Source organism: Roseobacter cerasinus (assembly GCF_009811755.1).
Taxonomy (GTDB): Bacteria; Pseudomonadota; Alphaproteobacteria; order Rhodobacterales; family Rhodobacteraceae; genus Roseobacter; species Roseobacter cerasinus.
Window position 1 is genome coordinate 278128 of sequence record NZ_BLIV01000006.1, and the last position, 56225, is coordinate 334352.

The following is a 56225-nucleotide window of genomic DNA, read 5'->3' on the forward strand; positions in this document are numbered from 1 at the left end:
GCAGGTGCTTTTCATCCTTGAAGGTCACATCGCTGAGTTCCAGCTTGCCGTCGCGTTCCACAAAGATCTGCTGCGGGCCGTTCACGAGGATATCGTTCACGGTGTCATCCTTGAGCAGCGTCTCAAGCGGACCCAGACCGGTCACCTCGTCATAAAGCTCGGAGGTCATGGTCTGGCGGTCTTCGCGGTTCAACACGATGGCGCGTTCTTCGAGGAATTCAGAGGCAATTGCGCTGATCTCCTGCCGCAGATCCTGTTCGGAGGCATGCTCCAGCGCGGCGAGGTTGAGGTTGTCGAGCAGCACCCGGTGCAGGTCGAGCTTGATCTCGCCCATGCGCTCCTTGCGCTTGCGTTCCTTGTCCATCGGGCTGGGCTGCGCGGGCTTGCTGGGCGCCACCCTGCGTTGGGCCTGAGGGGCAGCGACCACAGGCTCCGCCACCGCCTTGGGGGGTGGGGTCTGTTGCGCGGATGGTTTGCGGTACTTCGAGAACATCTTCGCTCCTTCGCGCGATCACGCGGCCTTGACGTCTTTAGTGTTCAACGCGTGGATGGAAGCCGCCAGCTTGGCGATCTCGCGGCGCAGGGGGTTTTTGGCCGCGGACTGCGCCAGCGGCAGACCGTGGTCCGCCCCTTGGGTGACCGGCTTGCCGCCGTCGGGCATCTGCAGGTCGATGGAGATGCCCAGGCCGTCCGCCATGCGCTTGACCCGGGCCTTGCCGCTGAGATCGGTGAACTTGGGCGCGCGGTTCATCACATAGCGCAGCTTTTCGGCGGGCAGATCTTCGGACTGCAGGGCGCGTTTGAACCGCAGCGCGTTCTGGGCTGAGCGCATGTCGAGCTCGACGGTGGCAAAATAGATATGCGCCGCCGTCAGCACGGTCTCGGACCAGCTCACCAGGGTCGACGGCATGTCGATGACCACATAATCGAAATGCCGCCGCGCCATGTCGAGCAGCCGGGTCACATCGTCGGAGGTGACGATGTCCAGCGGCAACATGTCCGCAGGTGCCGTCAACACCTGCATGCGGTCCTGATAGGTGAGCAGCGACTGGCCAAATGCCTCGTCATCCATGCTTTCCGTGTCGGAGAGCATATCGTAGACCACCTCGCGGCGGGGCAGGTCGAGACAGGTGGCCACGGCGCCATATTGCAGATCCAGATCCAGGATGCACACGCTGGGCGCGGCATCCTTATCTGCCGTGGCCAACTCCCATCCCAGGTTGACGGCAAGCGTGGTTGCCCCTGTGCCCCCCGCGAGACCGTGAACAACGATCACCGCGCCTTCCTTCTGCGCTGACGATTGAAGCGCAGGTGCGGGCGCGGGGATCTCGTCGCGCCCCCGGACCCGGTCGATCGCCTCGCGCAGCTCGTTTTCAGGCAAGGGGTAGGGCACAAACTCATCGGCACCCTGCCGCAACAGGGCATGTAGGAAACCCGTGGTGACATCTTCTGCGATCAGGATCACCTTGATCCCATGCGCCTTGGCCTGCGCGATGATCTCGCTCAGCAGGGTCAGGTTGGTTTCATCCGCCTCGTCCAGGGCCAGAGCGATGAACTCAAGCGCCTGCGCATCGGGCTGCTCGAAAAAGGCCAATGCTTCGGCAAAGCCAAGGTCACCCCAGCTTTCGCCCAGGGCGAACTCCATGTCCTCAATCAGGAGGTCGAAGTTCTGCACGTCGCGGCTGACCGTACAGGCGATGATCAGGGGGGCATCCTGATGTGGCGTCATGCTCATGACCTCATGTTCCTTTTTTCAAGGGCGAGCCACGGCACCGGAGCATTGATTTTTATGTCACCCCAATCGTCCCCGCGACCGCCCCGGCCCGGCGCAACCGCCGGACACACGTATTCTTTCAACGATATCTTTGCAGTGAACTTGGGCAAAAATTAGGCCCATTAGGCCCAATTGTTAGGTATCTTAAAACAATGGAGACGTAGGCGCGCGGTTACTCCGCCGTGCCCGTTGCCGTATCGACCGCAGTTTTCTGAGCCGCGCTCCCAACATAGTCGTTGTAGACGACTTGGGCGTATTTTCCATCAAGGCGCCCGTCGCAATGCACGCGAAAGACCGGGGTGCTGCGCGTGCTGGATGGGTCAAGCACCACAACAGGGTCACCCACCGGCGCGCCGATCTTGCCACCGCGATAGCTGCTGCCGTGACCCTGCGGGAAACAGACCTGTGCGATCATGTTTTGCATGGTCGCAGCGCCGTATTCGCCAGCGTCCAACTGGCTTCCGGCTTCGCGGTACCAGACGCCGCCGCCCTGTTCCCCGCAGGCTGTCAGAAGCAGAACCCCTGCCAGAAGGAGGCGGGCGGGTGTTGGGCGGAGGGGCAGCGTATCCATGATCTACTCCATCACATAGCCGTAGGAGCCGCTGAAATCCTGTTTGGCGACTTCACCGGCCGGGCCATTAAGGGGGGCATTGCCAGACCTCGCGGTGCGTCCGAAGAGGAAGAGATCCCGCTCGCTGGGCGGGCGCACGCGGTCGGTTGGAAGGGCCAGCGCCTCGCCCCGGGTTGGGGTCACCAGATGAGCGGTGATGATGATAACCAGCTCGGTCTGGCTGCGTTGATACTCGGCGCTGCGGAACAGCGCGCCCAGAATCGGGATGTCGCCGATCCACGGCAGCTGGGACGCCTGATCGGTGAAATCATCCTGCAAGAGCCCTGCAATGGCAAAGCTCTCGCCATCCCGCATCTCGACGGTGGTTGAGGTTTCGCGGCGGGTGAAAGCATCCAGCTCTATCCCTCCGCCGAGGCTGATGCCATTTGCCGGGTCAATGGCCGAGACCGCAGCGGAGAGCTGCAGGTTGATGATGCCGCCGTCCACCACACGGGGGACAAAGTTCAATTCCACGCCGAAGGGTTTGAAGTCGACGCTGATGGTGTCGTTGTCTTGTGCCACGGGCACAGGGTATTCCCCACCGGCGAGGAAATTGGCTTCCTGCCCAGAGAGCGCCACAAGGTTCGGCTCAGCCAGGGTGCGCACGGCGCCTTTGCTTTCCAGCGCTTCGAGCAGCAAGCCGATCTGGACGGAGCCGAGGCTGAAACCGACACTGGCCACGCCCGCTGCATCTGTGCTGCTGGGCAGCGCACCACCGCCGCGCAGGTTCACGTTGTTCGGGTTTGTGGTCGCCCGCCCGGTGCCAAGCAGCGCATCCGTGCCGCCCACGGCAAGCGAGCTGCTGAGCGACTTTGAGACCGTGCGGTTCATCTCGGCAAACCGCACTTTCAGCATGACCTGCTGAATGCCGCCCACGCTCATCAGGTTGGACACCCGGTCAGGCGCGTAGCGCTGCGCCAGATCAAGCGCCTTTTGCAGTTTTTGACTGCTGGAGACCACGCCCGACAGCACAATACCGTCATTGGCGGTGCGCACCTCGATGCGCTCCCCGGGCAGGATCTGGCCAAGGCGTTCCTTGAATTCGGTCACGTCAGGGGCCACCCGCACTTCAACATTGGTGATCAACTGGCCTGCGGCGTCAAACAGGGTCAGTGTCGTCATGCCGGGGGTTTTGCCGAGCACATAGATGCTGCGATCCGACAGGGATGAGATATCCGCGATGCCGGGGTTGGCGATGCTCAGCTCGGCAAAGGGGATCTCGCTCTCAACCACAACCGCCCGGTTCATCGGGACTGACAGAACTTTGCTGGTATCTTTTGTGACCACGCGCAAGGCATCCGCATGCGCAGGCAGGCTTGGCCAGAGCGGCGACAGACCTATCATCAGCCCCAAAAGGGCTGCGTTCAAAACTGTACTCAGTCTCATGTGACCTGCCCTTTTTGATCACGCCTCAGGTGCGGGTCTTGATGCCCGCGTTTGCTCTACTTTGCGTTGAGTTCGTTTTTTTTGCAAGAATCAAAGGGTTCTGGTGGTGCCTTTATGTGGGTTAATGGCAACAGACCAAAACGGTGGGTGCCGCTTAAATCGGCGGCGCCTTGGGGTAATGCTTTGGTTTTGTTTCAGTTTGTGCAGGGAATGGGAACGGCAATCACCTCGGCGCCGCGGCGGGTGCGGATGCTGCACCCCTTCTGCGCTTCGGCGCGCGGAGCGGGAGCCACCTGTTCGATCCCCAAAAGCGATCTCTGATCCACTTGGATATCTGCAAGTTCAGTGTCGTCGCCGATCCCCACCAGAGCGAGCGAGAGCGAGCCGGTGGATTGCGCCTGGGCCAGCGCTGCCACCTGTTCGGGGCGCGCAGCAACGGTCACTGTCCGCGCGATACGGGCACCACTGAGGGTTTCGTCACTCTGGTCCACGGCGATCAGCCGGATAGCGCTGTCGATCAACTGGGTGACATCCTGCCCGCCGTCCCCTGTGTCGATGCGCCCGGTCCAATAGACATCAACCCGATCACCCGGGCGCAGGAAGCCCGACACCCCGCTGGCCACATCCACGCGGATGGCAAAGGCACGCATGCCTTTTTCGAGCCGGGTGGTCAGCCCGATATCCTCGCCGGGCTCGGTGACCTTGACGGTCAGGATCGGCTCATCCACCTCCATGGGGCGCAGGATCAGGCGTGGTTCATCCGTGTCTTCGGGAAAGAGCACGGCGGCGTCGCTGAACACGCCCTGTGGCAATGCGGTCTGGGGCCAGGCCACAGCGCGCACATCGCTCTCCTGCAGGGGGTCGCCATAGGCCAGCTGCCGTTTGGCGACATAGACGGTCTGCGTCGCGACCACCTGCTGCTGGTTCTGCTGCGCGCGCGCCAGCTCGGCCTGATAGGCGCCGATGTAGTTTTGTGCCAGATAAACCGCGCCACCCGCCAGAGCGATACCGGTGAGAAGCACCAATCCGAATATCATGCGCATCGTCGCGATCCTCTTTCCGTGAAAGAACCATCAGCAGATGGCCATCTTACAAGGCATTGTTCCGTGCGATTGTGGCTTTTTCGAGATCGCGCAGTGACCGGCGCAGGGCCTTGGGCCAATTTGTGAGGCACCTTTGGCCCTTGTGCGGCGTCTGTACCATGTGGGCGAGACAAGGCGGTGTCGGCGCCGAGGTCAGTCAGACGCGCGGCCGATCTCTCCGACCTGCCGGGTTTCAAGGAAGTTCTGGGTCTCGGCGGTCACGCCGGATGAGCCTGCGCGAAGCTGAATGACCAGCACCGCTGCGAGGCCGACCACCGCAGCCGTCAGAACCACCCAGTCCACGGTCACCGCGCCAGTCTCGTCCTTTCCGAATCTCTTGAAAACGTTGAACATCGGGAGGCTTTCAGTTGAGGCCCGCTATGTGGGTCTGGAAAAAAATGGGGCCGCGTCCAAGTGAATGAAGCGGCCCCACGCTTGAATTTTTACCCGATCGGGCGATCAAATGGCATTAGCCACCCGAACCGGTACCTGTGCCAGTTCCAGTCGCGGTGCCGGTTCCTGTACCACCGCCGGAGCCGCCGACATTACCAACCTGAATCCCGCCAAGATGTGACGAGGTCGCGTCAGTCAGTGCGGTCGCACCATCCTGGATGGAGCTGTAGGCGGCCACGGCCAGGCCAACAACGGCTGCCGTCAGCACGACCCAGTCGACAGTCACGGCTCCGTCTTCGTCTTTGCGGAAGTTCTTAATAAATTTCATCATGATGTATCCCTCCAAAAGGATCATGTGGATTTCGCTTGCCAACCTTGCTGCTGTCAGGGCGGTTGTTCTGCGTCACCCGTTCAACGTGGTCTGGAGCCATATAGCCAATCGAATGGGGCATGAATTTGGCGGCAAATGTGACTTTTTCATCATCGACCGAGAATCTATGGAAGAATTTACAAGTCTCTGAACTTAATGCGAAAAACTGGATTCCATGGTTTACGGCGCATTAGGCATATCGTCGAATATGGCAAAACCGCCGTGTTGGTGACCCGGATTATGTGGCTCGATGACGATTTCTTTGCAATGATCCTGCGCAGCAGGCCGGAAGAGCACCGCGAGCAGAGCAGATGTATAGGACTTTGAAAATGATGGCCCTTATCGGGCTGGTATCCGGATGGCCTGCCGTTGCAGAGACGCCGCAGCCCTTCCCGCAGTTCAAAGCCAAGCGCATTGGCGTTCCCAAGGCAGGGCAAATGCCCACAATCGTTCAGATCGACCCCGAGGCTCAGAAAGCCGCGCTGGCGCTGGCGACGCCTCTGCCGCAGGACGATGCGCTTGAGGTTTCACCAGGTCGTCACGGCTGGTTCTGGGACAAGGTCTCGCCATCGCTGTTCGATGCGGGGCCAGACCGGCTGGAGCAGATCATGCAGGTGATCAGCAGCGCAGGCAAAATCAGGGCACCGCGCCTGCAACAGATGCAGAGGATCGCTCAAACCAACGGCCGTGATATTCTCAGATCCACCGTTGGCACGCGTGTGTCGCCCGCGCTTGTGCTTGCGGTGATTTCGGTGGAATCCGCGGGGCGGGCAGATGCGCTCAGCGGTGTGGGCGCGCAGGGGCTGATGCAACTGATGCCGGACACCGCCGCGCGTTTTGGCGTGCTTGATCCTTGGGCCGCAGAAGAGAACATCCTGGGCGGCGTGCAATACCTCGACTGGTTGATGCAGGAGTTCGGGACCGACCCGGTGCTGGTGCTGGCCGGATACAATGCGGGCGAGGGGGCGGTGCGCGCCCACGAGGGCGTGCCCCCTTTTGCCGAGACACGCGACTATGTGCCCAAGGTGCTGGCAGCCTTTCAGGTGGCGCGCGGGCTTTGTCTGACCCCGCCAGAACTGATCACCGATGGCTGCGTATTTGCCGGGCAAAACTAGAGCCTGGCCTCATATACGCGCTATTCCGTGATCGACGCTCCGGCCGGGACGTCGATGGTCACAAAGCTGCCCGCCGCCCCCCGTCCGAGCTGCAACGTACCTTCGAGCCCTTCGATCAGACCGTTCACAATGCGCCCGCCCACGGTTGAGGGGTTTGGCCAGGACATTGTCGCAGGAATGCCAACTCCGTCATCCGAAACGGTCAACCGCAGCCCGCCTGCGCTCAGCTGTGACATGCGCACTTCCACCAGCCCTGTATCGATGCGCTCAAAGGCGTGAATGAAAGCGTTGGTGAGGATTTCTGATACCACAAGGCCGACGCGAGACGCGGTTTCGATGGGCACATCCAAGGGATCGATTTGCACGTTCATCCGAATGCCGGAGCGGCCATAGACATGCCCAATCGCGCAGCACAGCCGTGACAGGTAGCTGCCCATCTGGATGTGATCGCGGTTGGACTGATGGTCGGACAGCTTCATTTCTTCATAGAGCAGCTGCAGGGTTTCGATCCGGCGGCTGAGTGCGGCGTATTCTTCGGGCACCGATGTGAGGTTCGATTGTTGCCGGATCATGCTGATGATCATCGACATGTCGGTTTCCACCCGATCCTGGATTTCGGTCAGCTGCGCGTTGATCTGCTCGGGCGCGCGGCCGCGTTCTTCCTGGCGCAGTTCCTTTTGCACACCGACAAAGTATTGCACCTCACCGTCCTCATCGCAGATCGGAGCGATCACAAGGCGGTTGAGAAACGGCTCGCCGTTGGCGCGGTAGTTCAAGATATCGGTGCTGATCGATTCCCGTGCTTCGATCCCGCGTCGGATCAGATCGACCGCGGCCTTGTCTGTCTCCTCACCCTGCAAAAAGCGGCAGTTGCGCCCGATGGCCGCGCTGCGGGCATAGCCGGTCTGGCGGGTAAACGCATGATTTACATAGACAATCGGATTGTCTTTCAAGTGCGGATTGGTCACCACCATGGACACCTGTGTGCGTCCAAAACCGTCAAATGACGTGTCTTCAATCAGGCCCTTTTGTATCGTGTCTGCCATAGCGCTCCCTCACGCCACTTGCGGTTGCATCCGGTCGCGGCCGGATCGTCCATTATTCGATGCGTTTTTCATGTGTGCATGGGATGATGCGGCGCCTGTAGCTTCCTGGCAGGTCGATCAGATGCGGGTCCAGCGCTTCCAAAGGCAGTGTCTCCTCCACCTCCGCGACGGACATTTGCCAGCGCCGAGGGCGCTGTGTCGTGGATTTTGGTCATATTGCCCCCCTTGTCCGGCTGGCACACCGAACATTCACGCACGTCATGAGAGCAATCAAAAGATCGTCCCAATCATCGCACGAGTATAGTGCCAGTTCGATTTTGGTCAAACCGCTTTGGTCTGCGACCAAAGTCTTTGCACCATGGTGCAACCTAACGTAACGTCACGCTTTCTTTGCCGCGGCCTTTTTCTTGGTCGGAGCCTTGCGCCGACCCTTACCTTTTTGAGCGGCCTTCTCTTCGATCAGAAGGGTCGCCGCTTCCAGCGTGACATCATCAGGCTCTGTGCCTTTCGGCAAGGTGGCATTGATCTTGTCCCATTTCACGTAGGGCCCGTATTTGCCCTCCATGATGGCGATGGGGCCGCCTTGATCCGGGTGTTCCCCCAACTCCCGCAGGGTCTTGGCGGGCGCGCCGCGCCCACCGCGGCTGGCGACCTTTTCGGCCAGCAACTGCACCGCGCGGTTCATGCCCACGGTCCAGACCTCATCGATGCTTTCCAGATTGGCATTGGTCCCGCCGCGCTCGGAGGTGGAGGCCGCATGTTTTAGGTAAGGCCCGTACCGCCCGATGTTGGACCAGACCATGATGCCGTCTTCCGGGTGCGGGCCGATCTCGCGCGGGAGCGACAGCAGCATCAGCGCCTGTTCCAGGTCCACGTTCTCCGGCGGCCAATCCTTGGGGATCGACTGGCGCGGCGGCTTCTTGTTCTCCTCGGTGACCTCGCCGCGCTGAACGTAAGGGCCAAAACGACCCTTGAAGGCGTAGATCTTATCGCCCGCGTCCTCGCCCAGCAGCTTGCCTTCGGGCGGGATGCCGCTGTCGTCTTCTTCACCCGGGGGACCAAAGGCCCGGGTGTAGCGGCATTCGGGGTAGTTCGAGCAACCGATGAAGGCGCCGCCCGAACGGGCCGTCCGCATCGACAGCCGCCCGGCGCCGCAGTTGGGACAGAGCCGCGGGTCGGTCCCGTCTTCATTGGGTGGGAAGAGGTGCGGCTCCAGCACTTCGTTGATCTTCTCCAGCACTTCGGTGATGCGCAGATCGGCCGTCTCAGCAATGGCGGCGGAAAAATCGCGCCAGAAGCGGCGGAGCACCTCTTTGTATTCGGCATCCCCCGCGCTCACGTCGTCGAGCTCGTTTTCTAGGTCTGCGGTGAAGCCATAGCCCACGTATTTGCGGAAGTAATTCTCCAGAAACGCCGTGACGAGGCGGCCCTTGTCCTCTGGGATCAGCCGGTTTTTGTCTTTGCGGACATACTCGCGATCCTGAATCGTGGTCACGATGGAGGCATAGGTGGAGGGGCGCCCGATGCCAAGCTCTTCCATCTTCTTGACCAGCGTCGCCTCCGTATAGCGGGGCGGGGGCTGGGTGAAATGCTGTTCAGGGGTCACGGCGCGCTTGTCCATCTTGTCGCCCTGGTCGATCTGGGGCAGGCGCTTGTCGTCCTCATCCACCACATCATCGCGGCCTTCTTCATAGACCCGCAGGAACCCGTCAAAGAGCACCACCTGGCCAGTGGCGCGCAATTGAACCTGGCCATCGGCGCTGCCCACATCGACGGTGGTGCGCTCCATGCGCGCGGCTTCCATCTGGCAGGCGAGCGTGCGCTTCCAGATCAGATCATAGAGTTTGCGCTGATCGGCGTCGGAGGTTTTCAGGTCCTCCGCCTTGGTCATCATGTCGGTGGGGCGCACACATTCATGCGCCTCTTGCGCGTTCTTGGCCTTGTTCTTGTAGATGCGTGGGCTGCCGGGCACGTATTCCTTGCCGTAGAGCGTCTCAATCGCGTCGCGCGCGGCCTGCACCGCCTCGGGCGCCATGTCGATGCCGTCGGTCCGCATGTAGGTGATATAGCCCGCCTCATAGAGCCGCTGGGCCGTGGACATGGTTTGGCGCGCGCCCATGCCGAACTTGCGGCTGGCTTCTTGTTGCAGCGTCGAGGTCATGAAGGGGGCCGAGGGTTTGCGGTTGGCGGGTTTTGCCTCGACCGACTGCACGGTCAGATCGCGGCTAGTAATGGCCTGCACCGCCATTTCGGCCTGCGTCTGGTTCTCGATGTCGAATTTGTCGAGCTTCTTGCCAGCCAGCACCGTGAGCCGCGCCTCGAACTCCTGCCCGCGCGGCGTGGCGAGCAGGGCTTTTACCGACCAGTATTCGCGGTTGCGGAACGCCTCGATCTCCATTTCGCGCTCGACGATGAGGCGCAGGGTGACCGATTGCACGCGGCCTGCGGATTTCGCCCCCGGCAGCTTGCGCCAGAGGACGGGTGAGAGGTTGAAGCCCACCAGATAGTCGAGCGCACGGCGCGCGAGATAGGCCTCCACCAGCGGCATGTCGACCTGGCGCGGATTCTGCATCGCCTCGGTCACCGCCTTTTTGGTGATCTGGTTGAACACGACCCGTGAGACGGGGGTATCCTTCTTGATCGACTTACGCTTGGTCAGCGCCTCCTGCAGGTGCCAGCTGATCGCCTCGCCCTCGCGGTCGGGGTCGGTGGCGAGGATCAGCGCGTTGTCGTCTTTCAGCGCATCGGCGATGGCTTTGACATGCTTCTTGCTGTCGGAGGCCACCTCCCACAACATGTCGAATTCATTCTCGGGATCGACGGAGCCGTCCTTGGGCGGCAGGTCCCGCACATGGCCATAGGAGGCGAGCACCGTATAGTTGTCACCCAAATATGCGTTAATTGTCTTGGCTTTGGCCGGAGATTCAACAACAACAACTGGCATTTACTCGGGCACCTCTGGGTGAATTTTTTCGGTTCTATGATCCAGCGAGATGTGCTGCGCAACCGGGTTTGTCAATCTGATGCACAAACTGTCAGCAAAAAATCGTGCGCATCGCAGGGTCGGATAAACCGGTTTTTCCGGGCTTTTGCGGCGCGCGATCCTGCGTGCTGCGGACGGGTGAGCGTGGTATGGCCCCGGCCTCAGGCGCGGGAGAGGAGGCCGCCATGGCGACGGGCGATCTTGCCATCCATTTCCAGGTCGAGAAGGGCGGGCGCGACCTCGGCCGGGGCGACGGCGAGATCCCGGATCAGTTGATCTTCGGCCAGTGGGGCAGGGCTGAGCCGGGCGAGGATCTGCCGGTGCAGCGCGGCCACGTCACGCAGGGCGCTGCTTTTTTTTGGCGCAGGCGGCGGTGTTTCCAAAGGCAGCTCGGGCGCGTCACCGCTCAACGGAGCCAGCGCTTCGACCACATCCGCGGCAGAGCGGATCAGCGTGGCGCCATCCCGGATCAGCTGATTGCAGCCTGCTGCGCGCGCATCAAAGGGGTGGCCGGGCACGGCCAGCACGTCGCGCCCCTGATCAAGCGCGTCGCGCGCCGTGATCAGGCTGCCAGACTTGGCGGCAGCTTCGACCACCACGGTCGCACGGCTCAATCCAGAGATGATTCGATTGCGGCTCGGGAAGTGGCGGGCCATGGGCTGCAGGCCCATCGGTTGCTCGGACAGGCGCAGACCTGTTTCAGCAATATCCTGTGCCAGCTGGGTATTTTCGGCCGGGTAAATCACGTCGACGCCGCCTGCCTGCACGGCGATTGTGCCAGTGGGTAGGGCTGCCAGATGGGCCGCTGTGTCGATACCACGAGCGAGACCGGAGACCACAACATAACCTTCGCCACCCAGATCCTGCGCCAGGGCGCGTGCCATGCGCGTGCCGAGCGAGGATGCATTGCGCGCGCCGACTAGAGAGATCATCGGGCGTTGCAGCAATTCCGGGTCGCCGAGGCACCACAGGAAGGGCGGCGCGTCTTCAACATCGTCCAACATGGTCGGATAGGCGGGTGTGCCTTGCATGATGAGGCGCGCACCAGCCGCATGCGCGCGGCGCAGCTCTGCTTTGACAACCTCTTCGGGACAAACTTCATATCCTTTGACGCCGGCGGCACGCGCCACCTCAGGCAGCGCGGCCAACGCATTCTGCGCCGTGCCGTGTTCAGTCAGCAGTCGTTTGTACGTCGTTAAGCCAACCCGGCGGGATCGTAAAAGACGGAGACGGGAGAACTGTTCGTCTTCCGAGGTGGGTGGGAGTGGGGGGTGAGTGGAAGAAGGATTGTGGTCCTTTTCAGTCATCCGTGTCTCCGTCCTTTACAGGAATCAGATTTAAGCTGAGTTGGTTAACAAGACATGAATATCGACAGTTTCTTGGTCTCGCTATTTCTGGGGAGGCGTGGTGATCAGGAGGCCGATCCCCCCACCGTCAGACCTCCGATCATGAGCGTGGGCTGGCCCACGCCCACGGGCACCCACTGGCCAGCTTTGCCGCAATTGCCCATGCCCGGATCCAGTGCCATATCGTTGCCTATGGCCCGGATCTGCTTGAGCGCTGTGGCCCCGTCGCCAATCAGTGTGGCGCCTTTCACCGGCGCGCCGACCTTGCCGTTCTCAACCCTGTAGGCCTCGGTGCAGGAGAACACGAACTTGCCGTTGGTGATATCGACCTGGCCGCCGCCGAAGCCGACCGCATAGATCCCATCCTTCAGGTCAGCCACGATGTCGTCCGGGGCGCTGTCGCCGCCCAGCATATAGGTGTTGGTCATGCGCGGCATCGGTGCATGCGCATAGCTTTCGCGCCGCCCGTTGCCCGTGGGTGCTACACCCATCAGCCGTGCATTCTGCCGGTCCTGCATGTAACCCACAAGGATGCCATCCTCGATCAACACATTTTTGCCTGAGGGTGTGCCCTCGTCATCGATGGTGATGGAGCCGCGCCGATCCGGGATTGTTCCGTCATCAAGCACGGTCACGCCCTTGCTGGCGATCCGCTGACCCATCAGGCCCGCGAAAGCCGATGAGCCCTTGCGGTTGAAGTCCCCTTCCAGCCCGTGGCCGATGGCTTCATGCAACAGGATGCCGGGCCAGCCCGGGCCAAGCACCACATCCATCACACCCGCAGGCGCGGGCACGGCATCTAGGTTCACCGTCGCGATGCGCAGCGCTTCGCGAATCTTTGATTGCCAGTCTGCGGGGTCGAGCATCCCGTCCAGTCCCACACGCCCGCCGCCGCCAACCCCGCCGGATTCGCGACGACCGTCTTTCTCGACAATCACCGACACATTCACCCGTGTCATCGGGCGCACGTCACGCACCGACTGGCCATCGGGTCGCAGAATCTCAACCTCCTGCAGGCTGGCGGCGATTGTTGCCGAAACCTGAACCACCCGCGTATCCAGATCGCGGGCGTAGGCATCCATCGCCCGCAGGGTTTCGACCTTCACCGGGAAGGGCGCACCGGCGATGGGGTCATCGTCGGTGTAAAGGCGCGTATTGGTCGCCTGGGGCGCATCTGCCAGCGTGCCGCCCCCATCCCCGACAGCAAGCCGCGCGGTCTCGGACGCGCGGCTCAACGCAGCCTCTGATATCTCGGTGGAATGCGCGTAGCCTGCCACTTCGCCGCAGACAGCCCGCAGGCCAAATCCCTCGGAGGCGTCGTAGCTTGCGGTCTTGAGCCGCCCGTCGTCGAAGACCAGCGCCTCTGACCGGCGGCGCTCAAGAAACAGCTCGCCGTCATCGGCCCCTGCCGTTGCCGACCGCAGGATGCGCAGTGCGGCGTCCTGGTCCAGCGTGTCTCGAAAAGGCCGAAAGGCGGCATCAGACATCGTGTCGTTCCTCCAGATTGCGGTGAAAAGTGGCGCCAGCGTCTCTATGACGCAAGCTCAACTCTTTATCTCGCGGCAAGAATATGCTTGTAAGACGGCGAAAGACAACGGGCGGACGGTGCGCAACCCTTCCTACCCAATATAAAATTACACGTGATCCCAAGATCAGGACGATACATGAAACGTTTCTTCACACTCTCAGGTTTGGTGGCCGGTTTCGCCGCGACAGCAGCCCAGGCACAGGAAAACCTCGAAATCATCGGGGCACCCGTGGATGGGAAAATGGGGTTCCAACCTGCCGCGACCGAACTTGCGCGCGACCTGCAGTGGCTTGATGGTATGATTCTCGTGATCATCACCGTGATCACACTGTTTGTGACCGGCCTGATTGCCTGGGTGGCGATCCGCTACAACGCCAAGCGCAACCCGGACTCAGCGACATTCACGCACAACACACCGGTGGAAGTGGCCTGGACCGTGGTTCCGATTGTCATTCTGGTGTTCATCGGGGCGTTTTCGCTGCCGGTGCTGTTCAAGCAACAGGAAATTCCTGAGGCCGATATCACCATCAAAGTGACGGGTTACCAGTGGTACTGGGACTATGAATATGTGGACGAGGGCTTTGAGTTCTCCAGCTACATGATCGGCGCGCCTGCAACCGGCGGCACCAACCAGAAATCCCCTGAAGTGATTGCGCAGCTGGAAGAAGCTGGCTTCTCAGAAGCAGAGTTCCTTTTGGCGACAGATACCTCGGTGGTGATTCCCGTTGGCAAGACCATCGTAATGCAAGTCACAGGCGGTGACGTGATCCATGCCTGGACCATCCCGGCCTTCGGCGTGAAACAGGACGCGGTCCCCGGACGTCTGGCAGAGCTTTGGTTCGAGGCGGAGCAGGAGGGCATCTACTTCGGTCAGTGTTCAGAGCTTTGCGGTCTGAACCACGCGTACATGCCGATCACAGTCAAAGTGGTCTCCGAAGAGGCCTACGCAGAATGGCTGGAAGAGGCCCGGGAAGAATATGCCGGTGTCCCCCGGACCCGGGTCATCGCGTCGAACTGACAGGTTGGGTGGGCTTTCAGGCCACCCGCTCCCCTCCAAGCACGCAAGGCGCATAGATGGCGGACGCTAGCTACACACACACACCTCAGGAGTATGACACGCAGTTGGGCGATTATTTCGCCCTGCTCAAACCGCGTGTGATGTCGCTGGTGGTGTTCACCGCTTTTGTCGGACTGCTTGCAGCACCGGTCGCGGTGAACCCCATCGTCGCGTTCTGCGCGATCCTTTTCATCGCGGTCGGCGCTGGTGCGTCCGGCGCGCTGAACATGTGGTGGGACGCCGACATCGACGGCGTGATGCGGCGCACCGCAAAACGCCCAATCCCCTCGGGTCGCGTGCCAGCGGGCGAAGCACTGGCGCTGGGTATTGCACTCTCGGGCCTCTCGGTGATGATGCTGGGTCTCGCGGCCAACCTGCTCGCAGCGGCGCTTCTGGCCTTCACCATCTTCTTTTATGCGGTCATCTACTCGATGTGGCTCAAGCGCTCGACGCCGCAGAACATCGTGATCGGTGGCGCGGCTGGCGCCTTCCCCCCGGTGATCGGTTGGGTTGTTGCGACAGGCAGCTTCTCCATCGAGGCCTGGCTGATGTTCGCGCTGATCTTCATGTGGACGCCGCCGCATTTCTGGGCCTTGGCGCTTTTCATGAAGTCCGACTACAACGATGCCGACGTGCCGATGTTGACCGTGACCCATGGCCGCAGGGCGACGCGCCTGCACATTCTGGTCTACACAATCCTGCTTGTCGCCCTCGCCATTTGCACCGGGTTCACGGCCATTGGAGGGCCGCTCTACCTGGCCGTGGCGGTTGTGCTGAATACGCTCTTCCTGAAAGGTGCAATTGACATCTGGCGCCGGGACGAAGCCGTGGCGGAGGCCGATGGCTATACGGTGGAAAAGAAGGTGTTCCGCCTTTCATTGTGGTATCTTTTTGCCCATTTTGGTGCGATCCTGCTGGAGGCGCTGCTGCGCCCTGTCGGTCTGGGAGGTTGGTAAGCCATGACGCTTCGCCCTGAACATGCCCTTCACACCCGCCGCAGAGGCCGCAATGTCGGCGTTGGCTTGCTGCTGGGTGGATTCGTGGTGCTGGTGCTCGCGCTGACCGTCGCCAAGGTGACAAGCGGAGATTTCGAACTGCCCAAAGCAGAGGAGCTGTCACAGTAATGGCCCTGACCGGACCCGCAAAGACCGTCGCACAGACCGTGAGCGTTGTGGTTGTCATGGGGGCGCTGGCCTGGGCCTCTGTGCCATTCTACGACTGGTTCTGCCGTGTGACGGGCTTTGGCGGCGTGACCGGCGTGTCAGAGGTTGCGCCGGACGATGTGCTCGATCAGACCATCACGGTGCGCTTCGACGGCTCGCTGCACACCAACATGGCGTGGGAGTTCAAACCCGTGGAGCGGGAGATGAAGGTGCGCATCGGCGAAACCGGCCTTGCATTCTATGAGGCTTACAACCCAACTGATCGCCCGATTGCAGGCTCTGCCAGCTACAATGTAACGCCTTATCAGGCGGGTGGATTCTTCAACAAGATCCAGTGTTTCTGTTTTGAGGAGCAGATCCTCGAACCCGGCGAACGGGTGCAAATGCCGGTGACCTTCTACGTCGACCCCGAAATTGTTGATGACCGCGATGGCAAGTACATCCACACCATCACGCTTTCCTATACTTTCTATGAAATCGACCTGCCCGAGGGGTACGCCTCGCTGGAGCAGACAGACCCAACCTCAGACACAAGTCTGAACTGACCAAGATAAGGCAAGGGACGCAGCTATGGCCCATGAAAAGAACCACGATTATCACATTCTGACCCCGTCGGCCTGGCCTTTGCTGGGGGCTGTTGGCGGTTTTGTCATGTTGTTCGGCGCGGTGCTCTGGATGCAGGGCATCACGCCCTGGATGTTCTGGATCGGCTTTGTCGGCGTGCTCTACGTCATGTTCGGCTGGTGGGCCGAGGTCGTCGCGGAAAGCCGGATCGGAGACCACACGCCAGTCGTGCGCATCGGTCTGCGCTATGGCTTCATCCTCTTTATCATGTCCGAGGTGATGTTCTTCGCGGCCTGGTTCTGGAGCTTTTTCAAACACGCCATCTACCCGATGAGCGATTATGCGGGCACGGAATACGTTCAGCCCGAGATTTATCACGTGGATGCCTTCCACCTGCCGCTGATCAACACGCTAGTGCTGCTGCTCTCGGGCTGCGCAGTGACATGGGCGCACCATGCGCTGGTGCATGGCGGGCCGCGCAAGGATTTGGTCAACGGCCTTGGTATTGCGGTGGTGCTCGGCGTCGCCTTCACCTTCCTGCAGGGCTATGAGTATTCGTACCTGCTCTATCAGGGCTGGGAGTTCGGCGGCGACAAGTTCTTCTCGAACTTCTTCATGGCCACAGGCTTCCACGGCGCACATGTGATCATCGGCACCATCTTCCTCGCGGTCTGCTGGGTCCGTGCGATGAAGGGGCATTTCACGGCTGAAAAGCATGTGGGCTTTGAAGCAGCCGCCTGGTACTGGCACTTTGTGGATGTAGTCTGGCTGTTCCTGTTCTTTGCCGTCTACATCTGGGGCGTCGCGCAGATGCCCGGCGCGCACTGAACGCCATCACATCGATACAGAGCAAAGCGCGCGGCTTCCGCGCGCTTTTCACGTTGAGAGGGCAGCTATGCGGCTTTGGTTCGGGTTGATTGTCGGGGTGATCGGTGTTGGCATCCTTGTCAGCCTCGGCATCTGGCAAGTGCAACGCCTGGCCTGGAAGCAAGAGGTGCTGACCCGGATAGAGACCGAAATCGCCGCCGCACCCGTGCCGCTGCACGCGGCTCTGGAGCCAGAGTTTTTGCGTTACGCGCCTGTCAAGTTAACTGGCACTTTCGATGCCAACCATACCCATGTTCGCGCGCTTGCCTCCAGAAAGAGCGTCGGCGCGGTCTATCGGATCATCCGCCCGTTTCAGGCCGAAGACTATGGCCGCATTCTGGTCGATACTGGATGGGTCCGGGACGGCATAGGTGAACTTCGTCCTATCCCTGAAGGTAAAGTCACCTTAGTGGGCAATCTTGACGCGCCCAACGAGGCGGATGGATTCACGCCAGCGCCAGAACTTGACACGAATATCTGGTTTGCGCGCGATGTTCCCGAAATGGCCCACGCCCTGAGCACCGAACCGGTGCTTGTTGTCCTGCGCGATGCGCCGGATTCAGACCTCGGCGTGACGCCCTGGCCGGTAGACACGGCTGGTATTCCGAACGATCACCTGCAATACGCCATCACATGGTTTTCCCTGGCGCTGATCTGGGGGGCCATGACTGTGTATTTCCTGCTGCGCACCGCGCGCAGCGCGCGCTGAGAGGGACGAGCGATGCGCTATATCTCCACCCGTGGCACGGCGCCCGTGCTGAATTTCGAAGAGGCGATGCTGACCGGGCTGGCCCGTGATGGCGGGCTTTACGTGCCCGAGGTGATTCCACAGATGGGTGTTGCGGATATCGCGCGCCTTGAAGGGCTCAGCTACGAGGCCATCGCCTATCGCGTCATGCGGCCCTTCGTGGGGGGTGTCTTCACTGACGACGAATTCGAAGGGATCATCGCGCGCGCCTATGCAGGCTTTGGCCACGCCGCCCGCGCGCCTCTGGTACAGCTGGATCAGGGGCATTTTCTGCTGGAGCTGTTCCACGGGCCGACGCTGGCCTTCAAGGACTTCGCCATGCAGCTCATCGGGCAAATGTTCCAGACAGCTCTGGGGCGTCGGGGAGAGCGTGTGACCATCGTGGGCGCCACCTCCGGTGATACCGGATCGGCGGCCATCGAGGCATTTCGCGGCCTCGACAATGTGGATGTGTTCATCCTCTACCCGCATGGGCGCATCTCGGAGGTGCAGCGGCGGCAGATGACGACCCCGGTGGAGAGCAATGTGCACGCGCTCGCCATGGACGGCGATTTTGATGAGTGTCAGGCCCGTCTGAAGGATATGTTCAACGACTTTGCCTTTCGCGACGAGGTGAAGCTTGCGGGTGTGAATTCGATCAACTGGGGCCGGGTGCTGGCGCAGGTGGTCTATTATTTCTCCGCTGCCGTGTCGGTGGGTGCGCCGCACCGCCCGGTCAGCTTCACCGTGCCCACGGGCAACTTCGGCGATATCTTTGCAGGTTACATCGCCAAGCGTATGGGCTTGCCAATCGACAAGCTGGTGGTGGCCACGAACCAGAACGACATCCTTGATCGCTGCCTCAAGGGGCAGGGCTATCACAAGGGCGCAACGGTGCCCTCGATCAGCCCATCGATGGACATTCAGGTCAGCTCCAACTTCGAGCGCGCGCTGTTTGATGCTTATGACCGTGAAGGGCCAGCCATCGTGCAACTGATGGACGAGCTGAAGGCGGGTGGCTTTGAGGTCAGCCAAGGCGCCATGCAGGTGCTGCAGTCGCACTACGCCTCGGGCCGCGCCTCAGAGGACGAGACGTCGGCGACAATCGCATCCGCACTCGCGACAACCGGAGAGCTGCTCTGCCCGCACTCCGCGGTGGGCGTGAAGGTGGCCGAAGAGCATCGCGTCACCGGCACGCCGATGATAACGCTTGCCACCGCGCACCCGGCGAAATTCCCCGATGCGGTGGAGCAGGCCGCGACGCAACGGCCCCCCTTGCCCCCGCGCATGGCAGACCTGTATGAACGCGCGGAACGGGTGAGCCGGGTGCCGAATGATTTGCAGGCGCTCATCTCGCATATCAAAGGGCACAGAGCTGCGTGACACTGAACCAACACCGTCTGCCGAACGGCTTTCGCATCGTCACTGAAGAAATCCCGGGGCTCGCCTCGGCCTCTGTCGGTGTCTGGGTCACCGCCGGTGCGCGGCACGAGTTGCCCGAGCAGAACGGCATTGCGCACTTCCTGGAACACATGGCCTTCAAGGGCACGAAGAGGCGCACCGCCCTGCAGATTGCAGAGAGCATCGAGGACGTGGGCGGCTACATCAACGCCTACACCAGCCGCGAGGTCACGGCCTACTATGCGCGCGTGCTGCAAAATGACGTGCCGCTGGCGATGGATGTGATCGCCGATATCCTGCTGAACCCGACGCTGGAGGACGCCGAGATCGAGGTCGAGCGCGGGGTGATCCTGCAGGAGATCGGCCAGGCGCTGGACACGCCGGACGATGTGATCTTTGACTGGCTGCAGGAAGAGGCGTACCCGGATCATCCGATGGGCCGCACCATTCTGGGCCCGGCTGAGCGTGTGGCGAAGTTCACCCGAGCAGATCTGCAGGGCTTTATCGCGCAGCACTACGGGCCTGAGCAGATGATCCTATCCGCAGCGGGAGCGGTGGACCACGAGGCCATTGTGAAATTGGCTGAGGAGCTGTTTGGCGGGATGCAGCCGCGCCCGGCCTTCAATGCGGATGCGGCCCGCTTTCTGGGCGGCGAACGCCGCCAGCCAAAGCCACTTGAGCAGGCGCATCTGGCGCTGGCCTTCGAGAGCCCGGGCTACCGCGAAGACAGCATCTATACGGCGCAGATCTATGCGTCCGCCCTGGGGGGCGGCATGTCGAGCCGCCTGTTCCAGGAGATCCGCGAAAATCGCGGGCTGTGCTATTCGATCTTTGCGCAGGCGGGGGCCTATGCTGATACGGGCATGACCACGATCTATGCGGGCACCAGCGCGGACCAGCTGCCGCAGCTGGCGGAGATCACCATTGATGAGATGAAGCGCGCGGCAAGCGACATGTCTCCCGCAGAGGTGGCGCGCGCGCGGGCGCAGATGAAGGCCGGGCTGTTGATGGGTTTGGAAAGCCCCTCCACGCGGGCCGAGCGGTTGGCGCGGCTGGTGCAGATATGGGACCGGGTGCCGCCGCTGGAAGAGACGGTGGCGATGATTGATGCGGTGACCACCGGGGACGTACGGGAGTTTGCGGAAGGCATGGCCTCGGTGGCCCCTGCGGCGCTCGCGCTCTATGGGCCGATCGAGGCTGCGCCCAGCCTGGCACAATTGCAGGAGCGGCGGGTGGCGTGATGCTGCGCGGGTTTCGCAAGCTCCGCATTGAGACCGAACGCATGACCTTGCGCCCGCCGATCCATTCGGATTTCCGCGCCTGGACAGGCTTGCGGGCGCAGAGCAAGGACTATCTGACCGCCTGGGAGCCAAGTTGGGCCAAGGACCATCTGACACGCAAGGCCTTTACCAACCGGGTCTATTGGGCGCAGCGCTCGGTGTCAGGCGGCACGGCGCTGCCGTTGTTCCTGATCCGGCGACAGGATGAGGCGCTGTTGGGGGCGATTACGCTGGACAACATTCGCCGGGGGCCTGCGCAATCGGGCACTCTGGGCTATTGGACCGGCCAGCCTTTTGCGCGGCAGGGCTATATGCGCGAGGCGATTACGGCACTGGTGCATTATGCCTTCACGCAGCTGGATCTGAGCCGAATCGAGGCCGCTTGTCTGCCGGAGAATGCCGCCTCGCGCGGGCTGCTGGAGCGGTCGGGGTTCAAATACGAAGGTGTGGCGCAGAGCTATCTGCAGATCGACGGGCGGTGGCGCACCCATGTACTTTATGCAGCGCTCCGCAGCGATCGGCGGGGCAGGACGGATGCGGGCTGAGTCTTCTATTGCGGCTTTTCGCAAAGCCGCGTGCCTCCGGCGGGGATATTTGGGAGCCAAAGACATCCTCTGTGCGTTTTCTTGGCATGCGTCGCAGTCCCGGGACGGAGCCCGGCGAAAACCATTCGGTGAATCGGACAGGTCGCGCTAGGCTAAGCCGGGATGCAGGAGGTGGCGATGCTGGTTCGGATTTTTGCAGCACTTGTTTTGCTGGCGCAGGCGGCGGGCGCACAGGAGCGCACGCCGAGCCATTGCATTGCGCTGGCGGAGGCGCCAGGGCTTGAGTATGTGGTGCCGGCGAGCCTTGGGCCGGTGGCTGAAGAGACGGTGCGCATTCACTATATTACCCATGCGAGTTTTCTGATCCGGTCGCATGGCGGGCTGAATATGGTCACCGATTACACCGGGTTCACGGGATCGGCGCCGATGATCCCGGATGTGGTCACCATGAACCACGCGCATGACACCCATTGGACGGCCAATCCCGATCCGGCCATTCCCCATGTTCTACCGGGCTGGGGGCCCTTTGGTCAGGGGATCACGCATCATCTGGATCTGGGTGAGGTGTTGGTGCGCAATGTCTCGACCGATATTCGGTCGCAGTTTTCCGGTGTGGAGGAGAAGGGCAATTCGATCTTTGTCTTTGAGCTGGCGGGTCTGTGTGTGGGCCATCTGGGGCATCTGCATCATGAGCCGGATGCGGAGCAATATGCAGCACTTGGGCGGCTGGATGTGGTGATGGCGCCGGTGGATGGGGGCTATACGCTGGATCTGCCGACGATGATCCGCGTGCTCAAGAGGTTGCGGTCGTCCGTGGTGATCCCGATGCATTGGTTTTCGCTCTACGGGCTGGATCAATTTCTGGTGGGTATGGCGGATGAGTTCGCTGTGGTCGAGGTGGGTGGCCCGGCGCTGGACATCTCGCTTGACCGTTTGCCGGGGCGGCCCACGGTGATGGTGTTGCGGCCGCAGCTTCTGAGCGAGTAGCCCTCTTGCATCGACCCGCGGGGCGGGGGATCAAAGGGGATGGATTTAAACGACGCCGATTCCGAATTTGAAGCGCTGTTGCGCGGGGCCTTGCCAGACGATGCCGTCGGGCCATCTGAGCCGCGGTATCTGGAGGAGCCGCGCGGGCGCTACCATGGGCGCGAGACGGTCGTGGTGCGCCCGCGATCGGCGGAGGAAGTGGCCACCGTGGTGCGGCTTGCAGGGCAAGCGCGCGTCGGTGTTGTGGCCTATGGCGGCGGCACCGGGCTGGTCGGTGGGCAGATCTCGACCGATGGGCCGTTGCCGGTGATCCTGTCGCTGGAGCGGATGGCGGCGATCCGGGAGGTGTATCCGCAGGAAAACGTGCTGATCTGTGACGCGGGTGCGGTGCTGGCGGATATTCAGGCGGCGGCGGATGCCGTGGAGCGTCTGTTTCCGCTGTCCCTGGCCTCGGAAGGCTCGGCGCGGATTGGCGGTAATCTGGCCACCAACGCGGGCGGCACGGCGGTGCTGCGCTATGGCAATGCGCGGGCGCTTTGTCTGGGGTTGGAGGCCGTGCTGCCGGATGGGCAGATCTGGCGCGGGCTGCAGCGGTTGCGTAAGGACAACACCGGCTATGATCTGCGCAACCTGCTGATCGGCTCAGAGGGCACGCTGGGGGTGATCACCGCAGCGGCGTTGAAGTTGAGCCCCAAACCCGCGGCCCGGGGAACGGCGATTTTTGTGGTGCCCTCGCCAAAGGCGGCGCTGGATCTGCTGGCGCTGGCCCAGGCGCAGTTGGGTGAGTTGGTCAGCGGTTTTGAGTTGATCAGCGGGCAGGGGCTGGCGTTCCTGGCTGAGACCGTGCCCGAGGTGCGGCAGCCCTTTGACGCAGCGCCCGATTGGGCGGTGTTGGTTGACGTTGGTCTGGTGGCGGGTCTGGATCCGCAGGGCGCGCTGGAGCAGCTGTTTGTGGCGGCTGCTGAGGCCGGGTTGGCGCTGGACGGAGTGATTGCGCAGAGTGCGCAGCAGTCGGATGAGTTCTGGTTCGTGCGGGAGCACATTCCGGAGGCGAACAAGCGCATAGGGGCTGTGATCTCAAGCGATGTGTCGGTGCCCCTAGGCGCCATTCCGGAGTTTGTTGAGCTTGGCCGGGCTGAGATCGCCAAGATCGGTGCCTTCCGGATCAATTGCTTTGGTCATGTGGGGGATGGCAACCTGCACTACAACGTCTTCCCGCTGCCGGGCGGGCGGGCTGCGGATCATGCCAATCAGCGGGGGGACCTGCAGCGGGCGGTGCATGATCTGGCGCATCGTCTGGGCGGTTCGGTCAGTGCTGAGCATGGGGTTGGGCGGTTGAAGGTGGAGGATCTGGAGCGCTATGGCGATCCAGCGAAGCTGTCGGCTTTGCGTGCGATCAAGGCGGCCCTTGACCCGCTGGGCATCATGAATCCGGGTGCTGTTCTGCGAAATTGAGGCGCTGACGCGCCACACGATGTTTTTCAAATCCCTCCGGGATTTGGTTTTGGGCGCTCAGAGGCCCTCGAAGGCGCAGAGCGCGTGCACGTCCATCCCCATGTCTTCGAGGCGTTTGCGTCCGCCGAGCCCTGGTAGGTCAATGATGAAGGCGCAGGAGATGATTTCTCCGCCAAGCCGTTCCAGCAGTTTGATGCCGGCCTCCGCTGTGCCACCCGTGGCGAGCAGATCGTCGACCACCAGGAGTTTTTCGCCTGCGGTGATGGCGTCGTCGTGGATTTCGACAATCGCTTCGCCGTATTCGAGCTTGTAGTCCTGGCTGATGGTGGTGCCGGGCAGCTTGCCTTTCTTCCGAATGGGAACGAAGCCCACGGAGAGTTGGTGCGCGATGGCACCACCGAGGATGAAGCCGCGTGCCTCCAGCCCCACAACCTTGTCGATTTGCAGGCCTGCATAGGGGTGCAGCATCTGGTCGATGGCCATACGGAACCCACGCGGGTCAGCGAAGAGCGTGGTCACGTCGCGGAACATGATCCCCTCGTGAGGAAAGTCGACGATGGTGCGAATGTAGTCCTGGACGGTTTTCATGTGGCTCTCCGGAGGGTGGCTGTGAGCACGCCCATGCCGACCAAGGTGGCGCCGCCTGCACGGGTGAGCCAGGTGATAACGTTTGGGCGATCGATTGTGCGGCGCATGCGGTCAGCGAGCAGGGCGTAGGCTAGCGCGTTGAGGGCGGCCAGCGTGCAGAAGGTGACGATGAGTGTTGCGAATTGCGGCAGCAGCGGTGCCTCCGGGCGGATGAACTGTGGAACGAAGGCGATGAAAAACGCGATGGACTTCGGGTTCAGCGCGGTGACTGTGGCGGCGTGGCCAAAGACACCACGGGCGCTGATCTCGCTGCCGGGCAGGGCGAGGCCTTTGGAGGGCGCGGAGCGGATCAGATTGAGACCGAGCCAGATGAGGTAGATTGCACCAATCCATTTCAGCAGGGTGAAGAGCGTGGCGGAGGCCAGGACGAGTGCCCCGAGGCCTGCAAGCGAGGCAGTCATGGCGATAAAATCGCCCACCGCCACGCCCCCCGCAGAGGCAACGGCCACAGAGCGGCCCTTGCTCAGCGCGTAGCTCAGCACCAGCAGGACGGTGGGGCCGGGGATCAGCAGCAGTGCGGTGGAGGCCGCGACAAAGGCGAGCCAGAGGTCAAGGTGCATCGGGGGGTCTCCTATGAGAGCAGGCGGCCTGCAACCGCGTCCAGTTTTGACATGAGCGCCGCGTCGCGGGCGTCGGGGGCTGTCAGAATGGCATGGTCGAGCGCGCGGTCACAGCCGTGCGGGCAGGGCGGGCGGTCTGATCCCAGCAGGGCGGGCAGGCGGCGCAGCATGTCGCGCGCCTTGTCGGCGTTGCCTCGGAGTGTGGCAATGATTTGCGTCACATCCACCGCACCGTGGTCTGGGTGCCAGCTGTCATAGTCGGTGATCATGGCGACGGAGGCGTAGCACAGCTCCGCCTCGCGGGCGAGCTTGGCCTCTGGCATGTTGGTCATGCCGATCACATCGCAGCCCCAGGCCTCGCGATATATCTTCGATTCGGCCATGGTCGAGAACTGCGGGCCCTCCATAGCGAGATAGGTGCCGCCCTTGTGCACGGTGATGCCCGTGCCTGTCGCGGCAGTCTCGCAGGCATCGGTCAGGCGCGGGCAGGTTGGATGCGCGACTGAAACATGGGCCACGCAGCCTGTGCCAAAGAAGCTTTTCTCGCGGGCGAAGGTGCGGTCGATGAACTGATCGACCAGTACAAAGTCGCCCGGGGCCATCTCCTCCCGGAACGACCCGCAAGCGGAGACAGAGATCACATCGGTGCAGCCCAACCGTTTCAGCGCGTCGATGTTGGCGCGATAAGGCACAGTGGTGGGGCTGTGCACATGCCCGCGCCCGTGGCGAGGCAGGAACGCCATTTCGGTGCCGTCCAATCTGCCAGTCAGAATGGCATCAGATGGGGTGCCCCACGGGCTCTCGACGGTGATCCATTCAGCGTCTTCCAACCCATCGATATCGTAGATGCCAGAGCCGCCAATCACGGCGATTTTGGGTGCGGTCATTTCGGGCTCCGTTGTTGCCGATGGGGATCGTGGCGGGAATGCGCGGTGAAATCAATGGGGTGGGATGGTTGATTTTTGATAAGCGCCGCGCGCGTCATGCCCGCCGGATGATGCCGGTGATGGCGGCGGCACCGAGGGCTGTTACGATCCAACCTGCGATGGAGAGAAAGAACTCGTATCGCCAGAGCCTCTGGCCCCATATCCCCCGGTTTGTCGATGGCGCCCAAGCGTCAGTTTGGCCGAGGTCGATGATGGGGATCACTAGGTCGGCCCCGTAGGCCAGGGGGTTGAACGTCGCCCAGTCACGCCCATCACCGTTTCGGGCGGACCAGGTGTCTGCCGGATTTGCTACGGTGTTTTTCAAGGCCACCCAGTCGTTACTTGTCAGCATAACAGCAGAGTTCGGAGCCATGCTGCCTTCGTCCCAGGCCATGTGCGCCAGCCATGTCGCGAGCAGCGTCATTGCAGCCAAGATCCAAAGGCTGCGAAAGGGTCGGATGCCGTAGCCCACAACGAAACGCAGCAAGAAGTCGACGGAGTGCAGCCATAGGTTTGTGATGTCCCGCAACAGTCCCAGAAAGGCGACACTGACATCGCCGTTTGGCTCAACGCGGCGCTGCTCTCTGCCATGTCTCCGACGCTGTCGTTCGAGGTCGAACAGGACGATTCGCGCATCCTCCTTGTGCCCAATCTCGCGATAGACCTTGGCCAGCTGGGTGTAGGGCTGGGGATAGAACTCATGGCCCCATGTGCTGCCTTTGGCCAACCAATCGAGCCGGTCCTTGAGCCGCGGAAACGCTGCATTTTCCACACCCAAATATATAAACCCATCTAGAATGAGCCGATCTTTCGGCGGCCAGCTCTCCGGATCGTCAACCACTGTGCTGACCTGTGCCCCGGTCAAGTCGATGACACCGTTTGTAGTGCTCACGCCCCGAAAGAAGAAAAGCCTCCCTCACCTGCATGCCTTGGGCGTTTAGCGCGCGCTCTGTACCGGAGGTTGCGTTGAATCTAGCACCCTCACAGTCAAGCTGTCCGCCGATGATGGCGCCGTTGACGGTGACGTTTGCCTCGGCTGTGATGTTGCGCAGGAAAACATCTCCCGTCACTTTCGCGCCTTGAGCATTGAGTGCGGGAAATACGCTGTTGTTCAGGTTGAAAAGCTGCAGTTTCGACTGAAGAGCCCGAATTGGTTGGTCAAAACGGCACCGGATTAGGCCGGTTACTCCTTGTGCGGTGGCGAGTTTCAGATCTAAGTCGCCGGTGATACGGGCAGCGCGAAGATCAACGCCCCAATCTGCAACCGGGTGGGCATCGCAGCCGCCAGTGATGAGATAGCGCAGAACATCGGCACGGATGTGGATCTGCGGGTCTGGCGTGCCTTTTGGCGGAACTTCGTTTCCAAGGACACAAGGCTTGCCAGCGAGACAGGCGGCGAGGAGTTTTTCTTCGGCTGGGGTGGGACCACCAAGTTTTTCATTGATACCGGCGCGGGTGCGGATGAGGGGCATGAAAGGGCTCGGCTAAAAAATGTGCAAAGGATGCGGTCAGATTAGTGGATCGGCTGGGTCTGTGAAGGGCAGGCGGGACGCAGGGCAATGAAATCTTTACCATGATGGCGCATGAGCGCGGGGTTTCCATTTCAGGGGAAAGGGTCTAGGGAGCGCTGCTGTGGGCTTTGCAACCTGACACGGCCCGTTCAAACCAGAGTTTAGGAATTTGAGAATGGCGCGAACACCGTTCAGCACCTTTAAGAAAAATTTGGCCATGACCGATCTGCGCTGGATGCCGGATGAAGGGTTCTCGCCGCAGCGGTTGCGGATTGAGTTGCTTTCCGGCCTGACTGTGGCGCTGGCGTTGGTGCCGGAGGCGGTGGCCTTTGCCTTTGTCGCCGGGGTGCACCCGCTGGTGGGGCTGTACGCGGCGTTTCTGGTGGGGCTGATCACGGCGCTGATTGGTGGGCGGCCGGGGATGATTTCGGGGGCGACGGGTGCTCTGGCGGTGGTGATGGTGTCGCTGGTGGCCACGCATGGGGTGGAATATCTGTTTGCCACGGTGGTGCTGATGGGGCTGTTGCAGGTCATCGCCGGGGTCATGCAATGGGGCAAGTTCATCAGGTTGGTGCCGCATCCGGTGATGCTGGGCTTTGTGAACGGGCTGGCGATTGTGATTTTCCTGGCGCAGTTGGGGCAGTTCAAGGTGCCAGGCACGATGGAGAACACCGGCCACGGCATGGGCGGCGGCGAGTGGCTGTCGGGCCAGCCGCTCTATCTGATGCTGGCGCTGGTGGCGGTGACCATGGCGATCATCTGGGTGACGCCGCGGATCACGCGTGTGATCCCGGCGCCTCTGGCGGGGATCGGGATCGTCGCGGCGGTTGTGATTGGTTTCGGGTTGGAGGTGCCGCGTGTGGGGGATCTGGCCTCTATCCAAGGAGGGCTGCCGAGCCTGCATATCCCGGTTGTGCCACTGACCTGGGAGACCTTTGAGATCATTCTGCCTTATGCGGTGATCCTGGCCGCCATTGGATTGATCGAAAGCTTGCTGACGCTGAACCTTGTGGGTGATATCACCAACCAGCGGGGCGGGGCCAGCCAGGAGTGTATTGCGCAGGGGGTGGCGAACACGGTCACCGGGTTCTTTGGGGGCATGGGCGGCTGTGCGATGATCGGTCAGTCGATGATCAACGTGAAATCGGGCGGGCGCACGCGCGTTGCGGGCATTGCTGCTGCGGTGTTTTTGCTGCTGTTCATTCTGGTGGGTGCGCCGGTCATCGAGCTTATTCCATTGGCAGCACTTGTGGGTGTGATGTTCATGGTGGTGATCGGGACGTTCGCCTGGAACAGCCTGACGATCCTGCGCAAGGTGCCCTTCACAGATGCGTTCGTGATTTTGCTGGTGACGGTGGTGACCGTCATGGAGGATTTGGCGGTGGCCGTGGTGGTGGGCGTGATTGTCAGCGCGCTGGCCTATGCCTGGAACAATGCGCGGCGCATTCACGCCACGACGCGGCAGTCAAACACCGAGGAGGGTGCCAAGGTCTATGAGATCCACGGGCCGCTGTTCTTTGGATCGACGGATGGGTTTGTCGAGCTTTTTGACGTGGCGGGTGATCCGGAGACTGTGATCGTGGACTTTGCCGAGAGCCGGGTGGTAGACCAATCCGCGCTACAGGCCATCGAGGCCATTGCCGAGAAGTATGAGGCGGCCGGCAAGACGGTGATGTTGCGGCACCTCAGTCGGGATTGTCACCGGTTGCTGAACAAGGCCGGGCAGTTGATGGTGGATAGTGATGATGATCCGGACTATGAATTGGCCGTGGATTACTCGGTTCGGACGGGGAGCCTGGGCGGGCATTGACGCCGTGCGGCGCTGTTGGCCTGCGGCCAAGGCGCCCCGCCCACCGTCCCTTGGTGTCGCGAGATTGGTGAGCGGAACGGACCGCAGGTTTGCTGTTGCAAACCCACTTGTCCGCGTCGTCGCTCCGTTGGAGCGACGGGGTTAGTAGATCTTGAAGCTTGCGACAAAGGGCAAGTGATCCGAGACGCTGCGCCGGAAAGCTTCGCGCCCCATGTCCATCGTCCAGTGCATCGGGAAGAGGCGCAGGCTGCCTTTGATGTAGTCCGTCGAGAAATTGCGGCTGACGGCAAAGCCATCGAGCAGATTGGCGCGGCCCTTTTCAAGGATATGTGAGAAGCGGTCCTGCAGATCCCAGGATGAGACGAAGTCCATCACGTCATCGCCACCAAGGTAGTGGAAGTTCGATACATCCTGGCCGGGGATCATGTTGAAATCGCCCATCAGGAAAATCGCCCGACGTTTGAGGCCCGGTGTCAGGTGGATGTTGGTGATGTAGTCGCCGATCACCTTGCACTGGCTGTCTCGCGTCTTTTGTTCATCGCGGTCGCGGCCGGATTTCAGGTGCACGCCGATCACAATCGCCTTCAGCTTGGCGATTTCGATATCCACTGCAAAGGCCTGGCGACCCCGGCCATAGTCCCCCTCGGAGCCATCGATGAAGCGCGGGTTGGTCACCTCGATCCCCGGTTTGTGCAGAAAACCGATGTGAATATTGCCGTTTTTCTGCGGCAGGATCGTGTGGTTGTAGTCGACCCCGAAGGTTTTTAGGCGCGCGACCAGCGTCTCGATATAGTTGAGCGGGGAGACCTCTATGAGCGTGACGAACTCTGCATCGAGAAGGGCAAGCCCTTCGGCCTGTTTCTCGGCCTTCTTGGACCGCGCTGAGATACCCACAGGGCGACCGGGCCGCGTGAACCCTGCGAGGTTCCAGACGGCGGCGCGAATAATGGAGTGATTGAAATTGGTCATAACATCTGTCCCAAACTGTTTGCGGACGAAACCGTGGTCCGCGCTGCATCAATGGATGCAGCATAACACAGGTTGGGGCTTGGGGTGACAGACCTATTCAGGAGCCGGGCCGCACCAGTTCAAAAAGTTCCGTTACGCGGGAGTAGTCGTGATAGCCCAGACGGCTCAGCGGCTGGAAACGGCTGACATCGAAGCGTCCGTCGATCAGCGTGTCATCGCGAAGGTGCACGCCGACAACCTCGCCGAAGACCACGAAGTTGCTCTCTCCTTCGATCTTGATGATCTGGGTCATGCGGCACTCCAGCGCGGCTGGCGCGCCTGAGACGCGCGCGCAGGTGATCTCCGTGCACTCGACCGGGGTTGCGCCTGCGACAGCGAATTCGTCTTCGTCTTTGTCAAGCGGGGCGGAGGAGGCGTTCATCACGTCGCGCATCGCGTATTCAACGATATTGACGCAGAACTGGCCCGTGTCGCGGATATTCGCGACCGTGTCCTTTGTATCGTCCTGATCGGGTTTGCGGCTGGTGGAGGCAAACATCACCTGCGGCGGCACGTAAGCCACTGCATTGAAGAAAGAGTAGGGCGCAAGGTTATTCCGGCCGTCCGCGTCACGCGTGGAGATCCAGCCGATGGGACGGGGGCTGACGATGGCGTTGAAGGGGTTGTGTGGCAGGCCGTGACCATCGGCAGGGCGGTAGAACATTGCAGGCTCCTGAGTGTTTGCAGCGGATGTAACGCATGTGCTACGGGCGGACCACCTGAAATCCGAGGCGGGGCGATTGGCCGTCTGATGTATAGATTTGCTGCAGAGACCCGCCAGGATGTCTATGAGGTCGAGGCGCTGTTTGATCTGTGTTTTGCGCCGGGGCGCGAGGCGCTGTCGTCTTATCGCCTGCGTGACGACGTCCCGCCAATCAGGAGCCTGAGTCTGGTTGCGCGGGATGCGGAGGATATCTTGTCCGGTGCGATCCGGTTCTGGCCCGTCACCATCGATGGGGCTGTGACGTTGCTGCTGGGCCCGATTGCGGTGCACCCGACGCGGCAGGGGGAAGGGCTGGCCTCCGATCTGGTGCGGCTGTCGTTGGATCGCGCTCTGGAGGCGGGCTGGCAGCGCGTCATGCTGGTGGGCGACGCGCCCTACTACCAGAGGTTCGGCTTTGAGAAGCTGGAGCATGTCGTGATGCCGCCGCCGACAAACCCTGATCGTGTGCTTGGCCGATCGCTGGTTCCGGGCGCCTGGGACAGTGTGACAGGTGAGGTGCTGCGTTGGGCTGGCCAGCGGTTGCCCGGCGATTGAAAACCACACGACAGCGCCCATCTTGAGGGCAGGAGGCGCTGATGAGCGGCATCACACAGATTGTGCCGGTTGATGTGGACCGGGAGTTGGATGCCTTGGCCAGGCGTTACCGGCGTGCGGGCAACGGCGCAATTGATGTGCTGAACCTGGTGGGCGGGCGCGCGGAAGGTCTGTTGGAGCGGTTGCCTCGATCCGTGCGGTCCAGCTTGCAGGGTGCCACGCGCCGCGCTTTGGAGCAGGCGATGAAGGTGGCGCACGGCAGCCGTGGGGTGATCCCCGATCAGAAAGGCTGGCTCAACACGGCTGTTGGGACCGCGATGGGGGCTGCGGGCGGGGCTGGCGGCTTGCCCACAGCGCTGGCTGAACTGCCGGTGACCACCACGCTGCTGTTGCGGATCATTCAGGGCGTTGCGGTGGAGCATGGATTTGACCCGGCCTCCGAGAGTGTGCAGTTTGACTGTGTGGAGGTCTTTGCCGCTGCCGGACCCTTGGAGACTGACGACGGTGCGGATTTGGGCTTTCTCTCCGCGCGCATGACGCTGACCGGTCCCGCGATGCAGGGGGTATTGGCCCGCGTCGCGCCCAAACTGGCTGCGGTTTTGGGCCAAAAGCTGGCGGCGCAGACGATCCCGGTTCTGGGAGCGGTGGCTGGTGCGGCCACGAACTACACCTACACGACCTATTATCAGGAGATTGCGCATGTGCATTTCGGCCTGCGCAGGTTGGCAATTGACGCCGACATCCCGCTAGACGATCTTGTCACGCGCCTGCGCCAACGCATAGCGGTGAAGATCGCATCCTGAGTATGGTGCGTGCCGACCCTAGGCAACGGGCCTGAGTTCGGGCATATCTAACGATATTCCTTGTGCGTTTTTCGTGCGGCAGTCCGATGGATTTGGGCGATCATGATCAAGCAACTGCCAATTTTCCTCTCCGGCGCTGGCAAACGCGATGTCCGGACGCAGTTTGCCGCACTGTGCTACCGGGTGCGCAAGAACAAGGTGCGGGTCTTGATGATCACCTCTCGTGGCACGCAGCGGTGGATTGTGCCCAAGGGCTGGCCGATGGATGGTGTGACGCCGGCGGCCTCTGCGGCTCAGGAAGCCTGGGAGGAGGCCGGGGTCCGGGGGACGCCGGATGACCGGTGTCTGGGCATCTTCTCCTACAGCAAGGATGCGGATGACCTCGGCGCGCTGCCGTGTCTGGCGATGGTCTACGCGGTGAAGGTCGAGGCGTTGGCGGACGACTACCCCGAAGCCGGGCAGCGGCAGCGCAAATGGATGTCGCGGAAGAAGGCCTCACGCCTCGTCGATGAGCCGGAATTGGCCCGTATTCTGAGGGATTTTGACCCACGCGCGCAGGGCGGGTCGTCTTGACCTCGCATGGGGGCTGCCCCATGTGCTAATCACTTGGTAACCACTTTCAGGGTACGAGCAGGTTATGATTCAATATGCGCTCAGATGTGATCAGGGCCATGATTTCGACAGCTGGTTTCAGTCTGCCGCTGCTTTTGACGCGTTGAAAGGCTCTGGCCATATCTCCTGTGCCATCTGTGGATCAGGGGAGGTGGACAAGGCCATCATGGCGCCGCGTGTCTCCGTACCAGCCACCGCCACCAAGACAGAGGGCGCTCTGAGCAAGCCCAGCTCGGATAGCGAGACAGCGATCGCGGACCTGCGCCGCCATCTTGAGGAAAACGCGGATTACGTCGGCCCGCGTTTTGCGGAAGAGGCGCGTTCCATGTATCTGGGTACAACACCGGAGCGCGCGATCTACGGTGAGGCGAACACCGCCGAGGCCAAACAGCTGATCGAAGACGGGGTGCCCGTGGCACCGCTGCCATTCCGACCAACGCGAAAAGCGAATTGACCTCATGACAATTGTGATCACCGGCGCAAGCCGTGGCATCGGCGCAGGGCTGGCGCAAGCCTACGCCGCGCGTGGCTACGAGGTCATCGGGACCACACGTGGTGGTGATCACATGCTCGATGTGGCGGACCCCGCCAGTCATGACCGCTTTGCTTCAGGGCTTGGCGGTCGCCCTGTGGATCTTCTGGTCTGCAATGCAGGTGTCTATCTGGACAAAGGTCAGATGCTGGAGGACGGGTACCCGCCCGCGCAATGGGCGCAAAGCTTTGCAGTGAATGTTACCGGTGTTTTTCTGTCCGTGCAGTCGCTTTTGCCCAACCTGCGCGCTGCCAAGAGTGCAAAAATTGCAATTATTTCGTCTCAGATGGCGTCGTCAGAGCGCGCGCCAGGGGGCAGCTATATCTACCGCGCCTCAAAGGCTGCCGCGCTGAATCTGGGGCGGAATCTCGCCACCGACCTGATGCCAGAGGGCATTGCCGTGGGTATCTACCATCCCGGGTGGGTCCAGACCGATATGGGCACCGCCGCTGCCGAGATCACCGTGGCTGAGGCTGTCGCAGGGCTGGTGGCGCGGTTCGATGCGTTGGAGTTGGCGCGCACAGGCGTGTTTGAAACCTGGGACGGTCGCCCGCACGCCTACTGATCACGTGGCCTGAGCATCACATATCCGCCGCCCTTGGGTGGCTTGTGGTTCCGCGCGGCAGAGCGTAAACCCGCCGCGATTGATGCAAGGGACCTGACATGCCTGTTCTGGTGATGAAATTCGGCGGTACATCCGTGGCCACGCTCGACCGTATCCGGCGCGCGGCCAAACGGGTCGGTGTTGAAGTGGCCAAGGGCTACGACGTGATCGTGATCGTCTCGGCCATGTCCGGCAAGACCAATGAACTGGTGGGCTGGGTGAACGAGACCTCGCCGCTCTATGACGCGCGTGAATATGATGCCGTGGTGTCCTCGGGCGAGAACGTGACGGCGGGCCTGATGGCTCTGACCCTGCAGGAAATGGACGTGCCCGCGCGCAGCTGGCAGGGCTGGCAGGTGCCGGTGCGCACGACCTCCGCCCATTCCGCCGCGCGGATCGAGGAGATACCGGCCGACAACATAATGGCGAAGTTTGCCGAAGGCATGAAGGTGGCGGTGGTCTCTGGCTTTCAGGGCGTCAGCCCCGAGGGACGCATCACCACATTGGGGCGCGGCGGGTCCGACACAACGGCGGTGGCCTTCGCCGCCGCTTTCGAGGCGGAACGCTGCGACATCTATACGGATGTGGATGGTGTCTACACAACCGACCCACGTGTCAGCCCCAAGGCCCGCAAGCTCGAAAAGATCGCCTTTGAGGAAATGCTGGAACTGGCCAGCCTGGGTGCCAAGGTGCTGCAGACGCGGTCTGTCGAGCTGGCGATGCGCTACAAGGTGCGGCTGCGGGTGCTCAGCAGCTTTGAAGAACAATCGGACAACGCAGGCACGCTGGTCTGCGACGAGGAGGATATCATGGAAAGCAATGTTGTGGCGGGTGTGGCCTTTTCACGCGACGAATCGAAGATGACTCTCGTGAGCGTGGCGGACCGGCCCGGGATCGCGGCGAGTATCTTCACCGCGCTCAGCGAGGGCGGCGTGAATGTCGACATGATCGTGCAGAACATCTCGGAAGAGGGGCGCACCGATATGACCTGGTCCTGCCCCACCGATCAGGTGGCGCGCGCCGAAAAAGCAGTGGCCGATGCCAAGGCGCAAGGTGTGATCAATTTCCACGAGGTGATCGCGGACACGGATGTGGCCAAGGTCTCCGTTGTTGGGATCGGCATGCGCAGCCACACCGGGGTGGCGGCCAAGATGTTCCAGGTGCTCAGTGCTGAAGGTATCAACATCAAGGTCATCACCACATCAGAGATCAAGATTTCGGTGCTGATCGACAGGAAATACATGGAACTCGCGGTTCAAGCGCTGCATGATGCGTTCGAGCTGGAGAAAGCTGCCTGAAACCGCAGGTGAAGCGCCACAGAATGTGGGAGGACCGCGCGCGTGGCAGAGCGTCTTGAAACCGAATCGCGCAAACTGCTTGGGCGGCTGCGGGACGCGATGGCGGGCGATGTCGAAGGGCAGGCGCGCCTGAACCGGATCACCCACCTCATTGCCGACAGCATGGGGTGCGAGGTGTGTTCGATCTACCTCTTCCGCGATGAAGACACACTGGAGCTTTGCGCCACGGAAGGGCTGAACCCGGACGCGGTGCACATGACCCGCATGAAGCTGGGCGAGGGGCTTGTGGGCATGGTGGCCCGCAATCGCCGGGTCGTGAACACACCGGATGCGCCGCAAGCGCGGGGCTTCCGCTACATGCCGGAGACGGGGGAGGAGATTTTCTCCAGCTTCCTTGGGGTGCCGGTGCAGCGGCTGGGCGAGGCCCTGGGCGTGCTTGTTGTGCAGTCCAAGATTGCCCGCAAGTTCTCCGCTGACGAGGTCTATGCGCTGGAAGTGGTGGCCATGGTGCTGGCCGAAATGACCGAGCTGGGCGCCTTTGTGGGCGACAATGCGGCGATGTCCGCGCGCCATTCCCAGCCTGCAATGTTCCGTGGCACTGTCGCGCAGGAGGGGGCGGCGGAGGGTCATGTCTGGTTGCACGAACCCCGCGTCGTTGTCACCAACCCCATCGCGGACGACCCCGCGCGCGAGCTGGAGCGGCTGCAAGACGCGGTGGAGCAGCTGCGGGTCGGCGTCGACAAGATGCTGGAGATTGCAGGCAGTCACGACAAGGACCAGCGACAGGTGCTCGAAGCCTACCGGATGTTCGCAAATTCCAAAGGCTGGATGCGGCGGATGGAGGAGGATATCGCCAACGGCCTGTCTGCCGAAGCCGCTGTTGAAAAGGAACAATCCGTCGCCCGCGCCCGCATGGGCCAGGTCACCGACAACTACCTGCGTGAACGGCTGAGCGATCTGGATGACCTGAGCAACCGCCTGCTGCGCATCCTGACCGGGCAGGGGGCGGACACAGGTGCCGAGATGCCCGCCGACCCGATCCTGATCGCACGCAACATCGGCCCGGCGGAGCTGCTGGAATATGGCCGTGGCCTGAGGGGCATCGTGCTGGAAGAAGGCTCCGTCGGCAGCCACGCGGCGATTGTGGCGCGGGCGCTCGCGATCCCGCTGGTGATCCACGCGCAGCGGGTCACGACCGAGGCGTTGAACGGCGATCACATCATGGTGGACGGCGAGCAGGGCATCGTGCACCTGCGGCCTGATGACACCGTGGTCACCGCCTTCCGTGACAAGATTGCCATGCTGGCCGCGGCGCAGGAACGCTATGCCTCGATCCGCGATCTGCCCGCCGAAACGGTGGATGGGGCGGTGCTGTCGCTGCAGATGAACGCCGGACTGATGGCTGACCTGCCGTCGCTGCCCAGCTCAGGCGCGGAGGGTGTGGGGCTGTTCCGAACTGAGCTGCAGTTCCTCGTGCGCAACCAGATGCCGCGCCGGTCAGAGCTGGTCGCGCTCTATGCGCGCGTTCTGGATGCCGCTGGCGGCAAGCCGGTGATCTTCCGCACGCTCGATATCGGGTCCGACAAGGTGCTGCCCTATATGAAGCCCAACGACGAGCCGAACCCGGCCTTGGGCTGGCGTGCGATCCGCGTGGGGCTCGACAAACCCGGCATCATGCGGATGCAGCTGCAGGCGCTGATCCGGGCGGCAAATGGGCGGCCCCTGACGGTGATGTTTCCCTTTGTGGCTCAGCTGGAGGAATACCGCGCGGCGCGCAAGCTCATGGACAAGACCCTCGCCGCCGAGGCGCGGCTGGGCCATGCGCTGCCGGAACATATTGAGGTGGGCGCGATGCTGGAGACACCCAGCCTCGCCTTTGCGCCGCATAAATTCTTTGAAGAGGTCGACTTCCTCTCGATTGGCGGCAATGATCTCAAACAGTTTTTCTTTGCGGCCGACCGCGAGAATGAACGGGTCCGTCGCCGCTATGATACCCTGAACGTCTCATTCCTGAGCTTTATCGAACGCATCGTCGAGCGCTGCGCCGAGACGGATACGCCTGTGTCTTTTTGCGGCGAAGACGCGGGCCGCCCGGTCGAGGCGATGTGTTTTGCCGCCATCGGCCTGCGCCGGCTGTCGATGCGCCCGGCCTCCATTGGCCCGGTAAAGAGCCTCTTGCGCCGCACCGACCTGCAGGAGGTGCGCAAGGTGATTGCGGATGCGCGCCACCGGGGCGAGATGTCGGTGCGCCCGGCGGTCATGGACTGGTTGCGCACCCGGCGTGGCTGACCCCGTAGCGCAGGCCATTTCTCGCCAATTGCCCGGCAGATTTGCTATTCGCCTCAATCCTGTGCGTCTGCGGGATGAGCAATTCTTGAGCATATTTGCGATTTAGCGGCAATTTTTTGGGCATTTTCAACAACCAGCCCCGAGGGCCGGAGCATTCTGTGGCCAACCCGGATGTGGTGCCTCTAACTCAAGCTGCCCATTTGGGCGACAACGCCGCGCAAGGGGCCATCCTGGCAGATTGCTCCCCTCGCGCGACTACAACATCACTGTTGCGGGGCCTGACTACACCGATCGGCTTCTGATGGGGAAGCGCTTTCGGGCGTGTCCGGCCACCCGCAGCAACAACGGGGAACGTATAAAGATGAAATTGAAACTCCACGCAATGGCGGCTGCGGCGCTTCTGGGATCGACCGCCATCGCCGCTGCTGAATGCGCCGATCCGATCAAAGTAGGCGTGCTGCACTCGCTGTCCGGCACCATGGCGATTTCCGAGACCACGCTGAAAGATACCATGCTGATGCTGATCGAACAGCAGAACAAGGCCGGTGGTCTTCTGGGCTGTGAGATCGAAGCTGTGGTTGTCGACCCGGCCTCCGACTGGCCGCTGTTTGCCGAGAAGGCGCGCGAACTGCTGACCGTGCATGAGGTTGATGTGATCTTTGGCAATTGGACCTCGGTGAGCCGCAAATCCGTGCTGCCGGTCATTGAAGAGCTGAACGGTCTGCTGTTCTACCCGGTGCAATATGAGGGTGAGGAAAGCTCCCGCAACGTGTTCTACACAGGCGCTGCACCCAACCAGCAGGCGATCCCGGCGGTGGACTACTTCCTTGAAGAGCTGGGCGTCGAGAAGTTCGCGCTCTTGGGCACCGACTATGTCTATCCGCGCACGACCAACAACATCCTGGAGCAGTACCTGCAGGACAATGGCATCGCGTCTGACGACATCTTTGTGAACTACACGCCCTTTGGTCACTCCGATTGGGCGACCATCGTTGCGGACGTTGTGGCCTTGGGTGAAGACGGCAAGCAGGTGGGCGTAATCTCCACCATCAACGGCGACGCCAACATTGGCTTCTACAAGGAACTGGCTGCTGCTGGCGTCTCAGCCGATGACATCCCTGTGGTGGCTTTCTCGGTCGGTGAGGAAGAGCTCTCGGGCCTCGACACCTCGAACCTCGTAGGCCACCTCGCGGCGTGGAACTACTTCCAGTCGGCTGAGACAGAGGCCAATACCGACTTCATCGCAGCCTGGAAAGAGTTCGCAGGTGAAGAACGTGTGACCAACGACCCGATGGAGGCGCATTACATCGGCTTCAACATGTGGGTGAACGCGGCCACGGCAGCAGGCTCCACCGAGGTGGATGCGGTCCGTGCGGCGATGTATGGGCAGGAATTCCCGAACCTCACAGGCGGCACAGCGGTCATGCTGCCGAACCACCACCTGGCCAAGCCGGTGCTGATCGGTGAGATCACCGCCGACGGTCAATTCGACATCATCTCCAAGACCGAAGAGGTGCCCGGCGATGCGTGGACGGACTTCTTGCCCGCGTCCAAGGTGCTGACCTCGGACTGGAAGGACCTTGGCTGCGGTATGTACAACACCGAAACCAAGACCTGCGTCCAGCTGACGTCGAACTACTAAGATGAGACTGCGGGGCCGTCCTCGGGCGGCCTCGCGCGCCTCCATACCCTTCCCGAACAGTCTGACCTGAATGCCCGCTGCCATGCGCTTCTTTTTGCTTGTCCTTTTTCTGAGCGTCACCGCGCTTGTGCCCGCCCGCGCCGGTGAGCTTCAGGATCTCCTGCAGATCCATGCGGAGGAGGTGGCAAAACCCTCGCGTCGCAGCGTGGGCATGCTGCTGGACGATCTTGTCGCCTCTGGTCTGCCGCAGGTACCCCGCTTTCTGGAACGCTGGGCCGGGCGGGAAGTCTGGCAGGGGCCGGAGGGCGCCTTTGTTTTTGCCGAAGAAGACGGCGATAGTCTGATCCTCGAAGACATCGACGATGGCACCACGCAGACCGTGCCAGATGACGGTTACACCCAGCTGCGGCCCAACGGTGGGGTGCGGCGGGTCATCGGTTCGGCGCTGGTGCAGTTCCAGCTGGCCGACCCTGAGATTTCCCGGCGTATGGCAGCGGTTGAGTCGATCGCACGGCGGCCTGCGGCGGATCAATTGGCGCCGCTGCTGGCCTCTATCGAAGATGAACCAGACCCCGCGCTGAAAGTCCGTAAGACCCAGTTGGCCAATTTCCTGACGGCGCGCTTTGGCGAGACGGCGGAGGCGCGGATCGCTGCCATTTCTTCGCTGTCTTCCGACACCAGCGTCGAGGCACGCAGTGTTCTCAACCAGATATTGAGCCGCGACGAGGGTGTTGCGCCGTCGGAGCCCGAAGGTAATATCGCGCAGATCCTCGACCCGATGCTGGCACCCGCCGCATACTATGCGCAGCTGGTCGACGCCGGGTTTGCGCCGATGCAAACTACACCGGCTATGATCCGGGCCGCGCTGGAAGCCAATATTGACGGTGGCACAGTTGGCGGCGTGCCGCTCGCTCAACTGAACACTGACGCGGCCCGCGAGCGGGCCTACGCCGCGCTGGCGCGCGAGGGCCTTGCACCGCCGCTCGTCATCGTCGAGACGCGGGACCATGCGCTTGGGGCCTACGTGTTTTACGAACTCTATGACGAGAAGGATCCCGCGATCACCGATGCCGCCGCCGCCGCGCTCGCGTCGGTCGAAAGCCGCGTGGCGTTGGAGCAGGCGGCAGATCTTGCGCTCGACGGGCTGTCGCTGGCCTCAATCTACTTTCTCGCCGCTATTGGTCTGGCCATCACCTTCGGCGTCATGGGGGTGATCAACATGGCGCATGGGGAGTTCATCATGATGGGCGCCTATACCGGTTACGTCGTGCAGCTCTTCATCCCGGACTATACGCTGTCGATCATCGTCGCCCTGCCGCTGGCCTTTGCCGTGACCTTCGGTGCAGGGGTGACGATGGAGCGGTTGGTGATCCGCCACCTCTATCACCGCCCGTTGGAGACATTGCTGGCCACCTTCGGGATTTCCATCGCGCTGCAGCAGCTGGCCAAGAACATCTTCGGCACACAGGCCCGTCCGTTGACCTCGCCCGACTGGTTGGACGGCGCCTGGGTGATCTCGGATGTGATCCAGATCAGCTATATCCGCATCGCGATCTTTGTGCTGGCGCTGCTGTTCTTGGCGCTGATCCTCTGTGTTCTGAAACGCACGCGGCTGGGGCTGGAGGTGCGCGCAGTCACGCAGAACCCTGGCATGGCGGCCAGCATGGGCATCAACCCCGACCGCATCAACATGCTGACCTTTGGCCTTGGGTCCGGCGTGGCCGGCATCGCGGGTGTGGCCATCGGGCTATATGCAAAGGTCACCTCCGAGATGGGCGCCGACTACATCGTGCAAAGCTTCATGACCGTCGTGGTCGGCGGGGTCGGCAATGTCTGGGGCACGCTCGCGGGCGCCTCAATGATCGGCTTCCTGCAAAAGGGGATCGAATGGATGAACCCCTCGAACACGCTGGCCGCACAGACCTACATGATCCTCTTCATCATCCTCTTCATTCAATTCCGACCCAAGGGCATCGTCGCGCTCAAGGGCCGGGCGGCGGCGGACTGACCCATGCACAAGAGCTTCATTTCGCAAAACCCGTCGGTGCTGTGGTTCCTTGCCGCTCTCAGCCTGTTCACGCTGACCGTCGTGTTGCTGTCGGAAGCCACAGGCACGGCGATGATCTCCACCTCTTTCGTCAAGACGCTGGGCAAGACCCTCTGCCTCTGCCTGGTGGCCATCGCCATGGATGTGGTCTGGGGCTACTGCGGGATCCTGTCGCTCGGCCATTTCGCCTTTTTCGGGATCGGCGGTTATGCCATCGGCATGTGGCTGATGTATGCGCGCACCGAAACCATCGTGCTCGACAGCCTGTCGGGCCAGGTGATCCCGCCCACGCCGCAGGAGGTGTCGGATGCCATTGGCAACCAGATCTTTGGCGTCGTCGGCTCGTCTGAGTTCCCACTGATCTGGGCCTTTGCCGACAGCCTGTTTCTGCAACTGCTGATGGTGGTTTTGGTGCCGGGCCTTCTGGCGCTGGTCTTCGGCTGGTTAGCCTTCCGCAGCCGGGTGACCGGCGTGTACCTCTCGATCCTGACACAGGCGATGACGCTGGCGCTGTCGCTCTATCTCTTCCAGAACGACAGCGGGTTGCGTGGCAACAACGGGCTGTCGGGGCTGCAAAACATCCCCGGCTTTGAGCAGACACCGCAGGCGATCATCTCGATTGTCTTCTTCGTGGCCTCGGCGGTCGCCCTTGCGGCGGGCTATGTCTTCTTCGCCTGGGTGGTGTCGGGCAAGATGGGATCGGTGATCAAAGGCATCCGCGACAACGAGGCGCGCGTGCGCTTTCTTGGCTATCACGTGGAGACCTACAAGCTCTTCGTTTTCACCATCACTGCCGTTGTCTCCGCCATTGCGGGTGCGCTCTACTATCCGCAAGCAGGGATCATCAACCCCGGTGAGATTGCGCCCATCGCGTCCATCTACCTCGCCGTCTGGGTGGCGATTGGCGGGCGCGGGCGGCTTTACGGCGCGGCGATTGGCGCGGTCTTTGTCTCGCTGCTCTCAAGCTGGTTCACCGGGGGCGGGGCGCCGGATATCAACCTTGGCTTTTACACGATCCAGTGGACAGACTGGTGGCTGGTGCTCTTGGGTGTGTCCTTCGTAGCGGTGACGCTGTTCTTCCCCAAAGGCATCGGCGGGCTTTTTGACTATCTGGTGAGGAAACCCTGATGGCGATGCTGCTGGAAGTCTCGGGCGTTTCTGTCACCTTCGATGGGTTCCGCGCGATCAACAACCTGTCGATCAATTTCGCCGAGGCTGAGCTGCGCGCGATCATTGGGCCGAATGGCGCGGGCAAAACCACCTTCATGGATATCGTGACCGGCAAGACCAAACCCGATACGGGCAAGGTCATCTGGGGAGAGAAGAACATCTCCCTGCTGGGTCTCTCGGAAAGCCAGATCGCGCGGGAAGGGATCGGGCGCAAGTTCCAGAAACCCACAGTGTTCGAGGCGCAGACCGTGCGGCAGAACCTCGCCATGGCGCTTGAAAACCCGCGCGGACCTTTTGCCGTGCTGACGCATAAGAAGACGGCACGGAATGCTGCGCGCATCGAAGCGATTGCCGAGGAGATCGGGCTGATCGATAGCCTCACCCGCGTCGCCGGAGAGCTGAGCCACGGGCAGAAGCAGTGGCTGGAGATCGGCATGCTGCTGGCACAGGAGCCGCGCTTGCTGCTGGTCGACGAACCGGCGGCGGGCATGACCGTGGAAGAGCGCGAAAAGACCACCGACATTCTGCGCAAAGCGGCCAAGACGCGTGCCGTGGTGGTGGTGGAACACGATATGGAGTTTGTGCGCCGCCTCGACTGCAAGGTGACGGTGCTGCACGAAGGGGCTGTGCTGGCCGAAGGCAGCCTGGATCACGTGACGTCCGATCAGACGGTGATTGATGTGTATCTGGGGCGCGGTCATGCTTGAGGTTTCCCATCTCGATCTGCGGTATGGGCAGAGCCAGATCCTCTTTGACGTGTCCCTGTCAGCGGCGGTGGGCGAGATCACGGCAGTTATGGGCAACAATGGCGCGGGCAAGACAAGCCTGCTGAAAGCCATCGCAGGCCGTCATCCGTTCCACGCAGGCAGCCTGCGCGTTGGCGGGGATGCGCTGGCCTCGTCCTCCGCCTTTCGGTCTGCGCGGCAAGGGGTGTCCTATGTGCCGCAGGGGCGTGAGATATTCCCGATGATGACCGTGATGGAAAACCTGGAGACCGGGTTTGCCTGCCTGCCCAAGTCAGACCGGCGCATTCCCGATGAGATTTTCAGCTTGTTTCCAGTCTTGAAGGACATGCAGGGCAGGCGTGGCGGAGACCTCTCTGGCGGGCAGCAGCAGCAGCTTGCGATTGCGCGGGCGCTTGTGACCCGGCCCAGGGTGTTGCTTCTGGATGAGCCCACCGAGGGCATCCAGCCGAATGTTGTCGACCAGATCGGCGACGCGCTGCGTGTGCTGCGAGATCAGAACAGCATGGCGATTGTGCTGGTTGAGCAGAATGCGGACTTCGCCTATGCCCTCGCCGACAGCTTTACCGTGATCGAACGCGGCGTGGTCAAGGGCAATGAGGTCAAGGCCCGCTATAGCAAGGACAGGCTGCTGGCAGACCTCGCACTCTGAGGTCTGCGCCCACCGGTGCTGACCAAATCTGCAGAGCGCTGGCTGGCTGGGCCGCGCTACGCGTCCGAGCCGCCTGCCGGGTGCAATTGGTAGACCCCGCCTGTGTTCAGGTCTTCGATCACGCCAAACAGGTCTTTCTCCTCAACCGGATGTGAGACGAAATACCCCTGCGCCTGATCACATTGGTGATTGCGCAGCCAGGCCAGCTGTTCCTTGGTCTCCACGCCCTCTGCGACAATGGTCGCGCCGATCTGCTCCGCCAGGGTCAGGATCAGGCTGATGATGGGCCCCGATTTGGGCAACTGCGAAACGAAGGATTGGTCGATCTTCAGGCAGTTCAGCTGGAACCGTGAGATGTAGGACAGGTTGGAATAGCCCGTACCAAAGTCGTCAATGGCTATCCGGTATCCCATGCTTGCGATGGCATCGAGCTTCTGTGCGATAAAATCATGATCCCCGATCAGCACGTTCTCCGTGATCTCCAGCTCGATCTTGCCGGTTGGAAAGTCTGGGTGGGACGAGAAATCGCGCAAGGCATCGAGAAGACGTTTGTCGGCGAATTGGCGCGGTGATATATTGATCGACAGTTCGATATCCTTGCCAGACTTGTGCCATGCCATGGAGGTCTGGCAGGCCATCTCAAGAATGAGCTGGCCAAGATCCTCGATCATGCCGGTCTCTTCGCAAATGGCGATGAATTCAGCGGGCATGATCAGCCCGCGCTTGGGGTGTTGCCAGCGTACCAGCGCCTCGGCTGAGACAACCCGGTTGGTGCGCAGACACAAACGTGGCTGGAAATGCAGAATGAACTCACGGTTCTGGATCGCCCGTTTCAGCTCGATCTCGACCAGATCGCGGGCCCTGGCCAGTGCGCCCATTTCTTCACTGAAGAAGGTGATGCGATTCCGACCGTCCTGTTTTGAAGTGTAAAGTGCGATGTCCGCCTCGCGCATGATGGTCGTGAAATGCGATTGGTTGGGCACAAAAGTCGCGACGCCCATGCTCACCGAGGTGCTGAGACGTGTGGCATCATGGGTGATCGGACGCGAGATCAGCTCAAGCATGCGGTTGAGCTTCGCCGCAAGCTCGGTCTCGCAGGGCACATCTTCGAACACGACGACAAACTCATCGCCGCCCAGCCGGACAAATGTGTCTGTCAGCCGGATCGAGGCCGTGACCCGCGCCGCGATCTCCTTGAGGACAACATCGCCCATTTCATGCCCCAGCCGGTCATTGATCTGCTTGAAGCGGTCAACATCGAAGCACAGCAGGGCGCAGCGTTTTGTCTGGTACTGGCCCAGCGTGGCCATGTGTTGCTGCAGGTAGGATCGATTGTAGCAGCCCGTCAGCTGGTCACGATCCGCCAGATAGCGGGCCTTGTCACGTGCGATTTTCAGCTCGCTGACATCGATGGCGGTGACCAGCACCGCCGGATTCCCGGTGACAGCATCCGAGCACTGCTTGACTGTCAGGTCGTACCAGCGCGGCCCGGCGCCGGTGTTGACACGCGCGACCATGCGGTGCTCGCCCGCCGTGTCCAGCTCGCGCAGCAGCTTGTCATAGTCGTCGGGATCGACGAATTTCTCGGCGATGGTCTGCATCGCGTGGGTCGCATTGTTGCGGGCCGCGGGGTTGAGGTAGACGGGCAGCCCATCAGCCTCATGCAGCGCAATCATCACATCGGTGTGCAGCAAGGCCTCGGCGCTGCGCAGATTGTCGGGCTGGTTTTCCGCGCCCCCCACGACCTCACATTGCATCGCCATGCGGCCATCCGGCAGAGGATAGCCACAGAAGATCACCATCAGGCTTGTGGGCTGCCCATTGGGATAAAGCGTCCACATTTCGCTGAAGGTTGCGTCCCGCTCGATAAAATCCAGCTGGTACTGCTTGAGCCGTTTGGCCACCGTGGGTGACATGTCCGTCGCCAGATCACGACTGCGCAGCTCAGCAGCGCTCTCCGCTTGCCACAGGTCGCAGGCTGCCGTGTTGGCGTGAATGATCCGGACCTCGTCGATGTCATAGACCCAGACAGCGGTTCTTAACCGGTCAAGCGGGATCGCCGCCTGCGGTAGCAGATCTGCCGTGTCCGGCGCCTGCGACGGCGTTGGTACAACGGCACCCTCAGCTATGTTTTCACTGCGCATCGCACACCTGCCTTCGGCAGAAAACCCCTAGGCCGCTTTGCTTTTGGCCTGCCCCAGGTCTGACAATGGTTGGAACCCTTCAGTCGCGGCGACCCGATCCACCCATTGCCCAACCGCAGGGTAGTCGGCCATTGCGAGGCCTGCCTCTTCGAGGACATGCACGTAGCCGAAGGTCGCAATATCGGCGATGGAGTAGCCGCCGTGCAGCATGAAGTCGCGCCCGTCCAGATGCGCATCAAGCCGGGACAGACCAACATCTGCTGTTGCCTGCCAGGCTGCAATGTCCTGTTCACGCGCGGCGCGCTGGTCGGGCAGGATTGTTGTGAAGAAGCGGGCCGGAGAGATGAAGGGCTCCAGCTTCGACTGTTCGAAAAACATCCATTGCAGCGCTTCGGCGCGCCCCTCGCGGGTCGCCGGCATCAGATGGCTGCCCTCTGCCAGATACCAGAGCATCGCATTGCTCTCGCCGATGCCGCAGCCGGTTTCCGTCACCAGATGCGGCACCACGCCAAGCGGGCTGATGGCCAGATAATCGGGTGATTTCTGTTCGCCCTTCAGCACGTCAATGAGTTCGAGCTCAAAAGGAATATCCAGCTGATGCATGGCCAACCAGGGTTTGAAACAATTCCCCGACCCAAGACAGGCGTACAATCTGATCATAATGGATCCAATCCTGTGATTTTGCCGTCGTGGGTAGATCGCTGTTGTTAATGGCTCCTAAATTCGGCTCGTCCAGGAATGTCGAATGAATTTCAAATTGCGCGCTTTGGATGAGCTGCGAGCCCCGGCGCCGTAGCATGGATTGCCGCATTGCGCGCGCGGGTCTCGGTCAAACTGCCTAAGCTTTGATCTCTTCAGTGTCTTGCTGGTGCGGGGTTCAGAAAGATCCGGGTATCTTTGATAACCATTAATACAATTTTAAGGCAAAATGCGTAAATTCTGCTTGGTTAACAAATGGTTAATGCGATACCGGATCGCTCAGAAGCGTGCCGTAGCAAATGCCAGAGTGAGAATGAGATGTTAAGTTTTTCAGAGTCCTCCCTGTCCCCCGCATCCTTTGATCAGCCGATCTCGGAGCAGATTTGGCGATCAAAGTATCAATATGTGACCGAAGGCCGCGTGCGGGACGTGTCCGTGAATGACACATGGTTGCGCGTGGCGAAGAGCCTCGCCCAGGCGGAGGACCCGCAGAACCGCCAGGACGTGGCCAGGATGTTCTATGACGCGATGGACGGGTTCAAACTGCTGCCGGCTGGCCGTATTCTCGCGGGCAGCGGGACGCATCGTAATGTGACGCTGGCCAACACCTTTGTCATGCGGTCTATCCCGGACTCCGTTGAAGGGATCATGGACACCGTCAAGGAGGCGGCACTGACCATGCAGATGGGGGGCGGCATCGGGTTTGATTTCTCGACGCTGCGGCCAAAGGGTACGCTGGTGAAGGGGCTGGATTGCCCGGCGGCAGGGCCGCTGCCCGCCATGGACATCTGCAACACGGTTTGTGAGATGCTGGTGACCGGCATGGGGCGTGGGGCGATGATGGCGACCATGCGGGTGGATCACCCCGACATCGAAGCGTTCATTGCCGCCAAGGCGAACCCTTTGCGGCTGCGCAATTTTAACATGTCAGTGATGATCACCGATGCCTTCATGGCTGCGGTAGAGGCACAGGCCGACTGGGATCTCGTCTGGCAGGGGGAGGTCGTGCGTACGGTTAAGGCGCGTGACATCTGGGAACAGATCATGTGGCGCACCTACAGCGCCGCCGAGCCAGGCGTTCTGTTCATCGACCGGATCAATGACACCAATCCGTTGGGTTATCTGGAACAGTTGGCCGCGACCAACTCCTGTGCCGAGCAGCCATTGCCGCCGAACGGGACATGCCCGCTGGCATCGGTCAATCTCGCGCGTCTGGTCAAGGACCCCTTTGGCCCGAATGCCGCGCTGGATCTTGATCAGGTCCGCCATCTGGTCGGGGTGGCCGTGCGGATGCTGGACAATGCCATTGATGTGTCGCGCTTTGCCGTCGCGGCGCAACGCCGGGAGGCCGACCTCAAGCGCCGTATCGGAGTGGGCGTCACAGGCGTCGCTGATGCCCTGATCATGGTCGGGGTCCGCTATGGCACGGCGGCCGCGGGCAAGCTGGTTGGATCGTGGTTGCAGACCATTCAGAACGCCGCCTATCTGGCCTCGGCCGAACTCGCCGCTGCGCGCGGCACCTTCCCGCTTTACAACGCTGAGCGACATTGCGAGGGCGCGGGCATCCAGGCTCTGGATGCGGAGGTTCAGGCCGCGATTGCCAAGCATGGGTTGCGCAATGGCGTGCTGACCACAATCGCGCCCACCGGCACAACCTCGATGTTTGGCGGCAATGTCTCCTCGGGGATCGAGCCGGTTTTTGCGCCGTCCTATTCGCGCAAGATCACCGGCCCGGACGGCGAGAAGCGCGAGCAACTGGTGCAGGACTACGCGCTCTGGCTCTATCGTCAGATGTTTGGGGCGGACGCCCCGCTCACCGATGCCTTTGTGACCGCGCAAGACCTGCGGCCTGCCGATCACGTGCGCATGCAGGCGGTTGCGCAGAGATGGGTCGACAGCGGTATTTCGAAAACGGTGAATTGCCCGGAAGACATCCCCTTCTCGGTCTTTGAAGACGTTTACCGGCAGGCGTTTGAAGCCGGATGCAAGGGGTGCACGACCTACCGGCCGAACCCGGTCACCGGGTCGGTGCTGTCCACATGAGGGCGCTTGGAGGGCTGATGCAAAGGCTTGGCTTGCGGTCAAAGGGCCAGAGCGGTCTGCGCCCGGACGGGCGGCCTGGCTCCCTATTTGCGCCGGATGCGGAGTGGGCGCCGACCCACCGGCACAGGAAGGGTGGGCTCTACCGCGTGCTGGCGCATGGTGTGTTGGAAGCGGACCGCAGCGACGCGGTCATTTATGACGACGCCGAGGGGGTCATCTGGATCCGCGCGCGGGCAGAATTCGAAGATGGCCGCTTCACGCCGCTGCAAGGCTAGAGGCGCTCTGCTCCGCGTTGTGACCAGGGGCTCGCTTGGTCAATAGACACGTCTTCGACCCGAAGACGTGTCTCTTCTCTCAGTCTTAGATCTTGTTGATGGAGTTGCCCCCATCAACCAACATCGCGCTTCCGGTCACAAAGGAGGCCTCCTGTGAGAGAAGGAACTGCGCGGCGTGGGCGATTTCCGATGGTTCGGCCATGCGCTTGAGTGCATGGAAACTGCGCACGACGTCATGGAATTTGGCATCATCGCCGGCCATTGGCGTCTTGGTGCCGCCCGGAAGCAGTGCGTTGATGCGAATGTTTTCAGGTCCGTGCTCCGCCGCGAGGACCTGGGTCAACCCGATCAACCCGGCCTTTGCGGCGGCATAGGCGCCCATTCCGGGCAGACCAACGGTATGCCCCACGAAAGACGACGTGAAAACGATGGACCCACCGCCGCGCTTGCGAAGTGACGGAATCTGGGACTTGGCCGCGAAGAAGCCGCTGTCCAGATTGACCGCAATCGCCTTGCGCCAAGTCTCACTTTCCATGTCCGGGATTGGACCCAAGTCACCGGTTATGCCCGCGTTATTGAATGCCCCGTCAAGCCCTCCGAAACGGGTCTCCGCCAGCTCGACGAGGGCATGGGCATAGGCTTCATCCGTGACATCGCCCGGAACGCAAACGGCATTTCCGTCGCTTTGCGTGATTTGCTTGCTGATTTCATTAAGACGGTCCTCCCGGCGCGCGCCCAGAACGACATTTGCCCCGCTTGAGGCAAAAAGCAGAGCGGCGGCGGCACCTATTCCGCTGCTTGCTCCTGTGATGATGATCGTCTTGTCTTTGAGTCTCATAGCCATGTCTTTCCTTCATTGCATGGCGTCCCAGTAAGGTGGCGGCAGGCCGTCTCGCGACCCGTTTCATGCGCTTGATGGGTCTGCCAAAATGATTGCGCAAGATCCGGGTCTGTCCCTAACAGAGCTGTTGAATGCACCAATAGTTGGATTTGCATTGGTCGAGGAATGCCACATCGGAAAATGCTTCGCGAAGTTCAGCGTCGCGCTTCAGAGACCGGCTAAGGTGGTGTCTAAAGGAAGATGCGCAGGGGAATATGCGCCACAATGATAAGGCACGCAAATGCCTCGACAGAGCGATGATCTTCAGCTCAAAGCCGTTTTTTTGCATTCGCTTCTAGCTTAAGCCAGAGCGTGCGCGGACACTCTTCTGTTAGACTGTTGTGACCAAAGCGCCCGCCCAAAGGCCCAATGCAAAGATCGTATGGGCGGCGAGATTCATGGCCCGCACTTTCCACGGATTGGGGGTTCGAGACGCAGCCCAGCCAAGGCCCAGGCCCGGTTGCAGCAGAAACCATCCGAAACCAACTGTCAGGATTGAAAACAGCAATGCGGGCAGAAACGTGGGCTGAGACAGCCAACCGGGCCCCATGATCGCCGCCAGTGCGATGCCATAGACAATCCCGACTGCATAGTGAAAGGCCCAGCCGATTTGAAGTTCGCCGCGCACCTCAGCGGCTTCGGCGATCGCATCGTGGAATACAACTCCACGGGGCAGGTGCGCCACCCATCGCCCGGGCATGGCCCAATTGGGCTGGGGCTGACCGGTAAATCGGTTGAGCGCCAGCGCCCACAGATCCATTGCAGCCGTCGCCAACACGCCCATGAGCACCCCGGCAATCACGATCTCGGCCATCGATACTCCCTCCAGACTATGCGGGTTTTGTCTCGGGTTGCGGCCCTCTAGACCAGCCCCGAGTTTCAAAGCTGCGACATCCCCATAAGCAACAGAAATGCAGAGAGGGCGCAAGCGACCGTCCGAACAGAATTCCAAAACGTCCAGCGAGGAAGATAGGTGGTGGTCCAGTAGTCCTGCGCAGACGCCGCCGCGGCGTCCATATCCGCAAGAGCCGTGTTCATGGGAACATTGCAGAGTGCGGTCACGCCGAAACAACCGACGACATAGACGGCCCCTGCGGAGATAAGCAAAAGGCCCGCATGTTGACCAACGACCAGACCGCCATATGCGATCAGCACGGAAACGGGCACCAGGCCAAGAAACAAGGCCATGAAGACCCAGCGAAAAACCTCGCGGTTGATGGACTGCATCGCCTGCACGCCACCCGTGCGGGGGGTGTGTGCAAGCGCGCGCATGATGAAATCGGAAAAAGCCAGGAAAACACCGCCGACGAAGGCGATTGCAATGACGGTGAGCTGCAGACATACGAAGAGGATCGGAGACATTCCAGAAGTCCTTTTGAAGGATCAGGCGGGCGTAGGCAGGCCCTCCCGACCACAGGTCAGGCTGCTTTGGACCACGCGCCCGACGCGGCGGCCTTGGCCACATAGTTTGCGAAGTCGCGCGGCGGGCGGCCGAGGGCGCGTTCCACCCCATCACAAACCTGCGCGTTGCGCCCATCAAGCGTTTCGCGCGCGATGGCGGTGAATACATCCGCCACAAACTCACGCCCCGCCGCTGCGATATTGGCATGGAAGTCTTCGAAGCTGATCGGCACATGCTGAACGGGGCGACCGATCCCCGAACTCAGTGCCGCAGCCATATCGGCAAAACTCAGCAGACGTGGTCCGGTCACTTCGTAGAGTTGGCCCATGTGGCCGTCTTCCGTCAGCGCGGCGACAACGACATCGGCAATGTCATCCACATCAATGATGGGTTCTTCGACCATCCCGCCGGGCATGGGCAGCACGCCTTCGAGGATCGGGTCGCGCAGGTAGCCTTCGCTGAAGTTCTGGGCGAACCAGGCTGAGCGGACGAGCGTATAGCTGAGTCCCGAGGCGCGGACGGCCTCTTCCCCCAGGCGCGCGTGATGTTCACCGCGACCCGACAGCAGGACGAGGTGATCAAGGCCGGTCGTCTTGGCGACCTCACAAAAGGCCGCAACCTTTTCAACGGCGCCGGGGAAGGCGAGATCGGGAAAATAGGTCACATAGGCTTTGGACGCGCCTTCAAGCACGGGCGCCCATGTGCTGTTGTCTTCCCAGTCAAAGGGGACGTCGGCCCGGCGATGTCCATGGCGCACGTCGATTTTCACTGCTTCAAGCCGGGCTGTCACGCGCGAGCCGGTTTTGCCAGTTGATCCGACAACGAGGATGGGAGGCGTTTGCATGTGTATGTTCCTTGGTCCAGTTGATGGCCAAGGCGTAGGTGTCGAGGCTGCCTGTCGTCTTGACCCGCGCTGCCAGAGCTTTGACAGACGCGGCCAAGTCAGGACCCTGCACCGCCCCTGCGGTAGCTTGCCGGTGTCTGCCCCATCCAGCGCTTGAACGCGCGGGTAAAGGCGCTTTGTTCGGAGAACCCGGTCAGGAAGGCAATCTCGGACAGGCTGTAGCGTTCGTCCCGCAACATGCCGAGCGCCAACTCGCGGCGTGTCTCTTCGGTCAAAACCTGAAAACTGACCCCATGTTCGGCAAGTCTGCGATGAAAGGAGCGGACGCTGAACCCCATGCCTTTCGCGACATCGGCCATCTTTGGCAGGCCCTCACTCAGGGCGCGTGCAATCCCGTCTTTTGTCTGACGCACAAGGTCAACTTCGGTCTCAAAATCCGCGATTTCCGCGTCCAGGTGCGAGACGATGAACTGCGTGATCCCTTCATCTCCGAGAATATTGGGTTGTAGGAGCGTTTCGTCCGATAGAAGCAGCGCGTCATATGCGCTTTCAAACTGCAGCGGGCAGCCGAAATAAGCCTCGTGCGCCGCGAGGGATCTCGGGGCCGGATGCTTGACCGTAACCTCCAGCGGGACAACGGGAACAGGCGAGACTTGTCTCGCAATGGACACGGCACTTGCGAGGGTCGCTTCGTTTGACAGGCGCATCCCAAGCCTGCGTGGCCCTGCGCGATGCAGAATAAAAAGTACGCCGCGCTCAACCCGTCGAAGCTCGTATTCGACCACACTTGTCCAGAGCCGGGCATAGCGTTCAACCCGCGCAAAGGATCCAAGCAGATTGGGTGCCGCCTTCCACGCGAGACCAAGCGCGCCGTATTCGTCACATCGCATTGCTGCACCAACGGTGATCGGTAAAGCGGTCACGTCGGTCTGTGATGCCATGTCTTCAAGCATGGCGTAATACGCCGCGTCCGAGATCATCACCTTAGGGTCCCGAGGCGCGTCAGGATCCAGACCGGCGACACGCAGGAGCGCGTGCCCATCCACCGCATCTCCGGCGGAGGCGACCATTTTATGCGCAAACAGAGAGGTAACCCGTCCCATGCGAAAAGCCTAACTTCGACGTAGAATACGATATCGCCTAACCATCGTTTGAACAGCTGGGCAATTGCGGTGGCGGAGCTTTTCCGGGGCAATTCCTGGTGCAGGTCACGGTCAGGCCTTCACGTCGCGGTTCTGTTGACCCGCGCAATCAAAGCCTCTCCGCTCTCCTTCCGTTCGCTGTAGCGATCCACGAGATAAGGTGTCACGTCGCGGGTCAGATAGGTGAACTTCACCAGTTCTTCCATCACATCCACCATCCGGTTGTAGTAGGCGGAGGGCTTCATACGGCCGTCGCCATCAAACTGCTGGAACGCCTTTGGGACAGACGATTGGTTCGGAATCGTCAGACACCGCATCCAGCGGCCCAATATGCGCAGCTGATTGACTGCGTTGAAGCTCTGGGATCCGCCACAGACCTGCATGACCGCCAACGTTTTGCCTTGCGTCGGGCGCACCGCACCGATGGACAGTGGTATCCAGTCGATCTGGGATTTCATGATCCCGGTCATGGCGCCGTGGCGCTCGGGCGAGCACCAGACCATACCCTCGCTCCACGTCACCAGATCTCGCAACTCCTGCACCTTTGGGTGGTCTGCCTCGGCATCGTCCGGTAACGGCAAACCGGATGGGTTGAAGCTGCGGGTTTCAGCACCCAGGCGCTCCAGAACACGCGCGGCCTCTTCCACCATCAACCTGCTGAACGATCGCTTTCGCAGTGAGCCATAGAGCAACAGGATGCGTGGCGCATGAGACGCGCGGTTCGGTTTGACCAGGTCGCTCTCCTTTATTTCGTGAAAGTGCTCTTCGGACAATTGCGGTGTGTCAGTCATCGCGCTTCCCTTTCTTTTTTGCTGAGCCGGTCCTCCAGCATCCAGCGGAAGAACCAGGTTGCCAGAACTGCCGCGACCAATTGCACCACAATGAACGCGCCCACATCTGCTGGCGCGATCCCGGCGAATGTGTCGGAAAAACCCCGCGCGATGGTCACGGCCGGGTTGGCAAAGGAGGTAGATGAGGTGAACCAATACGCTGCCGTTATGTACAAGCCAACGGCCATTGGCACCGCCTGCGGTCGCGCCTTGAGGCAAGCGAGGATTGTCCCGATCAAGCCAAATGTCGCTACAAACTCACCCACCCATTGCCCGATGCCTGTGCGTATCGTCGTGGATGGGTCGATTAAGGGATGTTCGAACATCACATGCGCTGCAAGAACACCCATGATGCCGCCAAAAACCTGTGCCAGAACATAGAGCCCGGCTTCACCGGTCGGGATGTCGCGCTTGATCGCAAAGGAGAGTGTCACGGCTGGGTTGAAATGCGCGCCAGAGATTGGACCAAAAACCGTGATCAGCACCACCAGGATAGCGCCCGTGGGGAGTGTATTGCCCAGGAGGGCCACGGCCACGTTCCCACCGGCCAGACGCTCCGCCATGATGCCGGAGCCAACAACGGTCGCCAGCAAGGAAAAGGTGCCAAGCCATTCGGCCATGAGGCGGCGGTCCAGTGTCATGTCTGTATCTCCCCAAGCATGGCAAAGCGGCCAGTCGAAGCACTGCCGCTGGTGATCTCGGGTACAAAGGTCGAGTCTCAGTCTCCACTAGACCGCAGCAGATTGCAGCCTGTCCATAGCGGGCGTTGGCTGGAAGCGCCAGATATCAGCCGTTGGGAGATGTGGCAGCGCAAGACACTTTTGCGAATGGCCCGATGTCGGAGTGGCAATCACGCGACCTTGCTGTGATTGCCTGTTTGGTGCGGCAGGTGGACGGTTGAGAGCGGGGCGGTTGCAGCTCTGCGCTGCAACCAACCGACCAGAGGGCCCGTGTTACTGCGGCCACAACTCTGTCTCAGGATGGAATTGGGACCAGGCAAACCAGAAAGCCTGATGGCTGCCAAGGTCCGCGCCCTCGGCGCCCACAGCTCTTATTCCGCCGGCGTCAAGTTCCAGGTGGACGTTTTCAACAACGATCTCATCTCCGCGTTTTAGAGCCACCAGTGCTGCGCTTCTTTGAAAAGCCACAGGTGTGCCGGACGCCGTGACAACACCAATGACATCTTCATGCACCGGCAAGCGCGGGTCGACATCGCCGACAGGAAAGATAGGCCCGTTGGCATCCCGTCCATTTCGGAAGTCCGGATCGCGCCCCAGGGCATAGCGCTCCAGCAAAACTGTGGTGTCCGGATGCTCTTTTTTCCAGGTGCCCCAGTCGGTGGTGACAACTGTTGCCTGTTTCAGCTGCAGGTCTTTCTCGGCCAGGGGACCAGTGACCGCATGGCCCAGAAACGTGTCAAAGACAGAGAAGGTGTTGAGATCATACATGACCTTGTTGGACCGGCTCAGCAGTCCGGACGTCCGCAGGATCGGACGTTCGACGCCGATCGGCATACGGTCGGTGAAGTAAGCCTGTGCCGCGCCGCATAGCGTGCAATATGGAATGCCAAGATCACGCCCCCCCAGAGTGTCGTTGACCATTTCACGCACTTCCATGATGCGGCGTGGATAGGCGCGATGTTCGCCGTTGATCGAAATGCCGAACACGATATCATCGTCTTGCAGCCATGTTGCATCTTCGGCGCTGCTGACCTCGGGATTGTCGGCCGCGGGGATGCAATTGCACCCGTTGTCGGTTGTGTCGTAGGGGCGGTCATCGATCAGGACACCCCCCCAGGACACCAACCGCCAGTCTATATCACCTTCGGCAAAGATGCGGTCCCAGCCGGGCACGAGACCAGTGAAAATCGTGCGCTTGAACTTGAGATAGTCGGGCGGTGCCGGAATGTCCCACGCGAGAAGATGGTCGGTCACAACACCCCAGCTGTTGGCGGTGTCGAACTCTTTCCCCAAGAGCGCGCTTGCGGCGCTTGTCAAATCTGCGCCGAGCTGTCGTGATGGCACGAACCGCATCAAATCACTGATGATCCACACCAAACGCGGGTCGCCAGATGAGGCTATTTCCGCAAGCGCAAGGCTTTGATTTTCGTCCCATGTGGAGAGTACGACGCTGTCCACGAATGCCACCCGCAGCGCAAACTGCATCTGCGGAGC

57 protein-coding genes (2 of these 57 only partly in view) are annotated in these 56225 nt (G+C 61.3%); 28 read left to right on the forward strand and 29 right to left on the reverse strand.

Annotated features, from left to right (window positions below; all coding sequences use genetic code 11):
• From So717_RS16465 to So717_RS16495, 7 genes are all read right to left on the reverse strand, one after another.
• Nucleotides 1–493: the 5' end (the start) of a TadA family conjugal transfer-associated ATPase gene (locus So717_RS16465; protein WP_159979279.1), read on the reverse strand. Its footprint begins 929 nt before the window's first position; the window shows 493 of its 1422 coding nt (coding positions 1–493); the start codon lies at nt 491–493; the stop codon falls past the left edge of the window.
• 18 nt (nt 494–511) lie between these two features.
• Complete coding sequence (locus So717_RS16470) at nt 512–1735, reverse strand: CpaE/TadZ family protein (RefSeq protein ID WP_159979281.1); 1224 nt, start codon at nt 1733–1735, stop codon at nt 512–514.
• 211 nt (nt 1736–1946) lie between these two features.
• On the reverse strand, nt 1947–2345 hold the full coding sequence (locus So717_RS16475; RefSeq protein WP_159979283.1) for a hypothetical protein: 399 nt from the start codon (nt 2343–2345) through the stop codon (nt 1947–1949).
• A gap of 3 nt (nt 2346–2348) precedes the next feature.
• A complete protein-coding gene (locus tag So717_RS16480) occupies nt 2349–3770 on the reverse strand; it encodes a type II and III secretion system protein family protein (RefSeq protein WP_159979285.1) in 1422 nt (473 codons plus the stop codon).
• Nucleotides 3771–3964: 194 nt separating this feature from the next.
• Nucleotides 3965–4813 (reverse strand): Flp pilus assembly protein CpaB, encoded by an 849-nt coding sequence (gene cpaB / locus So717_RS16485; RefSeq protein WP_159979287.1) that lies wholly within the window; start codon nt 4811–4813, stop codon nt 3965–3967.
• A 192-nt stretch (nt 4814–5005) separates the two neighbouring features.
• A complete protein-coding gene (locus So717_RS16490) occupies nt 5006–5206 on the reverse strand; it encodes a hypothetical protein (protein WP_159979289.1) in 201 nt (66 codons plus the stop codon).
• A 115-nt stretch (nt 5207–5321) separates the two neighbouring features.
• Nucleotides 5322–5576 (reverse strand): Flp family type IVb pilin, encoded by a 255-nt coding sequence (locus So717_RS16495; protein ID WP_159979291.1) that lies wholly within the window; start codon nt 5574–5576, stop codon nt 5322–5324.
• Here So717_RS16495 and So717_RS16500 point away from each other — a divergent pair.
• The gene (locus So717_RS16500) at nt 5575–5766 is read left to right on the forward strand and encodes a hypothetical protein (protein WP_159979293.1); all 192 of its coding nucleotides are present in this window, start codon (nt 5575–5577) and stop codon (nt 5764–5766) included. The two genes, So717_RS16495 and So717_RS16500, sit on opposite strands and share 2 nt — an antisense overlap.
• A 178-nt stretch (nt 5767–5944) precedes the next feature.
• Complete coding sequence (locus So717_RS16505; RefSeq protein WP_238841010.1) at nt 5945–6730, forward strand: lytic transglycosylase domain-containing protein; 786 nt, start codon at nt 5945–5947, stop codon at nt 6728–6730.
• Nucleotides 6731–6750: 20 nt separating this feature from the next.
• Here So717_RS16505 and So717_RS16510 read toward each other — a convergent pair whose 3' ends face one another.
• The 5 genes from So717_RS16510 to tldD all read right to left on the reverse strand — a co-directional run bounded on the left by So717_RS16510 (nt 6751) and on the right by tldD (nt 13592).
• Nucleotides 6751–7776, reverse strand: coding sequence for a PAS domain-containing protein (locus So717_RS16510; RefSeq protein ID WP_159979295.1), 1026 nt, complete (start codon nt 7774–7776; stop codon nt 6751–6753).
• A gap of 52 nt (nt 7777–7828) precedes the next feature.
• Nucleotides 7829–7951: a hypothetical protein gene (locus So717_RS22545; RefSeq protein WP_275113678.1), complete on the reverse strand. Its 123-nt coding sequence runs from the start codon at nt 7949–7951 to the stop codon at nt 7829–7831.
• Between the two features lie 204 nt (nt 7952–8155).
• Nucleotides 8156–10720: a type I DNA topoisomerase gene (gene topA, locus So717_RS16515; protein ID WP_159979297.1), complete on the reverse strand. Its 2565-nt coding sequence runs from the start codon at nt 10718–10720 to the stop codon at nt 8156–8158.
• A 200-nt stretch (nt 10721–10920) separates the two neighbouring features.
• Nucleotides 10921–12066, reverse strand: coding sequence for a DNA-processing protein DprA (dprA, locus tag So717_RS16520; RefSeq protein ID WP_159979299.1), 1146 nt, complete (start codon nt 12064–12066; stop codon nt 10921–10923).
• Nucleotides 12067–12170: 104 nt separating this feature from the next.
• Entirely contained in the window at nt 12171–13592 is a 1422-nt protein-coding gene (gene tldD, locus So717_RS16525) for a metalloprotease TldD (RefSeq protein ID WP_159979301.1), read from the reverse strand.
• A 177-nt stretch (nt 13593–13769) separates the two neighbouring features.
• On the opposite strand from tldD, the gene coxB reads away from it, so the two are divergent.
• The 11 genes from coxB to So717_RS16580 all read left to right on the forward strand — a co-directional run bounded on the left by coxB (nt 13770) and on the right by So717_RS16580 (nt 23679).
• A complete protein-coding gene (gene coxB, locus So717_RS16530; protein WP_159979303.1) occupies nt 13770–14651 on the forward strand; it encodes a cytochrome c oxidase subunit II in 882 nt (293 codons plus the stop codon).
• A gap of 56 nt (nt 14652–14707) precedes the next feature.
• Nucleotides 14708–15646, forward strand: a complete 939-nt coding sequence (gene cyoE / locus So717_RS16535; RefSeq protein ID WP_159979305.1) for a heme o synthase — start codon at nt 14708–14710, stop codon at nt 15644–15646.
• A 3-nt stretch (nt 15647–15649) separates the two neighbouring features.
• Nucleotides 15650–15814 (forward strand): cytochrome c oxidase system small membrane protein, encoded by a 165-nt coding sequence (locus tag So717_RS16540; RefSeq protein WP_159979307.1) that lies wholly within the window; start codon nt 15650–15652, stop codon nt 15812–15814.
• Complete coding sequence (locus So717_RS16545; RefSeq protein ID WP_159979309.1) at nt 15814–16398, forward strand: cytochrome c oxidase assembly protein; 585 nt, start codon at nt 15814–15816, stop codon at nt 16396–16398. The genes So717_RS16540 and So717_RS16545 overlap by 1 nt, the downstream gene beginning before the upstream one ends.
• 25 nt (nt 16399–16423) lie before the next feature.
• Entirely contained in the window at nt 16424–17245 is an 822-nt protein-coding gene (locus So717_RS16550) for a cytochrome c oxidase subunit 3 (RefSeq protein WP_159979311.1), read from the forward strand.
• 67 nt (nt 17246–17312) lie between these two features.
• On the forward strand, nt 17313–17993 hold the full coding sequence (locus So717_RS16555; protein ID WP_159979313.1) for an SURF1 family protein: 681 nt from the start codon (nt 17313–17315) through the stop codon (nt 17991–17993).
• Nucleotides 17994–18005: 12 nt separating this feature from the next.
• Nucleotides 18006–19394, forward strand: coding sequence for a threonine synthase (gene thrC, locus So717_RS16560; protein ID WP_159979315.1), 1389 nt, complete (start codon nt 18006–18008; stop codon nt 19392–19394).
• The gene (locus So717_RS16565; RefSeq protein ID WP_159979317.1) at nt 19391–20653 is read left to right on the forward strand and encodes a M16 family metallopeptidase; all 1263 of its coding nucleotides are present in this window, start codon (nt 19391–19393) and stop codon (nt 20651–20653) included. The genes thrC and So717_RS16565 overlap by 4 nt, the downstream gene beginning before the upstream one ends.
• On the forward strand, nt 20653–21237 hold the full coding sequence (locus So717_RS16570) for a GNAT family N-acetyltransferase (RefSeq protein WP_159979319.1): 585 nt from the start codon (nt 20653–20655) through the stop codon (nt 21235–21237). The genes So717_RS16565 and So717_RS16570 overlap by 1 nt, the downstream gene beginning before the upstream one ends.
• A gap of 177 nt (nt 21238–21414) precedes the next feature.
• Nucleotides 21415–22224 (forward strand): MBL fold metallo-hydrolase, encoded by an 810-nt coding sequence (locus So717_RS16575; protein WP_159979321.1) that lies wholly within the window; start codon nt 21415–21417, stop codon nt 22222–22224.
• A gap of 39 nt (nt 22225–22263) precedes the next feature.
• Nucleotides 22264–23679: an FAD-binding oxidoreductase gene (locus So717_RS16580; protein ID WP_159979323.1), complete on the forward strand. Its 1416-nt coding sequence runs from the start codon at nt 22264–22266 to the stop codon at nt 23677–23679.
• A gap of 57 nt (nt 23680–23736) precedes the next feature.
• On the opposite strand, the gene So717_RS16585 is transcribed toward So717_RS16580, so the two are convergent.
• The 5 genes from So717_RS16585 to So717_RS16605 form a co-directional block, all read right to left on the reverse strand.
• A complete protein-coding gene (locus So717_RS16585; protein ID WP_159979325.1) occupies nt 23737–24267 on the reverse strand; it encodes an adenine phosphoribosyltransferase in 531 nt (176 codons plus the stop codon).
• Nucleotides 24264–24887: a LysE family translocator gene (locus So717_RS16590; RefSeq protein ID WP_159979327.1), complete on the reverse strand. Its 624-nt coding sequence runs from the start codon at nt 24885–24887 to the stop codon at nt 24264–24266. The genes So717_RS16585 and So717_RS16590 overlap by 4 nt, the downstream gene beginning before the upstream one ends.
• Nucleotides 24888–24898: 11 nt before the next feature.
• Nucleotides 24899–25774 (reverse strand): S-methyl-5'-thioadenosine phosphorylase, encoded by an 876-nt coding sequence (locus tag So717_RS16595; RefSeq protein WP_159979329.1) that lies wholly within the window; start codon nt 25772–25774, stop codon nt 24899–24901.
• A gap of 94 nt (nt 25775–25868) precedes the next feature.
• The gene (locus So717_RS16600) at nt 25869–26705 is read right to left on the reverse strand and encodes a hypothetical protein (RefSeq protein ID WP_159979331.1); all 837 of its coding nucleotides are present in this window, start codon (nt 26703–26705) and stop codon (nt 25869–25871) included.
• Complete coding sequence (locus tag So717_RS16605; protein WP_159979333.1) at nt 26647–27285, reverse strand: hypothetical protein; 639 nt, start codon at nt 27283–27285, stop codon at nt 26647–26649. The genes So717_RS16600 and So717_RS16605 overlap by 59 nt, the downstream gene beginning before the upstream one ends.
• 214 nt (nt 27286–27499) lie before the next feature.
• Between So717_RS16605 and So717_RS16610 the strand changes: the two genes are divergently transcribed.
• Complete coding sequence (locus So717_RS16610) at nt 27500–29134, forward strand: SulP family inorganic anion transporter (protein ID WP_159979335.1); 1635 nt, start codon at nt 27500–27502, stop codon at nt 29132–29134.
• Between the two features lie 141 nt (nt 29135–29275).
• On the opposite strand, the gene So717_RS16615 is transcribed toward So717_RS16610, so the two are convergent.
• Together So717_RS16615 and So717_RS16620 are read right to left on the reverse strand one after the other, a co-directional pair.
• Nucleotides 29276–30103: an endonuclease/exonuclease/phosphatase family protein gene (locus So717_RS16615; RefSeq protein WP_159979337.1), complete on the reverse strand. Its 828-nt coding sequence runs from the start codon at nt 30101–30103 to the stop codon at nt 29276–29278.
• A 97-nt stretch (nt 30104–30200) separates the two neighbouring features.
• Nucleotides 30201–30806, reverse strand: a complete 606-nt coding sequence (locus So717_RS16620; protein ID WP_159979339.1) for a flavin reductase family protein — start codon at nt 30804–30806, stop codon at nt 30201–30203.
• 87 nt (nt 30807–30893) lie between these two features.
• On the opposite strand from So717_RS16620, the gene So717_RS16625 reads away from it, so the two are divergent.
• The 12 genes from So717_RS16625 to urtE all read left to right on the forward strand — a co-directional run bounded on the left by So717_RS16625 (nt 30894) and on the right by urtE (nt 43792).
• Nucleotides 30894–31400, forward strand: coding sequence for a GNAT family N-acetyltransferase (locus tag So717_RS16625; RefSeq protein ID WP_159979341.1), 507 nt, complete (start codon nt 30894–30896; stop codon nt 31398–31400).
• Nucleotides 31401–31441: 41 nt separating this feature from the next.
• Complete coding sequence (locus So717_RS16630; protein WP_159979343.1) at nt 31442–32203, forward strand: EcsC family protein; 762 nt, start codon at nt 31442–31444, stop codon at nt 32201–32203.
• A 102-nt stretch (nt 32204–32305) separates the two neighbouring features.
• Nucleotides 32306–32776, forward strand: a complete 471-nt coding sequence (locus So717_RS16635; RefSeq protein WP_159979345.1) for an NUDIX hydrolase — start codon at nt 32306–32308, stop codon at nt 32774–32776.
• Between the two features lie 64 nt (nt 32777–32840).
• A complete protein-coding gene (locus So717_RS16640) occupies nt 32841–33269 on the forward strand; it encodes a DUF1178 family protein (RefSeq protein WP_159979347.1) in 429 nt (142 codons plus the stop codon).
• 4 nt (nt 33270–33273) lie between these two features.
• The gene (locus So717_RS16645) at nt 33274–33912 is read left to right on the forward strand and encodes an SDR family NAD(P)-dependent oxidoreductase (RefSeq protein WP_159979349.1); all 639 of its coding nucleotides are present in this window, start codon (nt 33274–33276) and stop codon (nt 33910–33912) included.
• A 98-nt stretch (nt 33913–34010) separates the two neighbouring features.
• A complete protein-coding gene (locus So717_RS16650; RefSeq protein WP_159979351.1) occupies nt 34011–35249 on the forward strand; it encodes an aspartate kinase in 1239 nt (412 codons plus the stop codon).
• Between the two features lie 99 nt (nt 35250–35348).
• Nucleotides 35349–37538, forward strand: a complete 2190-nt coding sequence (ptsP, locus tag So717_RS16655; protein ID WP_438810667.1) for a phosphoenolpyruvate--protein phosphotransferase — start codon at nt 35349–35351, stop codon at nt 37536–37538.
• A 382-nt stretch (nt 37539–37920) separates the two neighbouring features.
• Nucleotides 37921–39180 carry an urea ABC transporter substrate-binding protein gene (gene urtA, locus So717_RS16660; RefSeq protein WP_238841022.1) on the forward strand — a complete coding sequence of 420 codons (1260 nt, stop codon included), beginning with the start codon at nt 37921–37923 and terminating at the stop codon, nt 39178–39180.
• A gap of 82 nt (nt 39181–39262) precedes the next feature.
• Nucleotides 39263–41188 carry an urea ABC transporter permease subunit UrtB gene (gene urtB / locus So717_RS16665; protein ID WP_159979357.1) on the forward strand — a complete coding sequence of 642 codons (1926 nt, stop codon included), beginning with the start codon at nt 39263–39265 and terminating at the stop codon, nt 41186–41188.
• Between the two features lie 3 nt (nt 41189–41191).
• Nucleotides 41192–42355 (forward strand): urea ABC transporter permease subunit UrtC, encoded by a 1164-nt coding sequence (gene urtC, locus So717_RS16670; protein ID WP_159979359.1) that lies wholly within the window; start codon nt 41192–41194, stop codon nt 42353–42355.
• Nucleotides 42355–43104: an urea ABC transporter ATP-binding protein UrtD gene (gene urtD, locus So717_RS16675; protein WP_159979361.1), complete on the forward strand. Its 750-nt coding sequence runs from the start codon at nt 42355–42357 to the stop codon at nt 43102–43104. The genes urtC and urtD overlap by 1 nt, the downstream gene beginning before the upstream one ends.
• On the forward strand, nt 43097–43792 hold the full coding sequence (gene urtE / locus So717_RS16680; protein WP_159979363.1) for an urea ABC transporter ATP-binding subunit UrtE: 696 nt from the start codon (nt 43097–43099) through the stop codon (nt 43790–43792). Before urtD ends, urtE begins: the two co-directional genes overlap by 8 nt.
• 56 nt (nt 43793–43848) lie before the next feature.
• Here urtE and So717_RS16685 read toward each other — a convergent pair whose 3' ends face one another.
• Together So717_RS16685 and So717_RS16690 are read right to left on the reverse strand one after the other, a co-directional pair.
• On the reverse strand, nt 43849–45936 hold the full coding sequence (locus tag So717_RS16685) for a putative bifunctional diguanylate cyclase/phosphodiesterase (RefSeq protein ID WP_159979365.1): 2088 nt from the start codon (nt 45934–45936) through the stop codon (nt 43849–43851).
• A 27-nt stretch (nt 45937–45963) separates the two neighbouring features.
• Nucleotides 45964–46596: a glutathione S-transferase family protein gene (locus So717_RS16690; protein ID WP_159979367.1), complete on the reverse strand. Its 633-nt coding sequence runs from the start codon at nt 46594–46596 to the stop codon at nt 45964–45966.
• Between the two features lie 357 nt (nt 46597–46953).
• On the opposite strand from So717_RS16690, the gene So717_RS16695 reads away from it, so the two are divergent.
• Both So717_RS16695 and So717_RS16700 read left to right on the forward strand, forming a co-directional pair.
• Nucleotides 46954–48678, forward strand: coding sequence for an adenosylcobalamin-dependent ribonucleoside-diphosphate reductase (locus So717_RS16695; protein WP_159979370.1), 1725 nt, complete (start codon nt 46954–46956; stop codon nt 48676–48678).
• The gene (locus So717_RS16700; RefSeq protein ID WP_159979372.1) at nt 48675–48953 is read left to right on the forward strand and encodes a hypothetical protein; all 279 of its coding nucleotides are present in this window, start codon (nt 48675–48677) and stop codon (nt 48951–48953) included. The genes So717_RS16695 and So717_RS16700 overlap by 4 nt, the downstream gene beginning before the upstream one ends.
• An 85-nt stretch (nt 48954–49038) precedes the next feature.
• Here the strand turns inward: So717_RS16700 and So717_RS16705 are convergent, their stop codons facing one another.
• The 8 genes from So717_RS16705 to So717_RS16740 form a co-directional block, all read right to left on the reverse strand.
• The gene (locus So717_RS16705; protein WP_159979374.1) at nt 49039–49791 is read right to left on the reverse strand and encodes an SDR family oxidoreductase; all 753 of its coding nucleotides are present in this window, start codon (nt 49789–49791) and stop codon (nt 49039–49041) included.
• Between the two features lie 373 nt (nt 49792–50164).
• Nucleotides 50165–50647, reverse strand: a complete 483-nt coding sequence (locus So717_RS16710; protein ID WP_159979376.1) for a DUF2938 domain-containing protein — start codon at nt 50645–50647, stop codon at nt 50165–50167.
• 65 nt (nt 50648–50712) lie between these two features.
• On the reverse strand, nt 50713–51195 hold the full coding sequence (locus tag So717_RS16715) for an anthrone oxygenase family protein (protein ID WP_159979378.1): 483 nt from the start codon (nt 51193–51195) through the stop codon (nt 50713–50715).
• Between the two features lie 56 nt (nt 51196–51251).
• Nucleotides 51252–52079: an NmrA family NAD(P)-binding protein gene (locus So717_RS16720; RefSeq protein WP_159979380.1), complete on the reverse strand. Its 828-nt coding sequence runs from the start codon at nt 52077–52079 to the stop codon at nt 51252–51254.
• A gap of 98 nt (nt 52080–52177) precedes the next feature.
• Complete coding sequence (locus tag So717_RS16725; RefSeq protein ID WP_159979382.1) at nt 52178–53182, reverse strand: AraC family transcriptional regulator; 1005 nt, start codon at nt 53180–53182, stop codon at nt 52178–52180.
• 119 nt (nt 53183–53301) lie between these two features.
• Nucleotides 53302–54012, reverse strand: a complete 711-nt coding sequence (gene arsH / locus So717_RS16730; protein WP_159979384.1) for an arsenical resistance protein ArsH — start codon at nt 54010–54012, stop codon at nt 53302–53304.
• The gene (locus tag So717_RS16735; RefSeq protein ID WP_159979386.1) at nt 54009–54692 is read right to left on the reverse strand and encodes an MIP/aquaporin family protein; all 684 of its coding nucleotides are present in this window, start codon (nt 54690–54692) and stop codon (nt 54009–54011) included. Before So717_RS16735 ends, arsH begins: the two co-directional genes overlap by 4 nt.
• A 312-nt stretch (nt 54693–55004) precedes the next feature.
• Nucleotides 55005–56225 carry the 3' portion of a DUF3179 domain-containing (seleno)protein gene (locus So717_RS16740; RefSeq protein WP_238841015.1) on the reverse strand. 48 nt of this gene lie beyond the right edge of the window, so only the last 1221 of its 1269 coding nucleotides appear in the window; the start codon falls outside the window, past its right edge — the gene reads right to left on this strand; it ends in the stop codon at nt 55005–55007.

What these genes read in the sequence shown, in the direction of transcription:
- So717_RS16470 (WP_159979281.1), bottom strand. Translation starts at nt 1,735, where the DNA reads ATGAGCATGACGCCACATCAGGATGCCCCCCTGATCATCGCCTGTACG.
- So717_RS16475 (WP_159979283.1), bottom strand. Translation starts at nt 2,345, where the DNA reads ATGGATACGCTGCCCCTCCGCCCAACACCCGCCCGCCTCCTTCTGGCA.
- So717_RS16480 (WP_159979285.1), bottom strand. Translation starts at nt 3,770, where the DNA reads ATGAGACTGAGTACAGTTTTGAACGCAGCCCTTTTGGGGCTGATGATA.
- cpaB (WP_159979287.1), bottom strand. Translation starts at nt 4,813, where the DNA reads ATGCGCATGATATTCGGATTGGTGCTTCTCACCGGTATCGCTCTGGCG.
- So717_RS16490 (WP_159979289.1), bottom strand. Translation starts at nt 5,206, where the DNA reads ATGTTCAACGTTTTCAAGAGATTCGGAAAGGACGAGACTGGCGCGGTG.
- So717_RS16500 (WP_159979293.1), top strand. Translation starts at nt 5,575, where the DNA reads ATGATGTATCCCTCCAAAAGGATCATGTGGATTTCGCTTGCCAACCTT.
- So717_RS16495 (WP_159979291.1), bottom strand. Translation starts at nt 5,576, where the DNA reads ATGATGAAATTTATTAAGAACTTCCGCAAAGACGAAGACGGAGCCGTG.
- So717_RS16505 (WP_238841010.1), top strand. Translation starts at nt 5,945, where the DNA reads ATGATGGCCCTTATCGGGCTGGTATCCGGATGGCCTGCCGTTGCAGAG.
- So717_RS16510 (WP_159979295.1), bottom strand. Translation starts at nt 7,776, where the DNA reads ATGGCAGACACGATACAAAAGGGCCTGATTGAAGACACGTCATTTGAC.
- So717_RS22545 (WP_275113678.1), bottom strand. Translation starts at nt 7,951, where the DNA reads ATGTCCGTCGCGGAGGTGGAGGAGACACTGCCTTTGGAAGCGCTGGAC.
- topA (WP_159979297.1), bottom strand. Translation starts at nt 10,720, where the DNA reads ATGCCAGTTGTTGTTGTTGAATCTCCGGCCAAAGCCAAGACAATTAAC.
- dprA (WP_159979299.1), bottom strand. Translation starts at nt 12,066, where the DNA reads ATGACTGAAAAGGACCACAATCCTTCTTCCACTCACCCCCCACTCCCA.
- tldD (WP_159979301.1), bottom strand. Translation starts at nt 13,592, where the DNA reads ATGTCTGATGCCGCCTTTCGGCCTTTTCGAGACACGCTGGACCAGGAC.
- coxB (WP_159979303.1), top strand. Translation starts at nt 13,770, where the DNA reads ATGAAACGTTTCTTCACACTCTCAGGTTTGGTGGCCGGTTTCGCCGCG.
- cyoE (WP_159979305.1), top strand. Translation starts at nt 14,708, where the DNA reads ATGGCGGACGCTAGCTACACACACACACCTCAGGAGTATGACACGCAG.
- So717_RS16540 (WP_159979307.1), top strand. Translation starts at nt 15,650, where the DNA reads ATGACGCTTCGCCCTGAACATGCCCTTCACACCCGCCGCAGAGGCCGC.
- So717_RS16545 (WP_159979309.1), top strand. Translation starts at nt 15,814, where the DNA reads ATGGCCCTGACCGGACCCGCAAAGACCGTCGCACAGACCGTGAGCGTT.
- So717_RS16550 (WP_159979311.1), top strand. Translation starts at nt 16,424, where the DNA reads ATGGCCCATGAAAAGAACCACGATTATCACATTCTGACCCCGTCGGCC.
- So717_RS16555 (WP_159979313.1), top strand. Translation starts at nt 17,313, where the DNA reads ATGCGGCTTTGGTTCGGGTTGATTGTCGGGGTGATCGGTGTTGGCATC.
- thrC (WP_159979315.1), top strand. Translation starts at nt 18,006, where the DNA reads ATGCGCTATATCTCCACCCGTGGCACGGCGCCCGTGCTGAATTTCGAA.
- So717_RS16570 (WP_159979319.1), top strand. Translation starts at nt 20,653, where the DNA reads ATGCTGCGCGGGTTTCGCAAGCTCCGCATTGAGACCGAACGCATGACC.
- So717_RS16575 (WP_159979321.1), top strand. Translation starts at nt 21,415, where the DNA reads ATGCTGGTTCGGATTTTTGCAGCACTTGTTTTGCTGGCGCAGGCGGCG.
- So717_RS16580 (WP_159979323.1), top strand. Translation starts at nt 22,264, where the DNA reads ATGGATTTAAACGACGCCGATTCCGAATTTGAAGCGCTGTTGCGCGGG.
- So717_RS16585 (WP_159979325.1), bottom strand. Translation starts at nt 24,267, where the DNA reads ATGAAAACCGTCCAGGACTACATTCGCACCATCGTCGACTTTCCTCAC.
- So717_RS16590 (WP_159979327.1), bottom strand. Translation starts at nt 24,887, where the DNA reads ATGCACCTTGACCTCTGGCTCGCCTTTGTCGCGGCCTCCACCGCACTG.
- So717_RS16595 (WP_159979329.1), bottom strand. Translation starts at nt 25,774, where the DNA reads ATGACCGCACCCAAAATCGCCGTGATTGGCGGCTCTGGCATCTACGAT.
- So717_RS16605 (WP_159979333.1), bottom strand. Translation starts at nt 27,285, where the DNA reads ATGCCCCTCATCCGCACCCGCGCCGGTATCAATGAAAAACTTGGTGGT.
- So717_RS16610 (WP_159979335.1), top strand. Translation starts at nt 27,500, where the DNA reads ATGGCGCGAACACCGTTCAGCACCTTTAAGAAAAATTTGGCCATGACC.
- So717_RS16615 (WP_159979337.1), bottom strand. Translation starts at nt 30,103, where the DNA reads ATGACCAATTTCAATCACTCCATTATTCGCGCCGCCGTCTGGAACCTC.
- So717_RS16620 (WP_159979339.1), bottom strand. Translation starts at nt 30,806, where the DNA reads ATGTTCTACCGCCCTGCCGATGGTCACGGCCTGCCACACAACCCCTTC.
- So717_RS16625 (WP_159979341.1), top strand. Translation starts at nt 30,894, where the DNA reads ATGTATAGATTTGCTGCAGAGACCCGCCAGGATGTCTATGAGGTCGAG.
- So717_RS16630 (WP_159979343.1), top strand. Translation starts at nt 31,442, where the DNA reads ATGAGCGGCATCACACAGATTGTGCCGGTTGATGTGGACCGGGAGTTG.
- So717_RS16635 (WP_159979345.1), top strand. Translation starts at nt 32,306, where the DNA reads ATGATCAAGCAACTGCCAATTTTCCTCTCCGGCGCTGGCAAACGCGAT.
- So717_RS16640 (WP_159979347.1), top strand. Translation starts at nt 32,841, where the DNA reads ATGATTCAATATGCGCTCAGATGTGATCAGGGCCATGATTTCGACAGC.
- So717_RS16645 (WP_159979349.1), top strand. Translation starts at nt 33,274, where the DNA reads ATGACAATTGTGATCACCGGCGCAAGCCGTGGCATCGGCGCAGGGCTG.
- So717_RS16650 (WP_159979351.1), top strand. Translation starts at nt 34,011, where the DNA reads ATGCCTGTTCTGGTGATGAAATTCGGCGGTACATCCGTGGCCACGCTC.
- ptsP (WP_438810667.1), top strand. Translation starts at nt 35,349, where the DNA reads ATGGCGGGCGATGTCGAAGGGCAGGCGCGCCTGAACCGGATCACCCAC.
- urtA (WP_238841022.1), top strand. Translation starts at nt 37,921, where the DNA reads ATGGCGGCTGCGGCGCTTCTGGGATCGACCGCCATCGCCGCTGCTGAA.
- urtB (WP_159979357.1), top strand. Translation starts at nt 39,263, where the DNA reads ATGCGCTTCTTTTTGCTTGTCCTTTTTCTGAGCGTCACCGCGCTTGTG.
- urtC (WP_159979359.1), top strand. Translation starts at nt 41,192, where the DNA reads ATGCACAAGAGCTTCATTTCGCAAAACCCGTCGGTGCTGTGGTTCCTT.
- urtD (WP_159979361.1), top strand. Translation starts at nt 42,355, where the DNA reads ATGGCGATGCTGCTGGAAGTCTCGGGCGTTTCTGTCACCTTCGATGGG.
- urtE (WP_159979363.1), top strand. Translation starts at nt 43,097, where the DNA reads ATGCTTGAGGTTTCCCATCTCGATCTGCGGTATGGGCAGAGCCAGATC.
- So717_RS16685 (WP_159979365.1), bottom strand. Translation starts at nt 45,936, where the DNA reads ATGCGCAGTGAAAACATAGCTGAGGGTGCCGTTGTACCAACGCCGTCG.
- So717_RS16690 (WP_159979367.1), bottom strand. Translation starts at nt 46,596, where the DNA reads ATGATCAGATTGTACGCCTGTCTTGGGTCGGGGAATTGTTTCAAACCC.
- So717_RS16695 (WP_159979370.1), top strand. Translation starts at nt 46,954, where the DNA reads ATGTTAAGTTTTTCAGAGTCCTCCCTGTCCCCCGCATCCTTTGATCAG.
- So717_RS16700 (WP_159979372.1), top strand. Translation starts at nt 48,675, where the DNA reads ATGAGGGCGCTTGGAGGGCTGATGCAAAGGCTTGGCTTGCGGTCAAAG.
- So717_RS16705 (WP_159979374.1), bottom strand. Translation starts at nt 49,791, where the DNA reads ATGAGACTCAAAGACAAGACGATCATCATCACAGGAGCAAGCAGCGGA.
- So717_RS16710 (WP_159979376.1), bottom strand. Translation starts at nt 50,647, where the DNA reads ATGGCCGAGATCGTGATTGCCGGGGTGCTCATGGGCGTGTTGGCGACG.
- So717_RS16715 (WP_159979378.1), bottom strand. Translation starts at nt 51,195, where the DNA reads ATGTCTCCGATCCTCTTCGTATGTCTGCAGCTCACCGTCATTGCAATC.
- So717_RS16720 (WP_159979380.1), bottom strand. Translation starts at nt 52,079, where the DNA reads ATGCAAACGCCTCCCATCCTCGTTGTCGGATCAACTGGCAAAACCGGC.
- So717_RS16725 (WP_159979382.1), bottom strand. Translation starts at nt 53,182, where the DNA reads ATGGGACGGGTTACCTCTCTGTTTGCGCATAAAATGGTCGCCTCCGCC.
- arsH (WP_159979384.1), bottom strand. Translation starts at nt 54,012, where the DNA reads ATGACTGACACACCGCAATTGTCCGAAGAGCACTTTCACGAAATAAAG.
- So717_RS16735 (WP_159979386.1), bottom strand. Translation starts at nt 54,692, where the DNA reads ATGACACTGGACCGCCGCCTCATGGCCGAATGGCTTGGCACCTTTTCC.